The organism is Glycomyces sp. YM15 (genome assembly GCF_016918015.1).
GTDB lineage: Bacteria > Actinomycetota > Actinomycetes > Mycobacteriales > Micromonosporaceae > Glycomyces.
Genome location: NZ_JAERMK010000021.1, coordinates 53352 through 105662, shown reverse-complemented (window position 1 = coordinate 105662; position 52311 = coordinate 53352). Strand labels below are relative to the sequence as shown.

At 66.2% G+C, this 52311-nt stretch carries 74 protein-coding genes (2 of these 74 running past the window's edge); 12 read left to right on the top strand and 62 right to left on the bottom strand.

Annotated elements, in window-relative coordinates; translation table 11 throughout:
* Positions 1-15 carry the start of a hypothetical protein gene (locus tag JHY01_RS21000; RefSeq protein WP_205327652.1) on the bottom strand. It extends 414 nt beyond the left edge of the window, so the window shows 15 of its 429 coding nt (coding positions 1-15); it begins with the start codon at positions 13-15; its stop codon lies beyond the left edge, outside the window.
* Positions 16-162: 147 nt separating this feature from the next.
* Between JHY01_RS21000 and JHY01_RS20995 the strand changes: the two genes are divergently transcribed.
* Positions 163-1449 (top strand): helix-turn-helix domain-containing protein, encoded by a 1287-nt coding sequence (locus tag JHY01_RS20995; protein ID WP_205327651.1) that lies wholly within the window; start codon positions 163-165, stop codon positions 1447-1449.
* 84 nt (positions 1450-1533) lie between these two features.
* Here the strand turns inward: JHY01_RS20995 and JHY01_RS20990 are convergent, their stop codons facing one another.
* The 16 genes from JHY01_RS20990 to JHY01_RS20915 all read right to left on the bottom strand — a co-directional run bounded on the left by JHY01_RS20990 (position 1534) and on the right by JHY01_RS20915 (position 7995).
* Complete coding sequence (locus JHY01_RS20990; protein ID WP_205327650.1) at positions 1534-1782, bottom strand: DUF397 domain-containing protein; 249 nt, start codon at positions 1780-1782, stop codon at positions 1534-1536.
* A 62-nt stretch (positions 1783-1844) separates the two neighbouring features.
* Positions 1845-2033, bottom strand: a complete 189-nt coding sequence (locus JHY01_RS20985; RefSeq protein ID WP_205327649.1) for a hypothetical protein — start codon at positions 2031-2033, stop codon at positions 1845-1847.
* On the bottom strand, positions 2030-2329 hold the full coding sequence (locus JHY01_RS20980; protein WP_205327648.1) for a hypothetical protein: 300 nt from the start codon (positions 2327-2329) through the stop codon (positions 2030-2032). Before JHY01_RS20980 ends, JHY01_RS20985 begins: the two co-directional genes overlap by 4 nt.
* Positions 2326-2682 (bottom strand): hypothetical protein, encoded by a 357-nt coding sequence (locus JHY01_RS20975; RefSeq protein WP_205327647.1) that lies wholly within the window; start codon positions 2680-2682, stop codon positions 2326-2328. The genes JHY01_RS20980 and JHY01_RS20975 overlap by 4 nt, the downstream gene beginning before the upstream one ends.
* Before the next feature lie 131 nt (positions 2683-2813).
* Complete coding sequence (locus JHY01_RS20970; RefSeq protein ID WP_205327646.1) at positions 2814-3773, bottom strand: hypothetical protein; 960 nt, start codon at positions 3771-3773, stop codon at positions 2814-2816.
* Positions 3770-3973 carry a hypothetical protein gene (locus JHY01_RS20965; RefSeq protein ID WP_205327645.1) on the bottom strand — a complete coding sequence of 68 codons (204 nt, stop codon included), beginning with the start codon at positions 3971-3973 and terminating at the stop codon, positions 3770-3772. Before JHY01_RS20965 ends, JHY01_RS20970 begins: the two co-directional genes overlap by 4 nt.
* Positions 3970-4278 (bottom strand): hypothetical protein, encoded by a 309-nt coding sequence (locus JHY01_RS20960; protein WP_205327644.1) that lies wholly within the window; start codon positions 4276-4278, stop codon positions 3970-3972. Before JHY01_RS20960 ends, JHY01_RS20965 begins: the two co-directional genes overlap by 4 nt.
* Complete coding sequence (locus tag JHY01_RS20955) at positions 4275-4454, bottom strand: hypothetical protein (protein WP_205327643.1); 180 nt, start codon at positions 4452-4454, stop codon at positions 4275-4277. The genes JHY01_RS20960 and JHY01_RS20955 overlap by 4 nt, the downstream gene beginning before the upstream one ends.
* 171 nt (positions 4455-4625) lie before the next feature.
* Positions 4626-4835 carry a hypothetical protein gene (locus JHY01_RS20950; protein WP_205327642.1) on the bottom strand — a complete coding sequence of 70 codons (210 nt, stop codon included), beginning with the start codon at positions 4833-4835 and terminating at the stop codon, positions 4626-4628.
* A 2-nt stretch (positions 4836-4837) separates the two neighbouring features.
* The gene (locus JHY01_RS20945; protein ID WP_205327641.1) at positions 4838-5050 is read right to left on the bottom strand and encodes a hypothetical protein; all 213 of its coding nucleotides are present in this window, start codon (positions 5048-5050) and stop codon (positions 4838-4840) included.
* The gene (locus JHY01_RS20940; RefSeq protein WP_205327640.1) at positions 5043-5486 is read right to left on the bottom strand and encodes a hypothetical protein; all 444 of its coding nucleotides are present in this window, start codon (positions 5484-5486) and stop codon (positions 5043-5045) included. Before JHY01_RS20940 ends, JHY01_RS20945 begins: the two co-directional genes overlap by 8 nt.
* Before the next feature lie 25 nt (positions 5487-5511).
* Positions 5512-5844: a hypothetical protein gene (locus JHY01_RS20935; protein ID WP_205327639.1), complete on the bottom strand. Its 333-nt coding sequence runs from the start codon at positions 5842-5844 to the stop codon at positions 5512-5514.
* On the bottom strand, positions 5841-6086 hold the full coding sequence (locus tag JHY01_RS20930) for a hypothetical protein (protein WP_205327638.1): 246 nt from the start codon (positions 6084-6086) through the stop codon (positions 5841-5843). Before JHY01_RS20930 ends, JHY01_RS20935 begins: the two co-directional genes overlap by 4 nt.
* On the bottom strand, positions 6083-6535 hold the full coding sequence (locus tag JHY01_RS20925) for a hypothetical protein (RefSeq protein ID WP_205327637.1): 453 nt from the start codon (positions 6533-6535) through the stop codon (positions 6083-6085). Before JHY01_RS20925 ends, JHY01_RS20930 begins: the two co-directional genes overlap by 4 nt.
* An 84-nt stretch (positions 6536-6619) precedes the next feature.
* A complete protein-coding gene (locus JHY01_RS20920; protein WP_205327636.1) occupies positions 6620-6823 on the bottom strand; it encodes a hypothetical protein in 204 nt (67 codons plus the stop codon).
* Between the two features lie 98 nt (positions 6824-6921).
* Positions 6922-7995 carry an SMI1/KNR4 family protein gene (locus JHY01_RS20915; RefSeq protein ID WP_205327635.1) on the bottom strand — a complete coding sequence of 358 codons (1074 nt, stop codon included), beginning with the start codon at positions 7993-7995 and terminating at the stop codon, positions 6922-6924.
* A gap of 459 nt (positions 7996-8454) precedes the next feature.
* On the opposite strand from JHY01_RS20915, the gene JHY01_RS20910 reads away from it, so the two are divergent.
* Positions 8455-11631, top strand: a complete 3177-nt coding sequence (locus JHY01_RS20910; RefSeq protein WP_240193057.1) for an error-prone DNA polymerase — start codon at positions 8455-8457, stop codon at positions 11629-11631.
* Positions 11632-11664: 33 nt separating this feature from the next.
* Here the strand turns inward: JHY01_RS20910 and JHY01_RS20905 are convergent, their stop codons facing one another.
* Positions 11665-12807 carry a hypothetical protein gene (locus JHY01_RS20905; RefSeq protein WP_205327634.1) on the bottom strand — a complete coding sequence of 381 codons (1143 nt, stop codon included), beginning with the start codon at positions 12805-12807 and terminating at the stop codon, positions 11665-11667.
* A gap of 91 nt (positions 12808-12898) precedes the next feature.
* On the bottom strand, positions 12899-13441 hold the full coding sequence (locus JHY01_RS20900) for a peptide deformylase (RefSeq protein WP_205327633.1): 543 nt from the start codon (positions 13439-13441) through the stop codon (positions 12899-12901).
* A gap of 335 nt (positions 13442-13776) precedes the next feature.
* On the opposite strand from JHY01_RS20900, the gene JHY01_RS20895 reads away from it, so the two are divergent.
* The 3 genes from JHY01_RS20895 (at position 13777) to JHY01_RS28190 (ending at position 16405) form a co-directional block, all read left to right on the top strand.
* On the top strand, positions 13777-14901 hold the full coding sequence (locus tag JHY01_RS20895; RefSeq protein ID WP_205327632.1) for a hypothetical protein: 1125 nt from the start codon (positions 13777-13779) through the stop codon (positions 14899-14901).
* Between the two features lie 65 nt (positions 14902-14966).
* A complete protein-coding gene (locus JHY01_RS20890) occupies positions 14967-16253 on the top strand; it encodes an RNA-guided endonuclease TnpB family protein (protein WP_307814513.1) in 1287 nt (428 codons plus the stop codon).
* Positions 16163-16405: a hypothetical protein gene (locus JHY01_RS28190; protein WP_374199560.1), complete on the top strand. Its 243-nt coding sequence runs from the start codon at positions 16163-16165 to the stop codon at positions 16403-16405. The genes JHY01_RS20890 and JHY01_RS28190 overlap by 91 nt, the downstream gene beginning before the upstream one ends.
* 111 nt (positions 16406-16516) lie before the next feature.
* On the opposite strand, the gene JHY01_RS20885 is transcribed toward JHY01_RS28190, so the two are convergent.
* From JHY01_RS20885 to JHY01_RS20875, 3 genes are all read right to left on the bottom strand, one after another.
* Positions 16517-17260: a hypothetical protein gene (locus tag JHY01_RS20885; RefSeq protein WP_205327630.1), complete on the bottom strand. Its 744-nt coding sequence runs from the start codon at positions 17258-17260 to the stop codon at positions 16517-16519.
* Positions 17261-17345: 85 nt separating this feature from the next.
* A complete protein-coding gene (locus tag JHY01_RS20880) occupies positions 17346-18362 on the bottom strand; it encodes a 3'-5' exonuclease (protein WP_205327629.1) in 1017 nt (338 codons plus the stop codon).
* A complete protein-coding gene (locus tag JHY01_RS20875) occupies positions 18359-19096 on the bottom strand; it encodes a hypothetical protein (RefSeq protein ID WP_205327628.1) in 738 nt (245 codons plus the stop codon). Before JHY01_RS20875 ends, JHY01_RS20880 begins: the two co-directional genes overlap by 4 nt.
* 792 nt (positions 19097-19888) lie before the next feature.
* Here JHY01_RS20875 and JHY01_RS20870 point away from each other — a divergent pair.
* Both JHY01_RS20870 and JHY01_RS20865 read left to right on the top strand, forming a co-directional pair.
* Entirely contained in the window at positions 19889-20668 is a 780-nt protein-coding gene (locus JHY01_RS20870; RefSeq protein WP_205327627.1) for a YidC/Oxa1 family membrane protein insertase, read from the top strand.
* 222 nt (positions 20669-20890) lie between these two features.
* Entirely contained in the window at positions 20891-22150 is a 1260-nt protein-coding gene (locus JHY01_RS20865) for a competence protein CoiA family protein (protein ID WP_205327626.1), read from the top strand.
* Positions 22151-22169: 19 nt separating this feature from the next.
* Here the strand turns inward: JHY01_RS20865 and JHY01_RS20860 are convergent, their stop codons facing one another.
* The 36 genes from JHY01_RS20860 to JHY01_RS20690 all read right to left on the bottom strand — a co-directional run bounded on the left by JHY01_RS20860 (position 22170) and on the right by JHY01_RS20690 (position 46800).
* Positions 22170-22778, bottom strand: a complete 609-nt coding sequence (locus JHY01_RS20860) for a hypothetical protein (protein ID WP_205327625.1) — start codon at positions 22776-22778, stop codon at positions 22170-22172.
* Between the two features lie 19 nt (positions 22779-22797).
* Positions 22798-22926: a hypothetical protein gene (locus JHY01_RS27435; RefSeq protein WP_275889856.1), complete on the bottom strand. Its 129-nt coding sequence runs from the start codon at positions 22924-22926 to the stop codon at positions 22798-22800.
* Positions 22927-23026: 100 nt separating this feature from the next.
* Positions 23027-23863 carry a class I SAM-dependent methyltransferase gene (locus tag JHY01_RS20855; RefSeq protein ID WP_205327624.1) on the bottom strand — a complete coding sequence of 279 codons (837 nt, stop codon included), beginning with the start codon at positions 23861-23863 and terminating at the stop codon, positions 23027-23029.
* A gap of 131 nt (positions 23864-23994) precedes the next feature.
* Complete coding sequence (locus JHY01_RS20850; RefSeq protein ID WP_205327623.1) at positions 23995-24429, bottom strand: hypothetical protein; 435 nt, start codon at positions 24427-24429, stop codon at positions 23995-23997.
* Complete coding sequence (locus JHY01_RS20845; protein WP_205327622.1) at positions 24419-26425, bottom strand: hypothetical protein; 2007 nt, start codon at positions 26423-26425, stop codon at positions 24419-24421. Before JHY01_RS20845 ends, JHY01_RS20850 begins: the two co-directional genes overlap by 11 nt.
* 164 nt (positions 26426-26589) lie before the next feature.
* Positions 26590-28302 (bottom strand): hypothetical protein, encoded by a 1713-nt coding sequence (locus tag JHY01_RS20840; protein ID WP_205327621.1) that lies wholly within the window; start codon positions 28300-28302, stop codon positions 26590-26592.
* Entirely contained in the window at positions 28302-29726 is a 1425-nt protein-coding gene (locus JHY01_RS20835) for a site-specific integrase (RefSeq protein ID WP_205327620.1), read from the bottom strand. The genes JHY01_RS20840 and JHY01_RS20835 overlap by 1 nt, the downstream gene beginning before the upstream one ends.
* Before the next feature lie 403 nt (positions 29727-30129).
* Positions 30130-30699: a histidine phosphatase family protein gene (locus tag JHY01_RS20830; RefSeq protein WP_205327619.1), complete on the bottom strand. Its 570-nt coding sequence runs from the start codon at positions 30697-30699 to the stop codon at positions 30130-30132.
* Between the two features lie 115 nt (positions 30700-30814).
* On the bottom strand, positions 30815-31252 hold the full coding sequence (locus JHY01_RS20825; protein WP_205327618.1) for a hypothetical protein: 438 nt from the start codon (positions 31250-31252) through the stop codon (positions 30815-30817).
* A gap of 151 nt (positions 31253-31403) precedes the next feature.
* Complete coding sequence (locus JHY01_RS20820; protein ID WP_205327617.1) at positions 31404-31709, bottom strand: hypothetical protein; 306 nt, start codon at positions 31707-31709, stop codon at positions 31404-31406.
* 108 nt (positions 31710-31817) lie between these two features.
* Entirely contained in the window at positions 31818-32189 is a 372-nt protein-coding gene (locus JHY01_RS20815) for a hypothetical protein (RefSeq protein ID WP_205327616.1), read from the bottom strand.
* Positions 32186-32383, bottom strand: coding sequence for a hypothetical protein (locus tag JHY01_RS20810; protein WP_205327615.1), 198 nt, complete (start codon positions 32381-32383; stop codon positions 32186-32188). The genes JHY01_RS20815 and JHY01_RS20810 overlap by 4 nt, the downstream gene beginning before the upstream one ends.
* Before the next feature lie 169 nt (positions 32384-32552).
* Positions 32553-32786: a hypothetical protein gene (locus JHY01_RS20805; RefSeq protein ID WP_205327614.1), complete on the bottom strand. Its 234-nt coding sequence runs from the start codon at positions 32784-32786 to the stop codon at positions 32553-32555.
* Between the two features lie 48 nt (positions 32787-32834).
* Positions 32835-33146, bottom strand: coding sequence for a hypothetical protein (locus tag JHY01_RS20800; protein WP_205327613.1), 312 nt, complete (start codon positions 33144-33146; stop codon positions 32835-32837).
* Between the two features lie 85 nt (positions 33147-33231).
* A complete protein-coding gene (locus tag JHY01_RS20795) occupies positions 33232-33684 on the bottom strand; it encodes an NUDIX domain-containing protein (protein ID WP_205327612.1) in 453 nt (150 codons plus the stop codon).
* Positions 33681-34208 (bottom strand): hypothetical protein, encoded by a 528-nt coding sequence (locus JHY01_RS20790; protein WP_205327611.1) that lies wholly within the window; start codon positions 34206-34208, stop codon positions 33681-33683. The genes JHY01_RS20795 and JHY01_RS20790 overlap by 4 nt, the downstream gene beginning before the upstream one ends.
* Positions 34209-34291: 83 nt before the next feature.
* Positions 34292-35227: a hypothetical protein gene (locus JHY01_RS20785; RefSeq protein ID WP_205327610.1), complete on the bottom strand. Its 936-nt coding sequence runs from the start codon at positions 35225-35227 to the stop codon at positions 34292-34294.
* Between the two features lie 250 nt (positions 35228-35477).
* Positions 35478-35630, bottom strand: coding sequence for a hypothetical protein (locus JHY01_RS20780; RefSeq protein ID WP_205327609.1), 153 nt, complete (start codon positions 35628-35630; stop codon positions 35478-35480).
* Between the two features lie 350 nt (positions 35631-35980).
* A complete protein-coding gene (locus JHY01_RS20775) occupies positions 35981-37018 on the bottom strand; it encodes a hypothetical protein (RefSeq protein WP_205327608.1) in 1038 nt (345 codons plus the stop codon).
* Entirely contained in the window at positions 37005-37511 is a 507-nt protein-coding gene (locus JHY01_RS20770; RefSeq protein ID WP_205327607.1) for a DUF488 domain-containing protein, read from the bottom strand. Before JHY01_RS20770 ends, JHY01_RS20775 begins: the two co-directional genes overlap by 14 nt.
* Positions 37512-37866: 355 nt before the next feature.
* Positions 37867-38373 (bottom strand): hypothetical protein, encoded by a 507-nt coding sequence (locus tag JHY01_RS20765; RefSeq protein WP_205327606.1) that lies wholly within the window; start codon positions 38371-38373, stop codon positions 37867-37869.
* Positions 38370-38849, bottom strand: coding sequence for a hypothetical protein (locus tag JHY01_RS20760; protein ID WP_205327605.1), 480 nt, complete (start codon positions 38847-38849; stop codon positions 38370-38372). The genes JHY01_RS20765 and JHY01_RS20760 overlap by 4 nt, the downstream gene beginning before the upstream one ends.
* A gap of 73 nt (positions 38850-38922) precedes the next feature.
* On the bottom strand, positions 38923-39588 hold the full coding sequence (locus tag JHY01_RS20755) for a hypothetical protein (protein ID WP_205327604.1): 666 nt from the start codon (positions 39586-39588) through the stop codon (positions 38923-38925).
* A complete protein-coding gene (locus tag JHY01_RS20750) occupies positions 39578-39838 on the bottom strand; it encodes a hypothetical protein (RefSeq protein WP_205327603.1) in 261 nt (86 codons plus the stop codon). Before JHY01_RS20750 ends, JHY01_RS20755 begins: the two co-directional genes overlap by 11 nt.
* Positions 39839-39885: 47 nt before the next feature.
* Positions 39886-40311: a hypothetical protein gene (locus JHY01_RS20745; protein ID WP_205327602.1), complete on the bottom strand. Its 426-nt coding sequence runs from the start codon at positions 40309-40311 to the stop codon at positions 39886-39888.
* Positions 40311-40544: a hypothetical protein gene (locus tag JHY01_RS20740; protein ID WP_205327601.1), complete on the bottom strand. Its 234-nt coding sequence runs from the start codon at positions 40542-40544 to the stop codon at positions 40311-40313. Before JHY01_RS20740 ends, JHY01_RS20745 begins: the two co-directional genes overlap by 1 nt.
* Positions 40545-40699: 155 nt before the next feature.
* The gene (locus JHY01_RS20735) at positions 40700-41179 is read right to left on the bottom strand and encodes a hypothetical protein (RefSeq protein ID WP_205327600.1); all 480 of its coding nucleotides are present in this window, start codon (positions 41177-41179) and stop codon (positions 40700-40702) included.
* Positions 41180-41312: 133 nt separating this feature from the next.
* Complete coding sequence (locus tag JHY01_RS20730) at positions 41313-41786, bottom strand: single-stranded DNA-binding protein (protein ID WP_205327599.1); 474 nt, start codon at positions 41784-41786, stop codon at positions 41313-41315.
* Positions 41787-41864: 78 nt separating this feature from the next.
* Positions 41865-42257, bottom strand: coding sequence for a hypothetical protein (locus tag JHY01_RS20725; RefSeq protein WP_205327598.1), 393 nt, complete (start codon positions 42255-42257; stop codon positions 41865-41867).
* Entirely contained in the window at positions 42254-42664 is a 411-nt protein-coding gene (locus JHY01_RS20720) for a hypothetical protein (protein ID WP_205327597.1), read from the bottom strand. The genes JHY01_RS20725 and JHY01_RS20720 overlap by 4 nt, the downstream gene beginning before the upstream one ends.
* Complete coding sequence (locus tag JHY01_RS20715) at positions 42661-43086, bottom strand: hypothetical protein (RefSeq protein WP_205327596.1); 426 nt, start codon at positions 43084-43086, stop codon at positions 42661-42663. Before JHY01_RS20715 ends, JHY01_RS20720 begins: the two co-directional genes overlap by 4 nt.
* An 11-nt stretch (positions 43087-43097) precedes the next feature.
* Positions 43098-43928, bottom strand: coding sequence for a hypothetical protein (locus tag JHY01_RS20710; RefSeq protein WP_205327595.1), 831 nt, complete (start codon positions 43926-43928; stop codon positions 43098-43100).
* Entirely contained in the window at positions 43925-44380 is a 456-nt protein-coding gene (locus JHY01_RS20705; RefSeq protein ID WP_205327594.1) for a hypothetical protein, read from the bottom strand. The genes JHY01_RS20710 and JHY01_RS20705 overlap by 4 nt, the downstream gene beginning before the upstream one ends.
* Positions 44370-44768, bottom strand: a complete 399-nt coding sequence (locus JHY01_RS20700) for a hypothetical protein (protein ID WP_205327593.1) — start codon at positions 44766-44768, stop codon at positions 44370-44372. The genes JHY01_RS20705 and JHY01_RS20700 overlap by 11 nt, the downstream gene beginning before the upstream one ends.
* The gene (locus JHY01_RS20695) at positions 44768-46321 is read right to left on the bottom strand and encodes a UvrD-helicase domain-containing protein (RefSeq protein ID WP_205327592.1); all 1554 of its coding nucleotides are present in this window, start codon (positions 46319-46321) and stop codon (positions 44768-44770) included. Before JHY01_RS20695 ends, JHY01_RS20700 begins: the two co-directional genes overlap by 1 nt.
* A gap of 35 nt (positions 46322-46356) precedes the next feature.
* Positions 46357-46800 (bottom strand): hypothetical protein, encoded by a 444-nt coding sequence (locus tag JHY01_RS20690; RefSeq protein ID WP_205327591.1) that lies wholly within the window; start codon positions 46798-46800, stop codon positions 46357-46359.
* 118 nt (positions 46801-46918) lie between these two features.
* On the opposite strand from JHY01_RS20690, the gene JHY01_RS20685 reads away from it, so the two are divergent.
* The 3 genes from JHY01_RS20685 (at position 46919) to JHY01_RS20675 (ending at position 49091) form a co-directional block, all read left to right on the top strand.
* The gene (locus tag JHY01_RS20685) at positions 46919-48037 is read left to right on the top strand and encodes a type II toxin-antitoxin system Phd/YefM family antitoxin (protein ID WP_205327590.1); all 1119 of its coding nucleotides are present in this window, start codon (positions 46919-46921) and stop codon (positions 48035-48037) included.
* Positions 48038-48139: 102 nt separating this feature from the next.
* Complete coding sequence (locus JHY01_RS20680; RefSeq protein ID WP_205327589.1) at positions 48140-48406, top strand: hypothetical protein; 267 nt, start codon at positions 48140-48142, stop codon at positions 48404-48406.
* Between the two features lie 109 nt (positions 48407-48515).
* Positions 48516-49091, top strand: coding sequence for a hypothetical protein (locus JHY01_RS20675; protein ID WP_205327588.1), 576 nt, complete (start codon positions 48516-48518; stop codon positions 49089-49091).
* Between the two features lie 15 nt (positions 49092-49106).
* Here the strand turns inward: JHY01_RS20675 and JHY01_RS20670 are convergent, their stop codons facing one another.
* The 4 genes from JHY01_RS20670 to JHY01_RS20655 form a co-directional block, all read right to left on the bottom strand.
* On the bottom strand, positions 49107-49532 hold the full coding sequence (locus tag JHY01_RS20670) for a hypothetical protein (protein ID WP_205327587.1): 426 nt from the start codon (positions 49530-49532) through the stop codon (positions 49107-49109).
* A gap of 37 nt (positions 49533-49569) precedes the next feature.
* Positions 49570-50007 (bottom strand): hypothetical protein, encoded by a 438-nt coding sequence (locus JHY01_RS20665; protein WP_205327586.1) that lies wholly within the window; start codon positions 50005-50007, stop codon positions 49570-49572.
* Positions 50008-50096: 89 nt separating this feature from the next.
* The gene (locus tag JHY01_RS20660; RefSeq protein WP_205327585.1) at positions 50097-50411 is read right to left on the bottom strand and encodes a hypothetical protein; all 315 of its coding nucleotides are present in this window, start codon (positions 50409-50411) and stop codon (positions 50097-50099) included.
* Positions 50412-50555: 144 nt separating this feature from the next.
* Positions 50556-51293 (bottom strand): hypothetical protein, encoded by a 738-nt coding sequence (locus tag JHY01_RS20655; RefSeq protein ID WP_205327584.1) that lies wholly within the window; start codon positions 51291-51293, stop codon positions 50556-50558.
* A 296-nt stretch (positions 51294-51589) separates the two neighbouring features.
* Here JHY01_RS20655 and JHY01_RS20650 point away from each other — a divergent pair, with 296 nt between their 5' ends.
* Both JHY01_RS20650 and JHY01_RS20645 read left to right on the top strand, forming a co-directional pair.
* Positions 51590-52033, top strand: a complete 444-nt coding sequence (locus JHY01_RS20650) for a hypothetical protein (protein ID WP_205327583.1) — start codon at positions 51590-51592, stop codon at positions 52031-52033.
* A protein-coding gene (locus tag JHY01_RS20645; protein WP_205327582.1) for a PBSX family phage terminase large subunit crosses the window boundary here: on the top strand, positions 51996-52311 show its 5' end (the start). Its footprint extends 944 nt past the window's final position; the window shows 316 of its 1260 coding nt (coding positions 1-316); its start codon is at positions 51996-51998; its stop codon lies beyond the right edge, outside the window. The genes JHY01_RS20650 and JHY01_RS20645 overlap by 38 nt, the downstream gene beginning before the upstream one ends.

Below are 52311 nucleotides of genomic sequence, written 5' to 3'. Positions count from 1 at the left end.
CGGTGTGATCGACATGCGAGTGATTGTCGATCCTGCCCACCGTGATCGGCGGAATCTGTGAGCGTGTCGCGGCGCGTCGCCGCTCCCGCAGAACGGATCTGGACCGTGGCCACGGCAGCCGTCCTGGCCGCTGCACGACCACGCTCGGTGCAAGAATCAGGCATGGAATACACAGCCCTGCATCGCCTCTTGAACCGTCCACCCGGTCCGATTGACGATGACCTGCTCCGTGACGCCGTCACAGAGCAGCTTGCCGAAACGGACGACCTCGACTGGAAGCGTCAGCTTCCCGAGCGAAAAGGCTTGGGAGCTCCAGATTCCGAATATCTCAAGGACGTCGTAGCGTTCGCGAACGGCCGCGGCGGGGTCCTCGTCTACGGCGTCCAGGAAGAGAAACGCGCGGCGCAAACACGAATGCACGCGGGGGAATGGTCTGAGGGTCTCGAGCGGTCCCTGACGCAAATCCCAGCGTCGCACGCGCACCCCTCCGTGCTTGGCGTCAAGGCGTACCCGATGGGTTCGGACACGCAGCGGGCGGTAGCCGTAGTGGTCCCCGCAAGCGCCGAACGTCCCCACCTCATTGGAACTGCGAAGGACGGCTTCCGGGCGCCGGTGCGCAACGGCGCGGACACCGTGTGGATGAGCGAACGTGACCTGGAGGCCGCCTACCGGGACCGGTTCGCTGAACGTCGGAACGCTGCCGACGCGCTCGACCGGTTGTACGCGGACGCGGCCGCGTGGACTGCCCCGTCCGAACTTGCATGGGGCGTCGCTGTCGCCAGGCCGCGTGTCCCAGCGCCGCTACGGGACAAACCCGCGAGGGACGACGCCGCCAATGTCGTGGGGGCTGCTCGCGGCATCGGGTACCGCATGGCGCAGGAGCACCAGCACCCACTGACGTCGGTCGACGAACGCAATCCGCGTCCTGGTCTACGCCGTTGGGTCGCCAGGAACAACAAGAGCGAAGCGGCACCATGGCTGCATGCGCACGCGGGCGTGCACTTCGACGGCGCGATCTGGATTACTGCTGCCCTCGGCGGACACAAAGGGCCCAACAACACTGAATGGCAGCCGCACGAGTTCCGGGCGTGGCGCCTGGAAACCCTCGTGTGCGACCTGTTCGGCCTCGTCAAAGCCGCCGCGGACCACTTCGGCGGGCACTCGTACGACGTGCGCCTCGGGGTCGAATGGGAAGGCAGCGAGCGCTTGCTCATTGCCGGGCAGGACAACTTCGGGTACGCGTACACGGACGGGTCTGTTCCTCTGGCGTCGTACACGCCAGTGGAGGCAACCGTCGACACCGACACGGACGAAGCCGGCATCAAAGCGCAAGCGATCGAGTTCGCAACCGACTGCGTCAACCAGGGCGGATTGCAGTTTCTGACGGCGTTCACGGAACCCGATCCTCGCTACGACGACGGCACGCCCCGGGTCATGCAGTGGGAGTGACCATCAAGCCAGAATTCCAGACACCTCCGCGCGTTAGCCCCTGGTCGGAGCGTGTGCGGTGATCGCCGCACACGCGCGGCCCCGTCAAGGGCGGTGGTTCGCGGTGTCCAAGAGCGCCTGGAAGTCGCCGGTGGGAATGGTGAAGATCGGTGAGGCGTCGTTGAGTTTCGAGTCGCGGACGTCGAACGCACCGTCGTGCGCGCGGGCCTCCACGCAGTTGCCGTTGCCGCTGTCGGCACTTCGGCTGGACTTCCGCCAGCGCGCTTCGACGCAGTTCGTGCTGCCGTTTCCGCTGCTGCACTTCGACTTGCGCCACGGGGTCACTTCGTTCATCGCTCACGGCTCCTTCACCCACGATTACAAGGAACGCTACGGGAGCGGCGCCGGCCGAGCTGTCAGGTTGCGGACTCGTCGGTGTCCGTATCGGGCAGTCCAACGACCAGGTATCGGTCCCAGAACTCGCTGCCGTCTCGGTTCCGGCGCTTCAGGTCAGCGCTGGACTTGACGATCGTGAACGCGTCCGCAAGGTGGTCGTGCACCCGCTGGTTGTCCTCCGGAGTGCCGCGGAGCCGAATCGACGTCATCGTGCTGGCTGGTAGTGCTCGAGCAGCGCTGTCGCGGCTGCGGGGTCGCGTACGAGGCGTTCCCGGTCGGCTAGCTGCGCTCCGATGTCTTCGGGGGCGTGGGAGATGAACGCGGCGTTCGCGGTGGTCATGCCGCCGCGGGTACCGCAGTCGGGGCAGACGGCAAGCTCATCAGCGTCTTCTCCGACGGTGACCGTGCAGTCGTCGTCATACGGTCCTTGGCCACTGGCAAACCAAGGCCCGGGGCTGGAGGCGTCCAGGCGGGCGCGGATGGCCGCCGTGTCAATGCGCGTCATTGTGGTCCTCCAGAGCTGGTTTCTCGCCGGTCGATCGCTTCCACCCATGCGCACGCTACAGCCGCAACCTGAACAAGCTCGGCGCGGAGTTTCGCCGAGTCCTCCTCTGCGAGCGCTTCGAAGACCTCCTCGAGGAGTATGCCGTCCCAAGCGGTGCACGACACGGTTGGACGCCGGTGCTTGACTTCACATCCGGGATCGGCGCGCTGCGCATTGATCGCTTTCCAGCGTTCGGCGCGGAAGGCGTACTCGCCGCGCACAACTGAGGGGATGTCGTGCGGGTCGTAATCGGGGTGGTGCTGCTCACCCCACCGCTCGTCTTGACGAACGCGCTCGTCGCGGACGTCACCCAAGACTGCCTCGGTTCTACACGGCGCCACGCCATCACTCGTCATTGGCGCCTTCCCCTTCTCGGTCAGCTCAGGACCAACCGCCCCTTCGTGGTCGGTGTTGCGGCGGCCTGCATGGCCGTAGCTCGCGCCCCTCACCGGGCACCAACTATCGAAGGCAGGCGCGGCACGTTCCCGGGCGGGAACACGTCGAAGATCGTCTTGAACGGCCCGAACCCTTGCGCAGCCAGCGTGTCCGGGCAGGTGCGGCCCCACGGTCGGTGTTCAAGCAGCCACGCCATGCTGCGGTCCCACTGCTCGGCGGCCGGAAGGCGGTCCCAAGCTTCTTCGCGGGCTTCTCGCTCAACGATCTGGGCTTCGGTGAGGGCCGCCCATTGCCCTACCTCGACACCTTCAGGCCACTGCCAGGCCATGTCGGAACAGTCGACGTTCGGGAACCCGCCTTCCACCGTGTACGACATGACGACCGGTTCGTCGTCGCGTTCACGCAAGAGCGCTTGGACGTCCTCCCACCCTTGCGAGTCGATCGAGGTTGTTGCCCCAGTAACATCTTGCCGGGCCAACGTCCGCCGGTAGAGACCCGTCTCAAGGCCTTCATCGATCAGGTCGGCAGCCCAAGCCCGGTCGGGGCCTTCAAACCAGCCGTGCACGTTGCAGCGGCCTTCGATCTTCGCCGCGAGACGGATCGGGTCTGAGCCGGTCACGAGCACCGTGTTGTAGGCCAGATCATCCGTGTGCAGCTCGGCGCCTGCAGCTTGGAAGAACCACCCTCCGGCACGCATGGCCGTGGCGAACACGTCAAGGAACCGGTGCTTCTCCTGCCAGTACCCCTCACCGGGGCCACCCGTTGGGCCAGAGCGTTCCAGCCGCCGCAGCTGGGCCGCGTATTCGAGAAGGTACTCCGAACCGGCTCGTTCCAGATTCGCGGCACCAGCCATGTCGACGAGTGCAAGGGCTCGAGCCGTCCCGTCCATCGGGGCGTGGAAACCCCAGTGGCCGTCAGCGTGCCGAAACACGAGCTGCCGAAGCCACGCGCGTTCAGAACCGAACAGTGTGGCCTTGCCGCTCGGGGTGTGGAAGATGATGGCGCTCAACTGGTGCTCCGTTCAAAGTCTTCGGGGTGGTCGGGCGGGCTCTCCCACAACTGGTTCTGCACGATCGCGTCCACATCATGGAGTGCATCTTCGATGCTGTCCCAAGTGGTTGAGGATCCAAACCCGACTTCGGTGAAGTCGTACTCACCAGGGTGGCGCTGCTCGATCTGGAACACGATCCGGTATTCGGAGCCAGTCACGGAACGACCTGCGTGTTCGCAGGCACCGGAACCTTCTCCCGGTAGTCGTCGAACCAGTACAGGCCGTCGAAATGCGGCCCGGCGTGGAACTTCGCCAGCTCGCATTCGCCTTCATAGTCGCCGTCGTCCCAGTACACGATCTCAAGGCAAGTCTGGCCGTGCTCACCGCGGGCTTTCGCGAGGCCCGCTTCAGCGTCGACCAGGAGCGCCCTCGTACGGTCGAGCACGGCCAGGATCCGGCGGACATCCTTGCCGGCGCGCGTCTCGTCCTTCGCCCAGCGCTGGCGGATCGGTTCCACGTTCATGCCCGGTTGCCGCCCGGGCCAGTGGAAGCCAAGTTGCGGGAGGCCATCGCTGCTACCGGCGTTTCCGCTCCGCACGTCTGGCACCAGTAGGTGTCGGGGCCGTCGCCGTCGGCTTCCAGCTCACCGTCGGTCCACGGCGCCCACCGGTAGCAGTTCGGGCATTCATACTCGGGCACAGCACTTCTCCTTACGGTCGTAGTCGCTCTGCGGTGCTGCAGTTGCACGGCTCGGTGGGGCCGATCGCGCAGTGTTCCTGGTGCCACCATGGGAGGCGCGGGCCGGGATGCATTGTCGACGGCGGTGCGATGACCACGGTCGTGCTGCCGCGCTTGGTGGCTCGTCTCGTTTCAGCCATCCCCGGCACCGTCCTCGGCGTTCAACGGCTCCAAGACCTCCCACTCGAGGAAGCGTGACTCGCGGACGCCGTCAGCGTTCAAGTGCAACGCGTCCACGTACGCACCGTAGTTCTGCACGGCGCAGTCGCAGGTGCCTGTCACGCGGTAGGCGATGCCGGTCCGAATGTCGCGGACGTGCACGCCGATCGCACATGGCTTCATGGTTATCCTCCCCGAACCGCAGTAGCCGGTTCCTGCAGCTCGGCGGCGTACCGCTCGTGACGGGCGAGCACACGGCGGATCTCGTCGCAGATGTCGCGGTATTCCTCATCGGTGTAGCCGTGGTCGACGGCGATACGGTCGTCGCCTTCGAGGACGCCCGTGACGATGTCGACGATCCGGTACCGGGCTTCTCGGCGTACGCGCGCGCTAGCCACGCTTGGCCTCTTCCGCCAGTCCAAGGTCGACCGCATCCGGGCACGGCCACTTCACGTACTCGGGAAAGTTCGAATGGGGTTCCTTCTTGCCGGTCACGCACGAGAGGCAGTACGCGTTCGGGTTGTCGGCAGACGGGTAGGCACGGTGCCGGTACCGCGACGCGGCGAGATGCCCTTCGAGTTCACGGGCGAGCTCGAGCGCTTCCGCATGCTGTTGCCGGGCATCGGCGGCGGCGAGCTGGAACCGCTCGTCGTTCTCCTCTTTGGCCTTCTTGTACGCGTCCCGTTCTCGTGCTGCCTGGTCGGCTTGCTCCCAACCGGCTTTAGCGTGGTTATCCAGACGGGCCACTTCCACCAGGAGCGCGTCAATGTCGGCCGCGGCGGCAGGAGCGATCCCGCTCTCGGCCAGGAGCCGCTGCCGTCCGCGCATGTCCATGAGGGTGTCAAGGGTGAGTCGGGTGTCAGGCACTGGAGCTCCCTGTGTCGGGTCGATGATCGGTGAGGCTGCGGACGATCTGCGCTGCTTCGTCGAGTCCTTGCAGGCGGGCGTCAGCTCGCGTGTCACCTTGTGCCAGCAGGCGCGAAGCGATGGAACGCAGCTCTGCTCGTTGCGCTTCGATGCTCGCGGCGGCGTGTTCCAGGATGAGGGGAGCTGCGGCGGCCACGGCTGCGCGAGCCGCGTCGGTGAAGTCGGCTGGGCCCAAGCGGGCGATGCCGTCGCTGTGGTGGAGGTTGAAGTCGCGCGCGAGCGCGGCCGCGACAGCTGTTTCAGCGGGGGATAGCGGCTCGGTCATCGAGGGGTCTCCTTGGTAATGACGTCATTCAGGAAGTCCCGGAGGACTTCCAAGGCGGGGACGTCAACGCTGGTGTGGGCACGGCCGGTGCTTCCGGTGACTTCCATCTGCAGGAAGCCTTCCCAGTCGCGTTCGATGGTGACCTCCGCGAAGGACCCCTCGAACTCGACCATGACGTTGTGGCGGGTGTCTGCTGGCACGTCGGCCATCGTGGAGGGGCCCTTCATCTCGGAGGCGGTCATTGAGCAACCTCGGAAGCGGAGCGGCACAGGGCGGCGGCTTGGGCTTCGACGTAGCTGCGGAACGCGGTTACGGCGTCAACAGTCGTCAGTTCTTCCGGGTCCGCTCCATCGTCGAGGAACGGTTCGATCGAGTCCCAGTCCAGGCCGAACACGAGCGACCGCAGCGTTTGCGCCTGACGCTCACGGCGGGCATCGTCCGCGTCGACGGGCGTCTTGCCGGCCGTACCGGATGCGATCTCGTCGGCGGCGGTCATGACGACTTCGGCCATGTGGTCGTGGCAGCAGTACCCGGCCCAGCGGTCGCGTTCGGCGGCGACCCAGCGCAGGGCAGCCGCGCCAATCAGTGGCCGCAGCGCGGCAACGATGGCGCGGGCTCGCGGCTCGTAGCATTCGACGGGGTCACATCCGACATGCCACGAGCACTCAGACTCGCCGGTGAGCACGGCCATCACGGCGTGCTCCTCAGGCGACAGCGGCCGAGTCACGGGGTCGGTCCCGCTGGTGTTTGGCTTTGCCTCACCGTTCATCGCAAGCTACTCCTGGTGCCAGCCGGTGCCGAAATTCGGTTCGCCCGCGGAAATGATGCTGTCCCGGAGCGTTTGCAGCGCTGCCATTTCGACCTGCTGATCCTGATCGTACAAATGCCCGATGCCTTCGCTCAGTGCTGCAATCGCCTGCTTGGCGAACCTGCGGTTGAGGTTCACGATGATGTCGGGGGCGTTTTCGACACGGGGCATGTCAATGGCCTTTCAGGACAGTCGTCGGCCCAGAGAGCTTCGGCAATACAATGAGATGTTCTTGTCAAGTATAGTGCATTAACTTTGACGGCGCTATCTCAAACGGGTATGGTGTGGCCGTGCCAGACTTCGAAACGACCGCCGAGCCAGTCACTGGCGACATCGTCACCCCTGCCCCCGGGGTCGACCTTCCGCGATACCTCAGGATCTCCGCGGTCATGAGCAACGGTGCGGCGGTGACCATCTCCGCGGCGTGGCAGGAGACCGCGGGCGTCTACGGAGCCCGGAACGTCGCCGTGTCCTCGAGTGACGACGGCCCGGTCAGTGCCTCGGACTTGCGGGCGGTACCGCTCGCGGGCATCACCGCTGCCGGCGTCCGTGACGTCATTCCGCAGTACTGGCCCGAACCGGCGCCCGTCGACGCTTCGGCGGGCCCTACCGACGCCGTCCTGAACGCTGTTGCCGCTTGGTATCTGCGTGCGACCGCGTGCGGTTTCCCTGCGCAGCAGGAAGTCGCGGCACGGCTCAACGTCCCGAAAGGCACCGCGGTCCGGTGGATCACCCGTGCACGCGACCAGGGCCTGATCGGCATCACCGCACCGAATCAGTCCGAGCGGTAACCGCTCGTCCTCATCGTCGGCCTCGGTGCCGCCAGCGAGCGGTCCGGTGATCGTGAGCAGTCGCGCCGCAGCCGCGTCGAAGAACACGGTGAAGCTGTTGTAGACGGTCGTGGTCACGCCTTCGCACCACATGACCTCGCCCGCGCGGGGGCGGCCAGGACGCACGATCACTGCCGTGCCTCCTTCACGCGCCCACGCGACCGGGTACACGTCAGCAGGCTCGAGCCCCGCGGGGGCAAGATCGCCGGTCGCCGCCAGTTCGTTCGTCATCCGCGTCATGCGGTGCCGGTCGCTGAGTTCAGGCAGTCCGAACAGGTTGACGGGCCACAGCACGGGCCAGCCGTTCATGTAGGTGAGGAAACGGCGGTGGCCGGCGTCGAGACGGCAGCCGGTGGTGTACTCGAACGCGGCGATCGCTGGTGGTGTCGCTCGCGGCCGCGGCGCGCCCGCTTGCAGGTGTCCCGTGAGGTCAAGGCTGGCCAGGGCCACGAGGGCTCGCGTGATGGGGTAGATCCGTGCGGGCCAGTCCGAGACGAGGATGGTGGGGTCCATGCCCCACTATGCAGCCTGGTCCTCGATACCGGGCATCACCCGCGCGCGTGTCGCAACCGCGTTTTGACCTTGGCCTGCGATCGAGGCCACTCTTCACAATAAGTGCAGGTCAGCGGCTTGTGCGCTCAGAGGTGCAACGCTGTTTCCTTGCATTGCAGTACAGGTGACAGACCGTTCACTTCGCGATAGATTTATCGAACAAGAGTTCGATACTGCGGCTACGGGGGTTGCCATCATGTCGGCTGGCAATGCTGTGCGCACCTTTCTGGGAGTGCTCGCTGCCGGGATAGGTCTTCGGCGTACCGGCGACGTGGCACCCGCCCCGGCGGCGCTGGCCGCTGGGGCGGGGATACCCGCGCGGTACACACTGCCAGACACCTCCGACATTCCCCGGCCACCGGCGAGTTCGACGCGTCGACGACGCTCCCGGAACTCACCGCAGCTCTACGGCAGGCTGCCATGACGACGGTGCCGTACGCGGAACTCCACGCCCACTCCTTCTATTCGTTCGCCGACGGCGCGGACTCCCCCGCTGACCTTGCCCTCGAAGCGGCCCGCCTGGGGCTGTCTGCGCTCGCCGTCACCGACCACGACGGCCTCTACGCCGTCCCGGAACTCGCGGCCGCGGCCGCGGAGAACGGCTTGGCGACCGTGTTCGGCGCGGAACTGAACCTCGGCATGTCTGGGCCTCGCCGCGGACAGCCCGACCCTGCCGGGGAGCACCTGATCGTCCTCGCGCGCGGGCCCGCCGGGTACCGGCGGCTGTCGGCGGCGATCACTGAAGCAAAGCTCGCCGGCGGCGAGAAAGACCTCCCGGCGTATGACCCTGACGCGCTCGCTGACGACGCTCGAGCCGGGGAATGGCAGATCCTCACCGGCGGCCGCAAGGGCCCTCTCGGCCGGGCCCTGGACGCCGGCGGCTGGCATCAAGCTGACGCGCGCCTGGCCGACCTGGCCGACCGGTTCGGCGGCGACAATCTCGCGGTTGAGGTCGCTTTCCCGTCCCAGCCTGCTGACGCTGAACGCATGGATGTCCTCGCCGCGCTCGCGGCCCGCCACGGCCTGCCGCTCGTGGCCACGACCGGAGCGCACTACGCCCGCCCTGAGCGCGCCCCCGTCGCGGCCGCGCTCGCAGCCGTCCGCGCCAACCGGTCGCTTGAGGACATGGACCCCTACTTGCCCGCGTACGGTGCCGCGCACCTGCGGAACGGCCCGGAGATGCTGTCGAGGTTCCTTGACTATCCCGAAGCGGTCGCGAACGCCGCCCGGATCGGCGCCGACACCGCGTTCGACCTCCAGCTGCTCGCTCCGAAGCTGCCGCACTTCCCCGTGCCGGACTGGCACGATGACTACTCGTTCCTTGCGCAGCTCACGCTTGAAGGCGCCCGCAAACGGTACGGGCCGCTCGGCGCCGAACGCGTCCCCGGCGCGTACGCGCAACTCGACCGCGAACTGGCCGTCATCCGCGACCTCGGCTTCTGCGGCTACTTCCTCATCGTCACCGACCTCGTGCAATTCTGCCGCGACCGGAACATCTACTGCCAAGGCCGCGGGTCGGCCGCCAACTCCGCGGTCTGCTACGCCCTCGGCATCACCAACGTAGACCCCGTCAGCTTCGGGCTCCTGTTCGAACGGTTCCTCGCGCCCGAACGCGACGGCCCGCCCGACATCGACGTCGACATCGAGTCCGGCCGCCGCGAAGAAGTCATCCAGTACGTGTACGAACGGTACGGGCGCCGCCGCGCCGCCTTGGTGGCCAACACGATCACGTACCGGCCGCGCAGTGCGGTGCGCGACGCCGCGAAAGCGCTCGGGCACCCACCGGACCAGGCCGTCACCTGGTCGAAGCGCCTCTCCCATTACCGGAAAGTCGATGCGAGCGAAGCGACCGCGATCCCCGCCGACGTCCAAGCGCTCGCCGAAGCGCTCACTGGCCTGCCGCAGCACCTCGGGATCCACCCCGGCGGCATGGTCCTCACCGAGCAGCCCGTCTCCGAGATCGTCCCCATTGAACCCGCCCGTATGAAAGGCCGCACCGTCCTCCAGTGGGACAAAGAGGGCGCGGCGTTCGCCGGCCTCGTGAAGTTCGACCTCCTCGGCCTGGGCATGCTCGAAGCGCTCCACCACATGGTCGACGGCATCGCCGAACACCACGGCGACCAGGTGGACCTTGCGATGCTCCCCCCGGACGACGCAGCGGTCTACGACCTGCTGTGCGCGGCCGACACTGTCGGTGTGTTCCAAGTGGAGTCCCGCGCGCAAATGTCGACCCTGCCGCGACTGCGCCCGCGCAACTTCGCCGACATCGTCATGGAAGTGGCCTTGATCCGGCCCGGCCCGATCCAAGGCGGCGCCGTCCACCCGATCCTGCGCCGCCGACACGGCGAGCCGTGGGAACACCTCGTCCACCCCCTCATCAGGCCCGTCCTCGCGAAAACCTACGGCGTCCCGCTCTACCAAGAGCAGTTGATGCAGATGGCGATGCGACTCGCGGACTTCTCCGGCGGTGAAGCCGACCAGCTGCGCCGCGCCATGGGCGCGAAACGCTCCACCGAACGAATGGAAGCCCTCCGGGCCCGCTTCTACGACGGCATGGCCGCCAACGACATCACCGGCGACGAAGCCGACCGATACTGGGACCAGATCAAAGCGTTCGCCGACTTCGGCTTCCCCGAATCGCACTCCGCGTCGTTCGCCCACATCGTGTACGCGTCCGCGTGGATGAAAGTGCACTACCCGGCCGCGTTCTACATGGGTCTGCTCAACTCCCAACCCATGGGGTTCTACTCGCCCGCGAGCCTGATCGCCGACGCGCAGCGGCACGGCATCACCGCTTACCCGCCCGAAGTGAACGCCAGCGCCGCCGACACGATCCTCACGACCACCGACCGCGGTGCGGTCGAGCCCGTGCGCGGGTCTGCGGACCTGCGCCTCGGCCTCGACATGGTCCACGGGCTCGCCGCGGCCGCCACAGTGCGGATAGCCGACGCCCGCACCGAAAACGGCCCGTTCACTGACCTTCCCGACCTCACCCGCCGCGCCGACCTCAACCGCGGCGACCTCAAACACCTCGCGACCGCTGGCGCGCTCGCCTCCATCACCACCGACCGACGCGCCGCCCTGTGGTCCGCCGGCCTCCCGCTCGAACGGCCCGGCATGATCGCCGGAACCAACCCAGCCGCCCCGCCGCCCGCACTCCCGGGCATGTCGGCCGCCGACCTCGCCCGCGCCGACTACGCCGGCTACGGCCTCTCCGTCAACACGCACCCGATCAGCCTCGCCCGCGCCGCGCTCAACACCGACCATGTCACCCTCATCAGCGACCTCCGTACCGCCGAAGCCGGTGCGCGCGTGAGCATCGCCGGGATCATCACCCACCGGCAGCGGCCCCCAACCGCGCGCGGCGTCACGTTCCTCAGCCTTGAAGACGAAACGGGGATCGCGAACGTCATCTGCTCGGCCGGACTGTGGCAGCGCTGGCGGGACACGGCCACGCTCGCGAAAGCACTCGTCATCCGCGGCACGGTCGAGTTTGCTGTAGACGCCGCACCCGGCGCCATGCCGAACCTGATCGCGGACAAGCTCACGCTGCTCGACATCGGCGCGGTAGCCGTAGGGTCGCGCGACTACCGGTGAGGGCGCGAGATCAGTGAGGATTCCTCGACGACATCACGCCGACGCGGATTGGTCATCTTCGAAGTCGGAAGCTTCCGCGCGCAATCCGGCCATGACCGCAGCGTTGTACTGGCTGTCGGTCGGATGCAGCCGCTTCACTCGTGCAACAACTTCCTCGTCGGTCAAGTGGTCGAGCCATGCCACGATCTGGGCGCAGGTTGGTGCACTCGGCATCTGCCCGATCAGGTGGACGAGTTCCTCCCGAGCCCACGCCGCATTCGTGCGGTTGCTGTGGCGTTCCGCGGCCGACGTGGTCGACCCCGCGGCTATTGCCTGACGCTCGTTTTCGTGCCCGACAGCGATCTCGTAATGCGTCGGCAGTGCGGGCGAGGGCGGGTCGGTGCTCGTGATCAGGCGTGGTACCGCCTGGGTTCGGACCCAATGGAAGATCTCGTCGAGTTCGTGCATCAGCACCGGCCACCGATCGGTGTCCGGCCGATTGATACCGATTGTCGGGAACAAGCTGACGGGGATTTGCACGCCGATCGGAGTCTCAGCAAGGACATCACCGACGCGCATTGGAGTCTCCGGCCGCGGTGGAAGATCCTTGAGGGATCGGGGCCGCTGATCGTCCCGGTACATGGCAGCCAAGCGGACCGCGGTGACCGCAGGCATCCGATGCTTCGCGTGATTCGTGTGAAGCGTCAAGCGGGCCAACGGGTGCTCGTGCGGGTCGTGTGGGCGATGGTACGGTTGCAACCCGCCGATGCGCCGCAGCAGGGCCCCGCCGGTCCGCAGCGAAGGCGGACCGTTACGTCGTCGCTGCTTCTTCCATTCCTCGAAGTGCTCCCACGTCGTTGACGCGGGCATCTCGATGAGTCGTGCCGCCTTCTTGTCCAGTGGCGAACCGTCCAAGAACTCAACCTCGGCAAACAGTACATGTTCGAGCGCAGCTCGCAGCGCCACCAGTGCATCGGCCACGAGCAGTGGCACCTTCCGTGGGATCGGCGCTACTCGTTCCACGACCGTCTTGCTGAACGCGCCCGTTGGCACCTCGGCCAATCGCAGCACATCTGGCTGCAGCTGGTACTCGAAAAGCAGGTCACCGACTTGTCCGATCAAGTCGTCCGCGTGCGACAGTGTCGCAGCAACTCCGAGTTGGTGTTCAGGAAGCCAAGAATGCGAGCCGTCCGTCATCCTCACAATGTACGGGGCCGCAGGTGCTTCGCACGCCTCTCGACCAGTCGGCTCGTCCGTTAACGGCGCCGCAAAAGCGACCGGCCCACAGCTATTCGGCGTACTTCCAGGCGGCACCGGTGCCGCGGTACTCCTCGACCGGAGTCGGCTCCTGCCCCTCCGGCAGATGGTCTTTGCACAGCACGCCATAGAGGTGGTCGACCTCGTGGAGTACAAGCCGAGCCTGGCCGTCTTTGAAATCCGTGACGTGCATCGCCCCTTCGAAGTCGGCGTGTTCAACCCGGACCGACAGCGGCCGGGGGATGCGGCTGCGGGTGTCAAAGAAGCTCAGGCACCCTTCGAATTGCAGGTCCGTCTCGGCGCTTGAGCTGACCACGACCGGGTTCAGCAGGACCAGCGGCGCCGCTGTTCCTGGCGGGTAGACCACGGCCGCAGCGGCATCCACGCCGATCTGCGAAGCGGCGAGGCCGCGGCCTTTGCCGGTGAAGTCGTGGACGCGGGCGATACGCGCGGCGGTAGCCTCCAGGTCGGCGGCGACCTGCCTGGCCCTGTCGGCTTCACGCGGGAGGTCAAAGCGTCGCGCCACCTGACGGAGGATCACCGCGGGGTCTTGGACGATGCCCAGGTCGGCCATGACCTGACTTGGGGTCTGCATCAGCTCATCGTAAGAGCAGCGCTATCCCCCAGGGGTGGCCTGTCGGGTAGACGACAGCGGGCATTCCCTGGCGTGCGTAAGGAATAGCACCACACTCGATGAAGGTTTGAGCCTGCGGTTGATCGCACCTCGAGAAGGGCTCGCACTTGTTCCGACGCCGTACCACTCCCGAACCGACCACCGTCGACCCCCGCACCTGGCCCGCGCTGATCGAACCCGCGCCGTACGAAGGCGCCTACGACCTCGGCGGCGCGACAGCGCAAGTCTGGTCGCGTTCTGAAGGTCGCGTCGCCATCGTCCACCCCGGGCGGTCCATGTCCGAATGGCGCACCTGGCGCGAGGAACTGGGCGACGTTGAAGCCGTCGTCTACAGCAGTGGCGGCATCTGGGCGTCCACGCCCGAACTGCGACTGTGGACAGACCACTTCCCCGACCACAACGAACCCCTCATCCGGTGGGAAGAAATCACCCACGTGCTCGGCTTCGCGCCGCCGCTGTTCCCAGCGAACCTGCGAACATTCGACATCATCAAGCGGTGGCAGCCCGATCAGGGGCCCGTGAGCGCGCTCGCGCGTGACATCGACGTCGCTCCAGTCCTCATCGCAGCCGCCACGTGCGAGCCGGACACGCCAGCGCACCGCGCGTTGACGCAATTCGCTGCAGAAGCGCTCTGGAGGGACTACAAGTACGCACAGAGCGACATCGCCGAGCTGATCGACGCCTGCAAGCACCACGACCTGGCCTGGGGCGCCAATCCATATCCGGTCCCTGAACCCGGCGAACTCGACGAGACCACGACTCGCGCAGGATGGCTCGACGTGCTCGAGCGCAACGACGACACGGCCGCGGCCGCGCTACAGACTATGCGGTCCTGGACGAGCGGAGACGGCACAATGCCGTACGCAGCATTCACGAGCGTCGACCCTCGTCAAAACCAGTGGGCTGCCGAGTGGTTCGCACGCCTCGAACCGTCATCGTGGAAAGCCGCGCATGTCCTGTTCGAAGAGTGGCCGATCCAGCAGTACCTTGTCGATCCGGCGTCCGGTGCGGTCGCTGCTGAAGACTCCCGCAAGATCATTCGCACCCTCGTCCCCGCTGCGATCCCGACGATGGCTTCGCTGGACTCGGTGATTCTGTCCGGTGGCGACACCGGCGTGTGGATCCGCGACACGGACGGGCAACTGTGGATCGCGCCTGAGCTCGCTGGCGACGGCGTCGCATGGGGCTACGGCGGTGGCGGCCCGTTCACGCTCGCGGTCACCCTCGGCCGCCTCCTCGACGACATGGCGTCGCGGCCGCAACTCCACGGCAAGCCGAACCCGGGTCTGCACGAGCTATGTCAGTTCCCGTGGCCGGACGGCACAGTCCTGTCCCGACGCGACCTGGAAGCGGCGCGTGACAACGGGTTTACGCCGCCGTTCGATCCTGAGACCGCCTAACCAGGCCGCGCGGGCCAGGGTCATTAGACGCTGGCCCGCGAGCACCGCACTGATCCTCCGTTCGGGTGAACGCGGAGGATCGGGGAAGCCGGACCCTTCCACCACCGCCGCTGTCGTTAACGAAGCGGCACAGGGCGTTCCAGCAATTTCGCCTGCGCGCGAGGCTGTCGAAATCGTCTGTCTCAGGCAACTCGAGGACGGTGGCGAGCGATATCGTTCTCCCTGTGCACCTTCGGTACCGGTACCGGATTTACCCGACCAGGCCCCAACGTCAGACGTTGGCGCGCCTGTTTGGGTGTGTTCGCACCGTGTACAACGACGCAGTCGCAGCCAGGACCACCGCATTCGCTGCAGGTCTCCCGTACCCGACCACAGCGGAGCTCGACAAGCTCCTCATCACAAAGGCGAAGCGAACACCGGAACGGGCTTGGCTGGCTGACGTCGCCACCGTGCCGCTTCAGCAAGCGCTGCGAGACTGCCACGACGCATATCGGAACTTCTTCGAGTCAATGAAAGGGAAGCGGGCTGGCAAGCGCGTTGGCCCACCCAAATTCAAGCGACGATCGGGTACGCAGACTGCCAGGTTCACGAGAGCGTCGTTCAATACGCGAAAGGGCACGTTGTACGTCGCTCGAGTCGGTCACCTGGAGGTCGCCTGGTCTCGCGAACTGCCAGCTCCACCGAGTTCAGTGACGGTCATCAGAACACGCACGGGGAAGTACTTCGCGAGCTTCGTGGTCAACATCGACGAATCGACTGACCTTCTCGAGCCACTGACAGACGTGGACGCGGAAACAGGCATTGACCTCGGACTGAAAGACTTCGCGGTGCTCCGCGGCGGTCGCGCGATCGAGTCACCGAAGTTCTTCCGGCAGATGGAACGGAAGCTGAAAAAAGCGCAGCGAGCGCTGTCACGCAAGGAGAAAGGAAGCGCGAACCGGGCGAAGGCCCGACTCAAAGTGGCGAAGATTCACGAGCAAGTCAAGAACCGTCGGGATGACTGGCTGGACAAACAGGTCCTCATGCTGGTGCGCGAAAACCAAGCGCTCTACGTTGAAGATCTCGCAGTCGGTGGTCTCGACCGGGGCCGGGTGGCCAAATCCATGCACGATGCCGCGTTCGGCATGTTCCTGACCCGACTCGAAGCGAAAGCCGCACGCACCGGGCGAACGTTCGTGAAGGTGGATCGCTTCTTCCCTTCGACCCAGATGTGCTCCAACTGCGGTGTGCTCGCAGGCCCGAAAGGGTTCGAAGGGCTCAGATCCGCAAGTGGGAGTGCGGGTGCGGGGCCGTTCACGACCGCGACCAGAACGCGGAAATCAACATTCGCCGCGAGGGACAACGGCTCCTGAGCTCACAGCATGAGGTCGCCGCCGGGCAGGCGGAGACGAAAAACGCCTCCGGACAGGACGTCAGACCAGGGAAACCTGGCAGACCTGGAAAGTCCCGCAAGGGGAAGAACGAGGAACCCGACCGTACCCGTGCCGCTTCAGCTGCACGGTAGCCGGAAACCTTCTCTGTTTGGAGAAGTGAGGATGCCAAGCCTATGCATTAGGATCCGACGCGAGATCATCCGTGGGTCCGGGCTCGGCTTCGCTGAGCTTCGTCGCCCAACCTACGATGCTGGCGGGCGGGGTTCGACGTTGGCGAAGTAGTCGAACCAGCTCACGGGGCGGAGGTCCCCGATGGCCATGGCGCGGTTCGTTGGATGCGCCGGGTCAGCGAACGCCTCGGTCTCGTCGTCGTACAGGAACAAGATGTCGGTGTCCTGAAGCAGCACAGTCATGAAGACTTCGAAGTCATAGTCACCGGGGGCTCGCGGCAGCTGCTCGTGTTCGGGCCAGACTTCCTCGAGCCCGTCCTCGGAGAGGCTCTTCGCGTAGTCGATCGCGAGGTGCATGGCGATTTCCTCAGCGTTGTTCCTTGGCTTCGGCCACCTGCCGTACGCAACGTCGTCAGCGAGGAAGCGGACACTCTCGACGAACCGCTGCCGCCAGGCTCCGTTCATGCCCCATGTCAGCTTCGGCAGTTGGTCGAAAAACCTCCAGAGTTCGTCGGTGTCCTCCCGAATCGGCCGGTCGCCGTGCTGTGCGAGGTCAGCCGCCGCGTAGTCGGCGATGACAGCCAGGCCGATGTCGATCAGGTGCGCCATGCGGGGCGTGAAGTCGACCGGGCAGTCGGTACATGCGCATGCCGAGCAACCCTCCAGCCCTCGCATGCACTGTTCCGGGCATTCCGCGTCGATCCAGCATTCGTGCGGCGTCAACGGAAACAGAAGCGCGTACCGGAACATGTCCGGATCCAGCACGCCTTCGATCCAGGTCGAGTCAGGTCCGGCGGAACCGTATGCGTCCGTCATGGCGTGAGTATCGCAAAGCCCTGTCGCCGCGGCGACCCGCAACGCCGCTCATTCACGCAGTCAGGCAGCGGAGTACGTAACGCGGTCATGCAGACCGGGTGTCAGCATCGCGTTTGACGTCGGCCGCCATTTCGCGAATCCGCTCGATCACGGCCAAGCAGTCACCTTGGGCGTCGTGGCCGCCACCGAGCGGCACCCACGAGTAGTTCTTCCAGTAGTCGTGCCAGTTGCCTACCCACGCGGATCGGTGCATCATCGCGCATTCAGCATCAATGCCTCGCAACTCGGCCCACAGCGTTTCCCTGGTCTGGTCGGCGGCCGAGGCCCGGCGGGCTTCTCGGGCGAGCACGCCAAGGTCGAAATCGGCGTTGTAGATGACCACCCGGCGGCCGCGGAGCACTGCCGCGAGCTCTCCAGCGACAGCAGCGAAGCTCGGGCAGTCAGCCACATCGGCGTCGCTGATGCCGTGGATCTGCCTGGCGCCTTCGCTGATCGGCTCACCCGGGTTGAGCCGCCGGTCGAACAGGACGGTGCCGCTGGCGACCTCGACGACGGCGATTTCGACGGCGAATCCGTCGAGACTCGTGGTCTCCGTGTCGAGGACGACCGCCGTTGGGTCGGCGAGGACGGTGGCCGCCCACGCGGCGGCTTCAGCGCGGTCGGCGGCGAGCATGGCCTGATGCTCTCGCGCTTCGCGGTCCATCACCTTCGGAACGCAGTCGGGGCAGCATGTCGCGGTGTCGGTCTCGCATATCTGGTACGAGTCGACGAGCTTCCCACATTCGGTGCACGTCTCGCAGAACCGTTGCTCGTACAGCCGCTGCCGGCCCGCGGCGAGCGCAGCCTGCTGCCGCTCGGTCAGCGCGCGGACAGGCCGGGCGCCCGCGGGGTCGAACAGGTCGGCGTAGACGTTGTACGAGTTCTTCAAGAGCCCGACGGGTTTGAGGCCTGCGGTCGAGAGGCCTTTGGCGCGCAACTGCCGCCGGGTGCACCAAGTCTTCGGAACTGGGGGTCCGTACCGGGTGTGGAAGACCGGGAGGCCGTCATCGGTCGTCTGCCAGCTCTCGACGGTCACGCTGGTCTCGGTGTCGCTGCCGATCATGCTTCCTCGATTCCTTCATTGCAGTAGCAGGCGTCGCAGACTTTGCAGGTGCTGCAGCCGTGGCAGAACCGGGCCATGGGGTGCCCGCAGGCCACGTTGCCGAAGTCGCCGTAGCCGCCTGACCGGCGTCTGGAGTGTTCACGGCCGAGCTGGTACACCTCACGGACCGCTTCCTGGTCGAGTCCTTCCACTTGCACATCAACGACCCGCAGGTCGTACGAGTCACGCGTTGCGGCGGTGTGGCCGACGCATCCTGATTCGGACGGGTGCGGGCGAAGGTCCCCGGGGTACCAGATGACAAGCCGAACGCGCGCGGTTCCGGTGCAGCGCCGCTCCGAGCCGAGCCCGAGCAGGCACGTCCCGGACGCGACCGCGTTGGCTTGCCGCGTGACTGCCCAGAATCGGGCCACCTGCCGTTGGAACCGATTCGCGGCTCGGTCCAAGAACCGATGTGCGTACGAGAGATGCTTGCCGCCTCCGCTCATGCGCTCGGCCGTCGCTAGGACGTCGCCGGCGTCGAGGTGGGCCAGGGCCTCGCGGGCGAGTTCGCGGCCGCGTTCGAAGTGCTCTGCGAATCGGGCGGGGCGGTCCGGGAGTCTGCCGAAGTCCGCCCGGTCCAGATCGGTGAAAGCGGCGAGGTCGTCGATGAAGGCACGGAGGGCTGCGGCGATGTCGGCTGGGGTGGGGTCGGCGAGGGTGTGCGCGAGCGCTGCGTGGGCACGGCGGGCTTCCATGTACGGGAGGCCATGGCGGGCTTGGAATGCCTTCACTGTGCGGTCTGTGGCACGAGTGGTGTTCGACATCGGGTTCCTGTTCTCGACCGTTCCACGCCCGGCCGCGACATCGAATCGGCAATACAGCGGCCTTACTCTGTTGGCGCTGCGTCAGTGACGGCTTGGCCTCGACGCAGGTCCGGCGTGGACGGCCCCTGCTAGGGCACGGGCCTGCGCAAAGGCCCATGTCGGTAATCGTAAACGAGGGGACCGACATCCCCTACGGGTCGGGAGGTACGGGTTCACGGAGGCAGCGTGCACCGTTCGGGGGACGCGCGAGTCGGTCGATTGTGCAATGATGCGACGTGCGGCCTCGGTGACCTCGCAACACCAGTGCGCAATCAGGAATCCTTACTCCTGAGTCCCGCACGTCGCCCCCGCTCCCCGGAAGTCCGCTGCAACCCCTCAACGCACCAACTCCTGTACAGGTGCACCGCCCTCAAGCGAGACAGGCCGCTCAATGTGCGGATCAACATGTGAACCACCCGCCCCCACTGCGCCCGGCAAGTCCGAACTGGGCGAAGCCCGTTCACGCGCGGCATCGACAGCTCGATCGATCGGTTGCGCGACGTCATGCAATCGTGGGGCCCGTTCTTTGATGCGATGAAGACGTTTTTCGGATGGATCGTCGCGCCGTTTGCTCTACTTGTATGGATTACCACTCCTGTGGCGTTGGTGCTTGCCTACGGCCTTGAGGGAACGTTTACAGCAATATCACTTATCCCCACGCCCCCATGCACTTCCATGGTGCTCTTGGCCGCCATCGTGCTACTGATACTCCTTCGCCTGTTGATGCTCCCGATGCAGTTGCGCGGCGCCCGGAGCCGCGCCAAGGTGAACCGGTTCAATCCGACCATAAAGGCACTCCAGGAACGATATAAGGACGATCGAGAAACCTTGCAGAAGGAGATGATGGAACTCTACCGGCGAGAGCGCCTCAGTCCGCTCACCGGCTGCCTGGTCGTCATCGTCATGGTGGCATTCGCCGCAGGCGCTTGGCGCATGCTGAAGGGCCTCGCCGTGAAAGGCGAGAGCGGCATGTTCGATCCTGATTTCTTGCACGAAGGATCAAACCTGCGAGACTATCTCACCGGAGTTGATGGTATTGACTCATGGGGCATGAACCTTCTGGTCTCCGTCGGCGAGGTCGGATTCTGCCAGGCGCTTCTTCCATACGCGATTACGCACATGGTGGCACTGATACTCGCGCTCATCCAGACGAGATTCTCGATCAAAGCCGCTAAGCAGCTTCCGTACGCGAAAGGCGTCTACGGGACACTGATGTGCTTTGGGATCGTGACGCTGCTGCTCCTTCCCATGTTCTTCGTCATTCTCAAACTCGTCGACAGTACGCAATCGTGGATGCAAACCGCTTACATCAACCGTAAGGTAGTGGATGATCTTCGCCGCCTTCGCGACGACCAGGATATACAAAGGAACATCGGGGAGAATGTCGCCGATGAGATGCTGGGACGGGCCGACCGCAAGCCGCGCCCGATGCCCATCGACGGCGACGACCTCACTTCGCGGTAGTCGAACGCGGCAACGGCTTGATTGCATGCCATGCCGGGTGCGCCGCGGGAACCTCGTTTCGGCATGGGCCAGCGCATGGCGATGTAGCGTGTGGGCGGCGTCCCATGCCGCCCACACGCTATGACGCCGCTTCGTGGAGGATGTGACCAGGCCAGCCATATGCGACAGTGAACGTATGCCTCTCCTTCCGAGTTCGGCGGCTCGCAGCCCCATAGCGGCCCGATGTGCCAGGTTGATGCGGTGCCGGAACACGCGATGGCGTTGACAGCCCTGCACGCCGACCTCGGGGTCCTGGACGTGACCGAGTTCGTCGCTGGCAGCCCCGCCGAATGGTGGCAAGTCGTGCACCGGACGGAAGCACCGTTGACGTGCCGGTCCTGCCGCGCCCCAGTCGACGCGGTGCATGCACCGTCGAACCGGTACCGGCAGTTCTTCTTCCGGCATCGGGCAGCGTCCGGCTGCTGGCTCTCGGCGGGGGAGAGTGAGGAGCATTTCCAGCTGAAACGTCACTTGGCGGTGTTGACTCGGACCGTTCCAGGCTGGTCGGCCGAAGTTGAAGCGTCCGGGGAAAACTGGCGCGCAGACGTGCTCGCGACCGGTCCGGGCGGGCGCCGTCTCGCGTGGGAAGTGCAGTTGGCGAACAGCGCCATCAAAGACATCCAGGAACGCTCAGACCGGTACGCGGCGGCAGGGGTCGAAGTCGTGTGGGTGACATTGCGACGCACCGGCTGGTTCGGGCATGTTCCGGCGCTGCTGCTGGATCCCGGCGAGAACGGGAACTGGACGGTGGTCGACGGGGCACGGGCCCTCATCCGCAAGCCGCTCGGCGAATTGCATGCGGTCAGGCCAGGCCGGTTCGAGCCGCCGCCGAAAGTCGAAGGGGACCAGGTGGCGCAGCAGCGGCCCGCGTGGACGTGGAGGCGTCTGCTCGCGGCCGGTACGGTCCCCGACCGGCTCGGGCCGCTCACCGTTCCCGCATGGCTGTGGAAAGGCCGCCGCCGCGGCAACGTCCTTTGGCGGGCGGCGCACCCGGTCGCGCTCGATCACGTCATCTGGTCCGTGCTCGCTGGAACGGTCATTCCCGTTGCCCTGGATGAACCGTGTGTCGACATTGCGAAAGCACCTTTGAAACCGGTCGAGGTCGCTTGGGTGCTCCGCAAGGACGCCGAACGCGCGATTCCTCTGGTGGCGTTCGCGAAAGGGTGGACGATCGTGCCCCGCGACGAGCCCCACGATCAGTGCACGAAATGTGGGAAGTCGACGCTGTGGCTGTACGGCGGGCCGGGCTGGTGGGTGCCCGCGTGCATGGGCTGCCAGGAGGACTTGTACGAGCTCATGTACCAGATCGCCATGGCGGTCGAGTTCGACGAGCGCTTCCCCGCTGGAGAGCATCGGTTGCGGCTCGACGCGCCCGCTTCCAAACTGGTCCAGCCGTGGCGCGTGCGCCGGCGTGCTCCCGCACCGACGCAACTCGTGTGGTGAGGGCCCTACCTGCGCAGGGCTACAAGCACATGCGCATCCAGTCCTTGGCCCACAGTTGGGCGTCGAGGTCGGCGCGGATGGTGTTGAACAGGGGCTCTGCGTCGATGACGCAGGCGTAGCGGACACCGATGGCGGCACCTACAGTACGAACGGGGCCGAGCATGTTGTGGAAGTGTGCTTTCGCCAGCCGGTCGTCGTCTCCGAGGACGATCGCTACGGCAACCCATTCATGCTCGGACCATTCCGGCCATGGCTTGCCCTGCTTGTTGCACCCGAGGGCGACCATGGCCCGCTCGACGGTCTCGGTGGCGAACACACGCTCGAACCCCGTAAGGGGGACGATCGCTCGTGGCTTGCCACCTGGGTACAGGGCCCGGCCGAGTGCGTACTTTTGTGAGTTCGCGGCAACGAACGCTTCAACTTTGTCCTGGTCGATCGGGTCCGGGAGGGCTTCCCACTGGTCACCACCGAGTTTGAGCCGGAACTGTTCGGCAGCTCGAGCAACTTGACCGGTCTTCTGATGCTGATATTCGGTCCCGTGCGTCGTGTGGAGGACGCGGGAGGTGAAGTCGATGAGTGCGAGGAGTTCGCCGGCGAGACGTTCTTCGGAGTCGTTCAGGTCTGACATGGCGGCCTTCCATGAGGGTTCAGATTCCAGAGCGGTCGTACAGGCGGACGGCCATCGCTCGGGCGAGACGGCCGAGGTCTTCGCCGGGGTACACGGCGGCGAGCACGTCGAGCAGTTCGGCAACGACGACGCCTTCGGCTTGGTTCAACTTGGGCCCGGCGGGCGCTTCGCCATGACTCGCTCGGTCGAGCTTCTTGTTGAGGTACGCACGTTATCCCGGCATGAGACATGTCCGGTGACGTCGCGGCTCAAGATTCAATGGGGCGCGAGAGTACGTAGATGCGATCGCTGAGCTTGCCGATGAGCCGGTAGACATGCCAAAGGCAGTCACCGAGCGCGATCTGATAGTTGTCGTCGCCGAACCGCTGGATGTAGCGGTCTGGGTCGCTCAGGAGCCGGGCAGCGTGGAGCAGATTCCTGCTGCCTTTGCCCGAATGTTCCTCGCCGTATTGGCCCCATTCAGTTCCGAGAACGTGGCACTCATCGATCTGCAGTCCGGCAGCGTGCATCGCGGCTTCTGCGAAGTTCGGCCGCATGTTCTGCTCGACGCATCCCATCGTCGGCAGCAGCCAAGCTGCCTCGCGCGGCTCGATCCTGTCCGTGCAGAACATCTGGTAGACCAACGCCCGGCCTCCAGGGACCAGTGCCCGGCGAAACTCGGCGAATGCGGTAGGAAGGGCGTCGACGTGGACCAACACGTCGCGACACCAGATCAAGCTCATCGAGTCGTCAGCGATCGGAAGCGACTCGGCTCTCCCGAGGTCGAAGGACACCGCGTCTTCCAGTTCTGGTTGAGCCTGAGCGCGGTCGGCAAGGTCCTTCCGGGCAATGTCGATGTGACGTTGAACCGGGTCGATGCCACGAATCCGCCAGCCAAAGCGTTGCGCCAGTTCAAGAGTGTGCCGGCCTTCGCCGCATCCGACATCGAGAGCGTCCGAGCCCGGTTCGAGCCCGAGCCGCGCCGCAACCTCATAGAGCATGCTGGGACCTCGAGGGCTGAGGCTCTGATCCAGGAGTTCCTTGTATTCCTCTTCAACCTGCGCGAATGCTTCGTAACTGCGCGCCAGGAAATCTTCGTCCGCCATGCTCACTCCATTGCGGCCCAGGTCTGGACAGGTGCAGCGCTTAGAGCTGCGCAGGGCCTCGTCGGACGCTAGCGATCACGTCGGTGGCAGCGCAACTTGTTTGCTGCTGGCGCAGATGCTTGCTTGATCCACTAAGGATGAATTCCGGTGACCGCTCGGAGGCGAGGCGCGGGAACGTCGGCCGGGGGCCTGCGGAGGGCCAGGATCTCCTCGTGTTGAGCGGCGATCTGGGAGAGAGCAGTCTCTCGGAAGGCTTGCAGCTCAACGACTTCGCTGCTCCTCTGGCTGAGACGTCTGCGGAGTCTGGCGACCTCCTGCTTGAGTCGTTCGATCTGCTCAGCGCGCGGATCAGGCTGACTGCCTCGGGCGCGGTGCCGCTCCAGCTGCTCCTCGAAGTCGGATCGGACGTGCGGGTAGGTGCGGTAGAAGGTCGCCCGCGGGACGCCGGCGAGCGAGCAGAGGCTGGTGACGTCGCATTTCATGCCCTCGGGGATGTCCCCGGCGAGCAGTTGGGCCATGACCTCCCGAAGCCGCTGCTCGGTCTGGACTTGTCGCTCACTGCCCATCGGGATCGTCCTGTTCGCTTGCGGCCGTGTCGATTTCGTTGACGATTCGTATCGACCGGTCGAACGATGCCTGCGCCCGGTCCCGTTCGTGCTTCGACAGGCGCGGGTTCCCGAGGAACACGACTCGGGTCTGCTCGGCGTGGTCGGCCCAGACCTCGCGGTGGCGCGGATGGTGTGTTGCCTGTGAGCAGCGGGCCGAATCGCAAAGGCCCAGCAGGGGTTCGGTCGCTTCGGTGTTGCCGGCCAGAGTCAGGCAGAGGGCCTTGCGCGGATCAGTGAACCAGCAGTAGTTGCCGACGCCGACGTGGAGGTTCTTGGCTTTGGCCTTGAGCAACCGTTCGACGCGGCGGTCGTCGATGACGGTGACCGGCCCCGGTTCCTGCCGGTCGAGGGCGTGGTCAACGGCTTGGAACGTCGCGATCAGGTCGCGGGCCCCCTTCCCGGTGGGCAGGATGCCCTGCCGGTATTGGTCGTAGGCCTCGACGGTCAGGCGAGTGTGCTCGGCCTCCTCGACGGCCGAGACCTCGGCGAGGAACGCCGCCTGGTGCCCGCCCGGCCGGGCGGCGTAGCCCTCGGTGGTGGCGACGCTGATGTGTTTGAGCTGGACTTTTGCGGCCATGAGGCCGTGCGGGCGTTGCGCGATCATGAGCGCCAGGGTGCGACGAAGCGCCTGCGGGTGGACTGGCCCGTCGGGGATCGGTTCGAGCCCAAGGCGGCGACCCGAAGGGCCGTTGATCCATTGGCGCATACGGGTGTAGCGGACGTGCGCGGTGTTGGAGCTCTTGGCGAACAGCAGCTCGCCGGGCGCCAACCCGGTGATCTGCTGAGCCATCTCCAACGCCCGATAAACGTCTTCGATGACGACCCAGGCGTCCTCGACGCCGCCGAAGGCCTCGCCCTTGTGACGTCTCGAGACGACGCGGTAGCGGGTCCCGCCGGGCCGTTCTTCGCGTTGATGGGCGCCGGCGGTCAACTCGTGGAGTTCAGAGGGCCGCATGCCGGAAAGGGCCGCGGTGACGAAGAAGGCCGCTGAGAGGACGATGTAGCCCATGTGCTGCAACGCGATGCGGTCCATCGGCAATGTCCAGGGGACCGCCTCGCCGGTGTCAGCGCGAGCGACCTGCGCCGCGCCGCGGCCCCAGGGTGGCTCGATGCCGCATTCAGCGATCCATCGCTCTAGTTCGGGCCTGAACTGCTCCAGGTCAGGTCGGTGTTTCATGGTCCCGCCGGTGTCAACGACGGCGGGGTGCCAAGACAGATGGAACAGCGGGTCGCTTGGATCCCATCCGTGGTGGGCCCGGTGGGCGAAGCCGCTCGGGCTGATGCGCGGCGCGGGGACGCCCTGGAGACGCAGTCGCTCGATGGTCTCGCGCAAGCCCTCGCGGTCGTTGGGCTTGACCACGAAACCAAACGTTGCCTCGCCGCGGTCGACGGCTCGGACGGCTCGCGTTTCGGCCGCCAGGTGCGGGCCGACAACCTCCAACAGGTAGCGAGTGCCGGCCAGCAGCGGCCGCAGCAGTTCGTCAGGAACCGGTGGAACCAAGTTCGCGGTGGGCTTCGAGTACCCGGTGACCTCGGGGGCGCTGCGGTTGCCCCATGGGCGGAAGCCGGGCCGATAGGTGTCGCTGAGGATCTCTGAGTAGAGCGTGAGGTTCTGTGTGGACCTGACGTAACCGGTCAACGTCGAGAGCGAAACGGACCTGCCCGGATCAGTCTTCGTCCGTGAGACCTCCTGCAGAAAGGTGTCGCAATGGGTCTGGGAGACCTGGTAAAGGGTGGTGACGCCCTCACTGGTCAAGTAGGCGAACCAGGCCGTCAGGGGCCGCAGGAGGTGGTAGGCGCTCGTCGGATCGAGCGGCGTCCGGAAGGCCCGCGGCAAGACCGCGACGGCCGGATGCAGCGGCGCGAGCCGGGACATGAAGTACTCGCGGGCGACCAGGCGCCATCGTGGATTGGCAATGGTGGAGAAGTCGAGGATCTTCTGGCGTCGGGACATGACGACAGGAGCATCGGCAAGACCGACAAAATCCCAAACATCCTGGTCAAATCGCGGTCGCGGTCCGCCCGGTCGAACCGCAAGGCCGGCGGCGGCGAGGACATCCAAACCTCGGAACGGGTGGCCGTCTGCAACACCAGCGTTGACGGCATGAGCGGCATCGGTCATCGCGGCATCTCCTCCAAGTGCAGCGGCAGCGCGGCAGTCTCGGCGGCCGCCGCGATCGCGGCGGATCCGAACCGCGGAAGCACGTCTTCGTCCAACCGCGCCGCGTAGGGGCCGAACACCGCCATGAACTGCGCGGTCGTCATCTGCATCGCCTGGCGGGAGAAGAAGTCCTTGAGCCGCAACAGGTTCGGCAGGTGCCGCGGCGCGAACGCCGCGAGCGGGCAGAGCAGACAAACCCATGGCCGCGCCGGGCAGGGCGTTCCCGCCGGAGCATGCGGGCTGTTCAGCGGTGAGGCGCAGGCGGCGACGAACACGTCCTGCTCGCCGGCCAGCAGCGCTTTGACGGCGTCGATGTCGAGTCCGGCCGCTTCGACCAGGCGCGGGAACTCCCCCGCGAAGCGTGCGGCGTCCTCGCCGGTCATGACGACCGGCGGTTCGGCCTTGCGCAGCAGGTCGGCCTGAGCCTGCTCGATGACGCCTTCAATGGCGTCCATCTGGGCCGGAGTGTGAAAGCTCAGGTAGTGGTCGCCTTCGACTTGGGGCGTGTGGTTGGGGTCGATCGTGGTGCGTCCGGTCCAGTTCGACCGGTCGCGGCGGTGCTGGTAGGTCGCCCGGATGCGACCGCCGTGAATCGGCAGCGGATCGCCCTGGTCACTGGTCAGTCCGGCCTCGAGCGGCCATTCGCGGCGCATCTGTTGTTTTCGTGGAGCAGCGTTGATCCAGGAGCGGGTGATGCCGGGCAGGAGGTGGATCCAGAACTGGTCGGCGAGGTCCCCCGCGCGGCCCCGTAGCAGCTCGGATCGCTTGAGCCACTGGTCAAGGAGCCTGAGTGCATTGCGTGGCAGGTTCATCGACTCTGCGCTGGTGCGGCCCTTGGCGTAGGACAGCAGGGCCGTGTGCTCGCCGGTGCGATGCAAGTCGACGGTGGTGAGCTTGTCGATGCCGTCGGGGACGATCCCGGAGCGCATCGCGAACAGAACATTGTAGGCGAACGCGGCCCGCCGGTCACCGAAGAGCGCCCGGTGCAGCTCGCGAAGCTCGCGGTGAAGCGGGCCGTAGCGTCGGCCTCGTCCATCGAACTTCAGCCCTGCGGATTCGAGCAGCTTCGCGGTCGGAGCGGGTCCCTTATGGATCGCCAGCCAGGCAAGATTGTCGGTGCTGATGCCGTGCAGGGCAGGGTCACTGCCTCGTTCAGCCGATTGCAGCGCTTGCCGTTGCGCGAGCTGGTCGGCGTTGATCGTCTCCGTGCAGGCGGCGGCGAGGCGCTGCCACTCAGCATCGCTGTAGGGCTCGTTCGGCGTGCTCTTCACAATCTTGTTGATGCGACGCCCGTCCAGGTGCGCGCGAATACCCGGGTGTAGTGAGCCGCCTTCCCTGTTGAACGCGTCGAACACGACGCGGATCGTCCGCTCGCGGTGGTAGGTGCAAGCGAGCCAGTACTGAACGACCCGCGCTGGGGTCAAGTCGCCGAAACCGCCGGTGAACCCGTCAGCGTGCAGGTCACGGGCCATGCGCCGCATCATCGCGACGTACTTGGAAGCGACCGACCAGGTTCGGATCGGGCCGTGCGGGTGCGTCGCGGCCGCCAGTCCGGCAGCCAGATCGGCGGCGAACTGCTGGTCAGGGAGGTCATGGAGCTTCCGCTCGTAGATCACTCCGCCGGGCAAGGTGAACACGACGCTCAACGGCTCACGGATCTCGGCGGGCATCAGTCCTCGCCTTCGAACTCGGCCAACGCCGCGGCAGCCGCCGGCTCGTCGACGGCGTGCTCGGCAGCTTCGCGGTAGATCCGCTGCGTATCCAGCAGGTGCAGGTAGGCCTGGGTGGTGGCGACGCTGGCGTGGCCGAGCAGGTCCCGCAGGACCAGCAGCGGATCGGCTTTCGTCAGGTAGAGCGCCAGGGCGTCGTCGCCGCCGGTATCGTGCTCGAGCTGCGCCGCCTGCCGGTAGTAGCCGCGGACCAGCCGCTCCAAGGTCCTCATAGCGAACGTGTGCCTCGTGATGTGCGGGTGGACGTGCGGAAACGCGGGCTCGAAGCGGTCCCTGATGCGGGCCGCCGTCCGCTTCAGGACGGTCGCCCAGTCGACGAACGGCTCCCCGCCGGCCTGGACCGCCAGCAGGACGCTGCCGCCGCCGGGCTCGACCAGACGGGCCCGCTCGTCGACGGTCAGCTCTCGCCAACGGCGCCGGATCCCGTTGACCCGGGCGCCTTCGTAGTCGGGGTCCTCGACTTGCAGCGGATCGCGAGGGCGCCAGCGGGACTGCTCGACCGCGACTGACCGCTCCATGGTGATGTAGTCCCAGACCGCGGCAAGGTCATCATGTTCAATCCAGGTCGCTCTTCCCCTGCCGCCCTTGGCTGTCGGTGGGGCCAGGATCAACGGCTGCGGGACGCCGGTGCGGCGGCGAGGCATCGGCGGGACCTCATGGACGGTCAAGAACGTGAACTCCTGAAGGCGCAGGCCGCTCGACAACGCCAAGCCGACGACCGCCGCGTTGCGCCCGGTCTCCCTGCCCCGGAAGCGCGTGTCGCGGTCGCCGGACGGGTCGTAGCCGGCGAGGGCGTGCCGGAGCAGGTCTTCGTAGGACTGCTCCAGGTATCGCCGGGTGGCGTGGGCGTTGCCGCCGCGGACCGCGGCGAGGTTGCGGGCGATCTCGACCCGGGTGCCGTCAGGGCGCAACAGCGTCTGCTGAGCGAAGCTGAACGGGACGGCCGGAGCGTAGTCCTCCTCGACCGCCCAGCGGTAGAAGACCGCGAGGACCGTCACGGCCTGGTTCCAGCTTGCGGACCCCCAACGTGCCGTGAGCGGTCCGGACAGGCGGTGCTCGGCGTAGCAGGACAGGGCGTCTCGAAGCTCCCGGCGGTCGGCGAAGGGATGGATGCCGAGGATGTTCAGGAACTCGACCCAGGCCTTGAGCACCCGGGCGTATGCCTTCCAGGACTTCGGTGCGGGTGCGCCGCTGATCGGCAGCTCCCGAAGCCACCGGTTCATCGCGACTGTCGCGCGCGGGACCCCGTCGTCCTCGAACTTGAGGTCGTCGTCGATGAGCACCGGCATCTTCTCGCCGATCAGCGGCTGCCTGCCCACGTCCCAGTCCTCCCAGCCCGCTCGGGAGAAAAAGTGCAGGATCATCACACGACCCTAAGGTGAACTGGGTTCTTAACCGGCCACCAACACCCACGACCGTGAGGTCATTTCAACCTGCCGGGCCGCTCAACCTTTCTCTGATCGGCCGGTGCTATCTGGTCTAGTGTGCAGTCGCTGACTCGCTGTGCGGCCAGGGCTTCTTCAAGTTCATTAAGGGTTCGGTTGGTATCTGATGCCCAAGATCCGCAGGGCGCGTTCGGGTTCAGCGCCGATTGCCCGGGTGGTCTTGGCGATGTTGGCGAGGTTTCTGAAGACGGCCATGGCTCGGGGCGCGCTATGAACTGGTTTCTTTCCTCGCGGAGTCCTGAGGGCCCAGGGGACCGGAGCTGGCGGTGCCGTTGATTGATCAGCGCTAATCTTCTACTGGTGGCGTAGACGAGGATGCGACTCACCCGGCTGCTTCCAACGGTGTGCTCGGAGCGCGGTGCAGACGGGCACGGGTGAATCGCCCGTCCTCGAAGTCGAGCCGTATGCCATCCAGATGGCTGAATGGCGCACCCCACGACGCGTGATCCGCGTCGGGCAAGCAGCTCACCAGGGTGGGTTCGATGGAACCACCGTGCGAGACCACGAGCGCGGCGCTGCCGTCCGGGACCGATCGCACCACCTCGATCCAGTTCTTGCGGTGCTCCTCTGCCACAGCGGCGAGTGCGCCGCCCCGCGCGATCAACTCCGCGTAGCGGACGAACGGCCGGGGCCAACCCCATTGGTCGTGGTGCTCGACCTCGCCTGGGACGTAACCGGACGGCAGCTCGACCGTGTCATCGACCGCCCATCCCATGGCGACCGCCGTCTCGATCGCGCGCGGCGACGAGCTGGTCACCACCCGAGCGAAAGGCCCCGACCCCGCGCCGACAGCGCGCGCGAGCGCGACCCCCTGTCCCGACAGATGCGAACCGCGGCCACGAGCCGCCCCTTTTTTCGTCGGCGCATGCCGCCGAACCTCCAGCCACCGCATCCCACGACTGTACCGATGTGGCTGCGCAGCACAAGCCAAGCCGATGCCCAATGAAGGGATGGGCGACGAGCTTGAAACCAATTCTGTGCGCCCCAACCAGTCTCAACCAGGCTTTCTACACGTCCACGGAACTTGAAACCGCCCTGCTGTGCGGCACGACTACGACCTGTACCTCGTCCTCGTAGATCACGCGACCAGGATCGGCGGAACGAACGGTTTCGCACTCGACATCGTGGGCGGTCAGGATCTCCAGGTAGCCGGGCACGCGCTCGAGGAGGTGCGTGGCCGAGGGTTTGAACCAGGCAGCAGCGCCTGCGTGGACCTCATGGTCGTAGACGGTCGGGTCCACCGTCGAGGGGTCGGGGTATGCCGCGTTGTACCAGTCGTTGTTGCTGCGGCGGAACGACTCCTGCTCGTCAGTCAGTTTCCCCTGCTTCGCGAGCGTGTTGATCAACCCGAACACTCCAGTGAAGTACCCGCGCTGATTCCGGTGCGCGGACTGAAACCGCACGTAGTAGACCGGGCCCACGCTGCTCCTTTCGACGATCTCCATCGAAGAATCTTCTCACCACAGGCCCTGAGATTGAAACAGCTTCAGTGGGACATCGAGACACCCTCAAACCGCAGAACTAAGGCCGCGTAGTCGTCGCGCAGGATCGGCTGCTGGTCGGTGTCAGTGATACCCGGGGTGGTGTTGTCAGCGCTCATCGCAATCCGCCGTTGTCAAGCTGCTCGCGGACGAAACGGGCCATGTCAGCGCGGAGTTCTTCCATGCTGTGCGGTGGCATGTCGATGACGACTGGCTTGTGTGCGTCGGAGCTCAGGATGCGGAGCTCCATTCCGTGCGCTCGCAGGAACGGCTCGATCTGCTCGCTGGGGATGGTCATGGAGCGGCCAACGCCATTTCGATAGTCATCGAACGCTTTGCGGCGCAGCATCGCTTGGGTCTTTCCGACCCCACCTTGGCGGATCGGCGGGAGGTCATCCAGCGAAAGTTCACGTTCGGTCATAGCTGGCTCGTTTCTCCTTCTCTTGTTCACTGGGGCTCAGGGTTTCACTGTCGCATTCAACGCATGGCAGGCGCCTAGCGCCCCGTGACGCGGACACTGCGTCTTGCGTCAGCAGTTGGAGTACTGGCGGGGCTGGCCTTCCCAGGCGAAGTCGAAGCGTTCAGCGTCCACTTGGGCGCGAATCGCGGCGAAGAACGCTCTCATGTCATCGTCGGTGCCCAGCGGGTGCAGCAAGCTATCCGACACGAACCGGGCGGCGTCAGGAAGCGTGCGAAACCTCATGTCTTCGTCATGCAGGAGTACCTCGCGACTCATTAGCACGATGGCGACAGCGACGGCCTCGCGCCTCGACCACGCCGGCCAGGCACGGTCGGCGGATTCGCAGGCGTGGGCGTAGAGGGCACGCTTGACGGTCTCGGTAGCGAACGTGCCGTTCGGGCCGTCAAAGACGGCAGCGGCGTTGACGTGCGGTGAAGTCATGTGCCCGCGGAGAATCGCAGGACGGGCGCGGCGCTTGGTTCGGCGTTAGCTCGGGCCTCAGCGTCGGCGGCGGCGCGCGCGACAGCCTGGTCGGTGGGAGGCGGGGCGAGGAACAGCGGGGCGTCGACCGTGTTCGTGTCGGCGTCACGGTGGCGGTTGTTCGTGGTGGTCGTACGGGGTTGCGCTGCGGTCATACGTCCTCTTTCGTTCCGGGACAGTGTTGGTGGTGCAACGTCCAGTATTCCCTGCGGGTCTGACGCTCGGGAGACGTCCGGTCGTGTCTCACCTGAACGGGCACGTCGCTGGGCATAAAACAGGCGGCCTGCCGTGCTCGGACACGGCAGGCCGCCTGGGGTGACGCTGCTAGTGGGTGGGCCACACGACGGCGACCGGGACGGCCCTCGGGTCTTTCACGGGCGCGTCCGGGTCGACCAGGTGGCCGCCGCTCCAGCCGGTCCCGGCGACGTACCAGCCGTCACCGATGCCTTTCGCAGGCGAATGCCGGTTGCCTTCAGAGTCGGCGGAGAGGACAACTTCGACGTCACCGTGCTCGGTGGCGAACTCTTCCAGGCCTGCAACAAGTTCAGAGATTTTCACGGGTGTCCTTTCGTGACGTTCATTCGCAGTCACGTCCATGTTGTCGTGTCACGTAGGCACGTGAGCATGGGCTTGACACCCGGACCGGACCCCGATGACGTGCGTGAACTCGTCGATCGTGTAGCTGCTCAACCGGTCGACGATGCCGCGCGCACCGCATGGCCCGCATGTGAGCGTCCCCCGTTTGTGCCCGTCCGTGCCCCACGTCGCGCCGCACCCGGTCGACTCCTCCATCCGCTGCGGGTCGGCCCAGATCTGAACGTTGCAGCGGGCCTCCCAGATGTCGCGCACCCGGCCGCGGAGCTCGTCGTCGGGGATCGCTAGAGGAAACGGGACCGGTTCGTTCGCGGGTTCTGCCATGCTGTCCTTCTCCTGGTTCATGTTCATGGATCTGGGGAATGGCGGCCCGGTTTCCAGGTACCAGCTTGCGCCGGGCCGCCCGCATCTACCGCGAGCCTGCGCGGGTCCAGGCGAACTCGGCGTGGCTGCTGATGTCGGCGTGGTCGAACGCCAGCGGTTCGCACATGACGCTCAAGACCCGATGCCACGCGGCGCCGTTCCCATTGCCAGCAAGCTTCACGCGGTCGGGGAACCGCACCTTGTACGCCGTCGTGATCGACGGGCCCCGCGGGTCTCTGCCGACAGCGTCGAACTGGCCGACTTCACGCAGCTGGTTCCGGCCGATGACGATCCCGGTCGCGTCCCCGAACACGCGAACTACAGCGTCGACGGGATTTTCATCCGCGTGCACGCGTCCGCCAGGCAGCGCCAGGAGCCCTTCGTACGGGGACGCCTGGCGTCGGATCAGCAGCATGTCGCGTTCAGGCCCGGTCCCGGCGATCGCGACAATGTCGACGGTCCGCTGCGGCTCGCCGCCGGGCACGCCCTGGCCGGTCACCAGGTGATCCCAGCGTCAGCTTTCGCGTCGTCGAGGACGATCCAGTATCCGACGTTGTAGGCCTTAGCGGCACGGCCGAGGTTGAACGACCACGACCCGTCCGAAGTCTCAGCAGCGAGCACGGACGCGGCCTGTTCGCTCGCGTCGTCGCCAAGCTCGACGCGGACGGCATCAAGGAGGTGCACGGCGGCGTCAGTACCGGCCGGGGCCGCGTAGAGGCTTCGGGCGGCCGTGTCGGCGGCGTCCGTGCTGGCGTGCCCGGCGAGGTACGAGAGGAGCCCGGCAACGGTGTAATGCTGGTGCGCTTCCGTGTCGAGCTGCAAGGCCCAGTCGTGATCGGTATCGAGCGCGACGCCGCGCATCCAGTGTTTCGCCGAGCCTTGGGCGGCATGCCAGTCGACAACTGCACGTCCCGTTGCGGCGTCGGCGGTAGAGGGCCACGGCGCAAGGTCCGCGAGCCGGTTCATGACGGCATCGTGGAGTCGGTGGAGTTCTTCAGTCGTGCGGTTGACGGTGAGCGTCATGGTGCTTCCTGGTTCAGGTTCGAAGGTTTGTAGTTGGCAACCGGTGCGGCGACCGGAACGCCGCGCCGAAGGCTTTCCGGGGGCTACTGGCGTCCGTCAGGAAAGTCGAGGCCTGCGGGTGGCCAGTCGCTCTCCTCGTTGTGTTTCGGCGCCGTCGCGGCGACGTATTCGACTCCGCGAAGGTGGAGCCCTCCGACTGTTCCTGCAGTGGGCGCCCAGCCTTCAGCGATGAACGCTTGCGCGGCAGCGAAACTGGATGCCTCATCGTTGGCGGCCATCCATCCCGCGAGCGCGTCCGCGGCGGCGAAAACGGGTGAGACCGGCGAACCTTCCGTGATGGTCTGCCACAGTTGCCAGCCGTCACCTTCAGGCGGCGCGGTGGGTTCCCACGCTGCCGACTCTGCTCGCTGGCCCGGATATCGCTCGGCAGCTCCGTGTCCTTCGCATGTGGGGCACAGGAGCGTGAGGTCGTCACGGACGCAGCGGGCTTTGACGACCACCGCCGCGTTGAGTTCGTCATGTCCCCACCCGTGAAGGGACCATTCGTTGACGGCCGCAGCAGTCGGCATCACGAGCGGGTGTTTTGGCTGCCAACCGTGCTCAGGCACCCATGTGTGAGTGAAGTCGTAGAGACGGCCCGCGTCGACGAGCGCGTCCACGTCCACTTGCGTCAGGTGATGGCTCCACATGCCGTTCCACAGGCGGGCCAGACGTTCAGCTTCGCGCACGATCGCGGCTTCGTCATCGCCGTAGTAGTCAGGCGCGCTGGCAATGTTCCGTTCGGCGAACGCGCGCACTGCGGGAGTCACGGCGGTCAGCGGTGTACAGCCGTTGCTGGCCGGGTCGAACGGCACCTGCCCGTACCAAAGGTCGAACAGCCGTTCAGCGTCCGGCGCATACCCGCGTTCGCAGTCCGGGCACGGCCGCTCGCGCAGCTCGGCAGGTTTGATGAACCCGTCCCACGTCCGGTTCAGCGGCCAGTCGAAGTCAAGCGGCACACGCCGCAGTACTCGCCCCATCGTCAGGACCTTTCGTTCGCGCTGGTGTCGGGCAGGTCGGAAGCGGTCCTCACGTCATTGGCCGCCGCCGGAGCGTCGGGCCGGCAAGTAGGGCACAAGTCGAGGCCAGGCGCGATCAGCCACCCGCGGTTCGCGGCAAGCCACGCTCGAGCGCCGGCGATGCGTGCGGCCCTGCTCGGCCCGAGGTAGTCACCGCGGGCTTCAACGCCGCAGTCGTCGCAGAAGACCACCACCAGCACGGGAACGCCGGTCACGATGCCTCCTGCGCGGGTTCGACGGCGGCAAGGCGTTCGCGGAGCCGCTGGGCTTCCGCTCGCGCTTCCAGCCACACTTCATGTTTCGCTTTCCAGGACAGGCGCAAGTCGGACGCTTCACCTTCGAACCGGTCGCGGCTGATCGACACTTCGTTGAGCCGAGTCTCGAGACCGTCAATGCAGTCGAGGAGGAACGTGACGTCGTCGGGCGCGTTCGTTCGCCGCCGGGTCCGTGGATCTCAGCGCCGTTCTCGTACCGCCACGGCCCAGGTGTCGCCGCGGCACGCCGGGCTCGGATCGCTGCGATGCGTTCGGGGCCCACCGGCGGCACTGGCGTATACCAGTCCTCCGATGACTGGGGCGCGATCTCAATTCCTGGAGTGTGCGCTTCGGGCATGGAAAAACCTCCGAGATTACGCGCAGAAAGTCCTTTGAGGTGAGTCAATGATATCATTTCACGTTGCCTCACAATGCCTCTGAACTGCGGATCAGTGCCGCGTCACACGCGTGGTCGCCCTACACTGCCGGGCACACCAAGGTTCTGAATGTCGGCTAGGCGCGGATGCACGGTCGCATATTCGGCTTCGGTCACGATGCCCGCCAGAAGCGAGTCGCCCACGGCAATCACCGGTTCGAACGGCGGTAGCGCATCGAGTCGCAAACGCGAAATCATGCCGGACCGGTGCATGAGGTCGCCGACGATCACGGTCATGCGGAGGCGAGCGACGGCGGCCGTAAGGGGGTCCTTCTCGCATCCGTGCACGCCCGCGAGAATCCTCCGGATCGCGTCCGCTGGTTCGAGGACCGTTCCGCCAGCGGCGGCGAAACCGCCGGTGGCCTGCCGCGGCCGGAGTGCACCGGTCGTGTACCACTCCCACAGGTAGTCGACGGTCCGCGCGAGGATATGCCCCGTGCCGCACGTCGGGTCGATCGAGCGAATGACCGGTTCATGCCGGAACTCGTCAACGGCAGGCACGAGCGTCCGGTCGAGGAGGAAATCGGCGACCCACCATGGCGTCTGGCAGAACGCGAACTGCTTGCGCCGCTCGGCCGAGAGGGCCTGCAGCAAGTCGCCCGGGAGCCACCCGGTGATCGACGCGGGGCCTTTGTCGACGTCGTACCGCAGCGACGGCGCTTCAGCCGCCCACCAGTCGAGCAACGCCAACGCCTCAGTCTCGCCGGGGGTGCCCGCCCGGAGCTCTGAATACCGCGGGTCCAGGAGGCACCACGTCGCGGGATGCACGGTGAGCTTCCCGATGCCCATAGCGATCCACCCGGTCGGCGGTATCCCGCCGGCGAGCACGGCGTCGCGTGCGTCGACGGCTTCTTTCCGCAGCCACGGGTCGATCAGGCCGTGGTCTTCAGCCCAAGCGATGAGGACCGTGTAGTACACCCACGCGACTGCGGCAGGCCGTGCCGCTTCCAGCGCGCCGTGGACTGAGGCGGGACCGGCCATTGACCGTTGGAACGCGTCCACGTGGCCGGTCAACGCTTTCGCGAGCGGGCGCGTGAAGCGCGTGTCGTCAACGAGGTTCAACGGTGCGCTCCTCAGCGGCGGCAGTGAACAAGGAGGGCGGCACCGGCGGTGTCGGTGCGAACTCCACGTTGAAGCCCTTGGCGGCGAACGCTTCGAGGATGCAACGGCGATGACAAGCCTCCTCGTCCCGTTCCATGCACAGCAGAGCGACCGGCCCGGTGTGCATGGCCTGCCAGATCCGGTTCATTGCTGCCCCTGCGGCACGGCGGCCCAGCCGCTCCGTCATGGTCGCTCGCGCCTTCTCACGACCGGGCCCCGCGTGTTTGAACCCTTGACGGTTGTCACTCGAGTTGCCCAGCGCCGGTTCATGCCGGTACTCGATGCCCACGTCCAGGCACGCGGTTGCTATCTCGACGCTGGCGAACCCGGTGCGCATGCTCGTCGGCGATTCGCGAACATCGATGACCATGGCAACGCCGCGGTCCTGCAGCTCGGCGATGAGCGCGGCCGTGTCGGCGAGGCCTTGATATCCGATGCCGGTCACAGCGTGCATGAGACCTCCAGGTTGAACAGGGGCGCGGCACCCGCGGCAGCTTTCAGCGCTCGCGTGTGGGAGGCGTTGCGCGCATGCAAAGCAGCGTCGAACCGGAGGTGGCATGGGGCGCAGAACGCACGAAGGTTCTCAGGGTCGCAGTTTGCCGGGATGTGGTCGAGGTGGGCACACGTGAGGACGACTGTCTTCCCCGTGTCAGCGGCAGGCTCACCGTGCCGGTCGGGGCAGCGGACACCGTGGTCGCGTCCGCATTCGCCTGCGCATTCGCATCGTCCTTCGGCACGACCGAACTTGATGCCGGCGCTGATCTCGTCCCAGTCGTCGGGGTAGAGCGCTCGGTCCATGGGCATGCGGCTCACCGGCTTCCGGCGGCCTGCAGGACGCGGCCGTTCGCCGTCGTCCGGGGAGACTGGTACGGCAGGCGCAGCGCGGCACGGAGCGTGTCGACGCGTTCGACGGTCGTGCGGGTCCTGTTGGCGATCCAGGCGGCGCGCTGGCCGCTCTCGAGCAGTTCCCGCAGGCGCGGCGACATGCCAGCGGCCGGGTCGACGGCGGTGACGGCAATCGGGTCGACGACAGGGCAGACGCCAACGTGGACACGCTGCCCAGTCGACTGCGCGAACGCGTAAAGGTCGCCCGTTGCCACGTCGACTCCGGCCGACGCGGCCGCGGCCTGGATGGCACCCAACGGTGACGGCTCGTCGTCGACGTAGCCGATGACCACCGGGTCCACTTGAATGAGGCCGATGTCGCGCGCGTAGTCAGCGAGCGCACTCGCGACGTCCGCGCGTCTGGTGCGTGAATCTCGGCAACCGCGGGGCACGTCCCACAAGGCGACAAGGACGCGTCGGACGGCGGTCACCGTGTCACCCCGGCCGCGTGGTCCTGTTCCCAGTTCGCAGCGACCTGGACGCATTCGAACCGGTGCGCGCCTGCAATCAGCGGTCCGCTGGCGGCCATGTCGACACCGCGGAGGGTCGCTTCGACTGTGGCTGACGGTTCGATCCAGGACGGGCCGGTGACGGTCATGGACGTATCGGATCGCTCAACGGTAAGCAGGAGTCCTGGTTTGGGGTCGCAGTCGTTGTCGAGGCTGCCTGGCCACAGGCGCGCAAGGAGGCGCCCGTACCGTTCGGCGGCTTCACCGGGCCGTCCCCACAGGCGCAGGTTGATGCCGGTCGGGCCGGTCGGTGCGATGACGGCTTCAAGGACGGTCGTGTCGCGGGCCGCGGCGTGGACGTTCCAGTCGGCGAGCGGCAGGTGCGCGTACGGTCCGTCTTCGCGTCGGTCGGTGAGGGCCTGGACGAGGCTGCGGGTGCTTGCATGCGGGCGGAACACTTGGATCCTTTCGAGTAGCGGGGGAAGCGGTTGGGGCGGGCCGGAAACGGTGCGGTGTTCCCGGCCCGCCGGTTCAGGACGTGCCGGTGCTGGCGTCAATGTCGACGCACGTGGCGCACGGCCGGTTCACGAGCAGCTGCGTCGAGTGGTTGACGTTGTGGCCTTGACGCAGGTGCACGCCCGCGTCATGGGCGGCCTGGAGCCTGAGCATCGGGCTGTTGTAGACGAACGCGTTTCGGCTGCCGTGGCGAGGCTCGGCGTGGCAGACCCGGCAGTGCCAGGCGACGCCCGGCTCCCTTGAGTCGTTCGTGAACTCGTAGACGACGACGCCGTGGTTCGAGTCGGCGATGACGCCGCCGCGGCCGGCATGCCACGGCTGGAAGTGGTCCGTGATGGTCTGCTCCCAGGCGTTGCCGCTCGCGAACAGGTACCGGTACGGGGGTGCGTCGCGCAAGTCGACGGGCCTGCCCGCGCCCATGTCGGCGCGGACGGTCGCGAGCTGGTCGAGTGTGGTGATGACTGCGCCGCATGACAGGGGCTCGTCGTACAAGACCACACCGATACCGCCCGCGTGCATGTCCTTCGGGTGAAGGATCCGTGCAAGGTCGTTCCATACGGGCTCACCGGGGTGCACCGCGACGGTGCCGAGGATCCTCACTTGGGTGCCGTGGCCTTCGGCGTGGAACCGACGCCGTGCGACTTCGTACGTGTCTGCTTTGACGTTCGGTTCAGCGGACACCGGCCCGCTCCTTCGCTGCGGTGAGATCAGCGGCGAGCGTCGCAGCCGTCTGCGGGTAGCACTCGATGATTTCGGCGGCCAGACGCTCGTACTCGTTCCAGTCCTGCGCGTCCTCAGCGGCGGCAAGTTCGATGAGGTTCCGGCACGAGAACCCGCTCGCGTTCGAGTTCCCACACGGGCCGCCGCCGGTCGGCGCTCCGCAGTTCGGGCATTCATTCGGGTCGGGAACGTAATCAGGGAGGTTGCTCATTGCAGGGTTGCCTTTCGTTGCGGTGGAGGAACTGTGGGTCGGGGCGTTCAGGTGGCGCGGTGGGTAGCGACCGCAGCGGTCAGGAACTGCTGCGCGCTGGGAACGTCGGCGCGGTTGAACACGGTGAAGGAAAAGACGACGCGGACACCGCCGATGCGGCGCCCGAAGAGGAATTCGACGCCGCGGCCCATCGGCTCCGTCTGGTATTTGCCGCCGTTGAGCATGTTCGTGGCGTTCGCGAACGTCCGGGCAGCTTCCTGGTCGGCGAAGCCGTCGCAGACGCTTGCTTCGACGGGTGCGACCAGGCCGCAGTCGTGGTCGAAGCCCCACGCGAACGCGTCCGCAGCGATCAGCAGGTGAGCGCCGAACAGAGCGGCCAGGCGCTCACCGACCCATTCGGACTCTTCAAACTGTGACTTGACGAGCGTGTCCCACAGTTCGTGCACGTCCGCTTGCAAGTCGAGCGTGGACATCAACTGGCCTCCGCTCGCGCTTCAGCGAGCACAGCAGAGTAATAGTCGACGTGCCCGCACTCGTTCGTCCACTGATCGACGCTGTAGAGCACCCCGTCGACAGTTCGGCTGTGACGCGTCGCTTCACCGCGCGGGCCGCCGCATTCGGGGCAGGTCGCGGCAATGGTGACCGCACTGATGATCGGGCGGCAGGTGGCTTTCGTTGCGACTTCGTCAGGGACGACAACGGTCATGGTCGCGGGGTGAGCGAGCGCAGGGTTGCAGGTACTGGTCACGGGTTGCCCTTTCGATGACGTCGGAGCGTCGCGGGTGTCTCTAATGGCCGGTCACAGCCGTGCCGAGGGCGCGCCTGCGCCCGGCGTGCAGTGGTTCCTGAGCCGAGATGGCGTTAGAGGCCGTCAGTGCCGAGCGGGTACGCGATCCGGCAAGCCGCACGGACCAAGTCGACGCGTTCAGGGGCAACGCGCATGCGTTCGGCGATTTGGGCTGTCGACCATCCGCACTGGTTGTATTCGCGGACCTTGTCCGACATGGCAGGCATCGGGTCGATCGCGGTCGGCGGCAGGGCCCGCAGGACGGGCGCGGCAACGAGCAGTGTGGGCCGCACTCGCGGGTTCGCGAACGCGGCCGGAAGCGCCGCGCACGTGACACCGATGGACGCGGCCAGCGCGTGTGCTTTCGCCGGGAGGTCTTCACAGTCGGCGCAGATCGCCCACGCGGGCGAGTCGGCGAGGATGCACCCGGCGTCGCGAATGCGGGCGTCCAGGCGCGGTACCGCTTCGGCCTGCAGGACGTGGAGTTTGCGGGTGTCGTCCGTGATCGGCCAAGCGGCGACGTACAGTTCGCGGCCCGGCATGGGGCGTGTCAAGATGGTGGCTCCTTCGGTTCCGTTCGCTGCCCGCCTGCAAGCAGGCAGCGTGGGAGTGAACTGAGGGTCTTCGCGGCCGGGTGCCGAGTGATGTGGAAGTTGCGCGGCACCCGACCGCTCCTTGCTCGTTCGCCTAGAACGGCGGGTCTTCAGCGAACTGCTGACCGGGGCTCGGCGCGGCAGCGGCCCACGGGTCACCGCCGCCGCTCGCACCGTTCGAAGCCGCGGCTTTCTGGCCGGGGGCACCGCCCTTCGTGAGCCGAGCGGTCGAGAACCGCAGGGCAGGCCCGACCTCTTCAACGTCGAGTTCGTACACGGTGCGCTTCTCGCCCTGGTTCGTCTCGTAGCTGCGCTGCTTCAACGCCCCTTGGACGATCACGCGGGTGCCCTTCGTCAGGGACTCGGCGACGTTTTCGGCGTACTGGCGCCACACCGAGCACGACAGGAACATCGCTTCGCCGTCTTTCCAGCCGTTCGTCTCCTTGTCGAACGTGCGCGGCGTGGACGCGATCCGGAACTTCGCGACCGCAGCACCCGAAGGCGTGTACCGCAGTTCGGGGTCGTCGACGAGGTTCCCGACGACGGTGATGGTGGTTTCTCCAGCCATGCTGGTTTCCTTTCATGACGTAGCCATTGCTATGTCAATGTTGTCGTATGGGTCCGACAGTTTCGCGAGGTCACGCCGCTATTGGCAGAGAGAGTTGACGCCCGCGAGTTCCGCGAGCGCGGCGATAACGATCTGCGCAGTTGTGGGAAAGAGACGGTCGATGTCGCCGAGGGTGAACTCCGATGTGGTGTGACTGGTCGCGAGGTGGTACGCGAGAGCGAGGAGGTACAGGTCGTGCGGGCTTTCACCGGATTGTTGAAGGGCATAGGGTGCCAGGTCCCAGTTCACGGTGACGGCCGGATCGCCGAACGGCTGCTCGGTGACCGTGACGAGCTCGGCGTGGTGCACCCAGGTCTGGGTAGCGCCGAGGACCGTTACTGCTGCTCGCTGCCGCGAACCTGCTCTCGACTGTTTGACGAGCAGTGCGGCAAGTTCACGCCAGTCGATGTCAATGGTTCGGATCGTGGTCACTGGTTGCCTTCCGGGTCGCGTACTCCGGCGAGTCGCGCGAGCGCACTGATGACGCGTTCGCTGGCGTCGCGACTGAGGATCACAAGTTCGGACATGTCGAGACCTGCAGGCGTGGCACCTTTCTCGATGCTGTACGCGAGCTTGAGAAGGAACACTTCGCCGGTGGAGGCGCCGGTACCTTCTTTGAGGAGCCGGGCCACGTTGTCCCAGTTGATGTGCGCCGAGCGGTGATCGACAGTGTGCTGCTCGGCGATGACAAGGCCCGGGACCATCCAGCGCGGAGTCGCGGTGAAAACGGCGGCGGCGGCCCAGTACCGGCTGGTGGAAGTTCTTTCGGCTTGGGTCGCGGTAAGCAGGTCGGCAAGTTCGGCGTACGTCAGGGTGTCAAGGTCGATGGGAGTGCTCACGTGGTAGCTCCATTCTGGGTGCGGCGGTATGCAGTCAGTGTCTCGATCGTGTGCGACTGGATCGGCGGTTCGTCGTCGTCGATTTCTCGTTCCAGTGCGTTGAACGCGGCGTCGCTATCGATCCGGGACGCTTGAAGGTAGGCGCGGACGTCGGCGCGCGGGAGGCGACGCAGTTCGGCGCGACCGTCGCGGATGAGGATCACGTCGTCGCGCCAGCCCATGTGGTCGGGCTCGTTGAACGCGTGGGATGACGTGCCGTGATCGTCAGCGCGGTCGAGGATCTTGCGCTGCTTCGTCAGCCACGATGTGCCTTCTCCAGGTGGGATCTGCAGGAAATCCTCGCGGGTGCCGTATTCGACGAAGCCGTCGACAATGTCGGAGTACAAGGCGTAGAAGTCCTCGTCAGCGACGGGTTTCACCATGACGTGTCCCATCAGCAGGTCCGCTCGTCAATGGCCGGTTGGGCTGCCGCGAACTGACGAAACCACGGCTCAGCATCGCGACCAGTACCCGCGTAGAACGCCTGGAAGGTGTGCAACGGACCCGTAGTTCCGGGGCGGCCGCCCGTGCGCGGCGCGGTTATCGTGGCGCGGCCAGGGATCGGCCCAAGCGCCTCGCGCTGCTGCGGGAGCGGGCTTGAACCCGTTGCAGGGCCACGATAGAGGTCCACGATGTTGCTGGTCATCGCGGCCCGGATCGGCTGCGAACCGCCGAACGAGAACAAGCTCAAGTCGCGTGCGGTGCCGGCCACGGCGACACCGTTCGCCGCGCAGGCGTGGGCGACGGGCTCGAGCGTGCCGGTCACGTGCGAGTCGCGGAGCACATCGGCGAGACCGTCGATGAGGATCAGGACGCCGGGACGGTTGGCGGTGACGCGGATCGGGTCATAGCTGGCGGTGAACCGGGAGTCAACGAGCGCGGCCAAGTCAGCGATCATGTCGCGCGCTTGGCCGGGTGTCGTCGCAGTGCGGGCCGCGGCGTCAGCGAGCGCGGGCGAGGACGTGCCGCCTTGCGCGTCGATGTACCAGACGGCGGTGGTGGTCGACGCCATCGCGCCGAGCGCGATCACGTCCAGGAGACGGGAGGCGCCCATGCCGGGATCGCCGAGGATGATCCCACCGTGCATGCCGGTCGCGCTGTGGATCTGCCACGGTGCGGGGCCGCCAGTGTCGAGGCGCGGGCCGAGGTTGATCGTGCCGGTGGCGGCGTTGTAAGCCTGGTCGCCGGTGTACCGGACTCGTGTGGGTGCGGTGGTGGTCGTCATGAGCTGGTTCCTTTCGGCGGTGCGGTCGCGTCGAGACTGGTCGGACCGAGCAGCCCGGGGAGCAGTGCCTGCAGCGTGGAGGGGCGGAACGCGATCCAGTACGGGCGGCCGGTCCGGTCGTGAATAAGCCACGAGTACCGCGTCGGCTGCATGTACGAGTCGCCGGCAGGTTCGTAGTCGTCGAACAGGAGCGTGCCGGGACCGAACTGGGCACGGGCGGCGGCGAGCGCGACGTCCGGGACAGCAGCGATCGCAAGGCCGGGTTCGTCCCCGGTCTCGGTGACGACGGCGATGCGCCACGGGCCGGTCCCGGTCCATACGCGAACACGCCGCCGCGCCTCAGCGCCGGCCGCGGGCCGGTACGTCAGGTCCGTGTCGTCGGTGAGCGTCCACGTGCCGGTTTCAATGTCGCTGAGGCGCGGCGCGAGCGCGGCCGCGGCGCTACTCGCCATCGGCGGCCTCGTCGTGTTCGGTGATCGCCGCAGACGCGCTGAGCAGGCCCGGGAGTTCTTTCGCTAGGACGGCCTTGTCGAGTCGGCGCCATGTCGGTGCACCGCGACCGTCGACGACGACTTCGTCGAAATGCTCCGGGTCGCTGGGGCCGTAGTCCGTGTAGTGCTCGATGATCTGGCAGTCGGCGCCCCAGTGCATGGCTACAGTGTCGGCGACTTCTTCGGCGGCGTTCGTGATCGACGTGCCTTCGTCCTCGGGCCGCTCGGTGACGACGCATCGGCGTTCACCGGTGTCGGGGTGCTCCCACACGCGGACGCGTCTCGTAACGGGCAGGCCGTTCGCGGGAATGTACAAGAGGGTGGCGTCGTCAATGAGGTGAAACGGCATCAGGTCAGTTCCTTCTGGTGTGCAGTCCTCGGCCCGCGGCGCTGGTGCGCTGCCGCTTGTTTCGCGGTCGGCCGTCCGTGCCGGTGGTCGTCGATCCATTCGAGGCCGTCACGGTCGAGGACGCGCTCGGCGCGAGTGACGGCAACGTACGCGAGCATGGCTTCAGCAGCGTCGATCGGTTTCGGTTTGCCGTTCTCGTCAAGTGGCGGCGGCCGGAAGTCGTCACCGATTTTGACGCGAGGCCACTGGCGGCCTTTCGACTTGTGGGCCGTGGACACGGTCAGTTGCGCGCGAGATTCGGGAACGAGATGATCGGCGGTCGTAATGATCGCTTCCGCGCCGTGCTTGTCGATGAGTTTCACGAGGACACCCAAGTCGGAGTCGTCTTCCTCGTCGACGTACTGGCGGAGCGCGTCCCAGGTCGGGAACGCCACCAGTTCAGGGTGCGTGGTGCCCCGGCCGTCTTGCAAGTCGATCGCGGCGCGCGCGAGCGCGGCAATGTCGGTCGCGCCGCCGACGAGCGCAACGCGCGTGCCGGCGTCGATCGCGGCCATGACTTCGAGGACCGCGGCCGCGTTCGTCCGGCACAAGATCGCGTCAGGTTCCTCGAGGGCGGCTACGGTGGACGGGCCGCCGCGGCCGGTAAGGCGAAGGTCCGTGTCCATGACCGGCAAGCCGAGCCAGATGTTCGCTTCGCGGGCAATGTCGGGCCCGAACCGCCACGACTCGGTCAGGGCAAGCCGGCGCGCTCCGGTAATGCGACGGAACAGGTTCGACGTGCCACGCCACCCGTAGAGGGTCTGCAGACGGTCGCCTACGGCCACAAGCTGAGTGTCTTGGGCGACGACGACGTGTTCAAGGACGGGGTTCGTGTCCTGGCATTCGTCAACGATCACGAAGTCGGCGGCGAGGACGGGCTCGGTCAAGGCCCAGATTTTCAGGTAGTGGTCATGCGCGACGGGGACTTTCACGCCTTCCGGGTGAGCGATGTCTTTCCACATCGCTTGCGCGTACGGGAGGACATGCGCCGCGAGCGCCCGCCAGTCGACGGGGCCGAGCCCTTTCACCCACGGGACGTTCTCGGTCACCAGTTCCGTGTGAGCCGACTGGCAGAACCGCGTCACGGTCGACTTCGCCATGCTCGCAATCGTGTTCGGGTGCATGACGCGGTCCTTGTCGAAACTGAACCCTTCAATGCCGAACGCGGCAACAGCTTCCCGCGCCGGGAACGGCCGGACTCGACCTTTCGGGAGCTTCGAGCCGTGTGTGGGAGCAACGGCCCGGTGCGCGAGCGAGTGCGCGGTGCGAACCTTGCAGGACTTCGGGAAGGTCTTCTCCGCGTCTTCCTGCGCGGCTTTGTTGAACACGATGTAGAGACCGCGGCCGCGCCGGGCTTCAGCCGCGAGCCGCATCGTTGTGGTCTTGCCCGTTCCCGCGAGCGCTTCAACGACCGTGTTCTCACCGGAGGCAACAGCATCAACGATGGCCGTCTGCTCGGGGGTCGCGGTGAACCCGGTAAAAGCGTCCTTGCTGAACAGCGCGTCCTGTTCCATGCCCAGCGGGTGTCCTTTCAACGAAGGTGGTCAGACTAGCGAGGCAGCGGGTCGGCGAGACCCTTCAATCCGGTGTGGAGGTCGGCGAAGCTGTCACCGCTCCACATCCAGCACCAGTCGATGTCCTCGGCCGTGAAGTAGGCGGCCAGGAGGCGAACGAACTCGGCATGACGCGCTTGGCGGTCGCCGATCCCGGAAGTCGCGATGTTGATTTCGGCCCAGCAGGCAGGCAGCTCAGTGCCTTCACCCTCGTCGTAGCGCGCCCACTTGCCGCCTGCGGCGTACTGCAGGTCCAAGCTGGCCGCGAGGCCTTGCGCGTCGGTCACGTACCGCCAGTAGCCGGGACTGGTCTCCTGGTGCCGGTAGGTGACCGCGTCCCGGTCCGTGCCGCTGACGGTACCGATCGCCGTGACGGCCGCGGCCCATAGTGCGGCGGGGTCAGCGGGAGAGAGCGTGAAAATCTGCGTGTCGAACGTCAACGTTGCTCCTGGGGTGGAAGGCATCTGACCTGGGAAAGCCTGAAGCGCAGAACAAGACTTTGAGGTTCTATAGTACCTCATTTTCATGATTTTTGAGTATGTCATGTAGGCTCGCGACGTGCCGACTTACACCGTCTCCGACGCCGCCGCGCAGCTACCAACGCTGCTGCACCGCATCGAGAACGAGAACCTGCTCGTCAACATCTGCGTGCGCGACGCTGAGAACATCGTCGCGTTTCTCGTATCCGCTCGCGACTTCGGCGGTCTCGACGTCACGCCGACCGTGTCGGTATCGGAGGCACGGAAGACGTTCAACGCCATGGTCCGGACCGCGCACGAGCGCGACGACGTCACTGCAGTCATCACGCGCCACCGGAAACCCATCGCTGTCCTTTCGGGTGTGCACCACCCCGACGTAACGATCGACGAAAGGGCGGCTTTCCCCGCCGCGGTGTCCGAACCGGTCCGCGACCGCAGCCCTGTGTCATTGCCAGTGCGCGCCAGCGCCACAGCGCGCCGCACCCTCACCGTCCCTGAGATGACCGCAGCCATCCAGGCACGGTTTCCTTCCGGCAACCGCGAATGGGGCCGCGTCGACCACACTCGCGCACGCGAGCTCATGTACCGGATCTTCGGGCCCGTGTGCCTGCTGGGCAACCACACGACGTACCGGCCGGTCATCGAATGCGCGCACCTCACCGACTGGCCGGCCACGATCGCGGCCTTCTGCGCTGACGACTGGAATCGGCACATGGTCGAACAGGTCGCCTGCTACGAGGATCCACCGCCAAGCACCGTTCGGTACCTCTACGAAGCGCTCGGAGAGCGGTTCAACGAGATCTGGAACGTCGTCCCGCTGTGCAAACAGCATCACGCCCGCTACGACGGCCGTGGCCGCGGCTCCCGAATCACCACACCAGTGCTCGTCGAACGGCGTGACGAAGTGCTCCTGCTACCACCAGTCGCGTTGAACGTCATGCGCGAGCTCGAAGCGGCCTGCTACGGGCGCCGCACCGTCGACGCCGACAAGCGGCCGATCGTTGAACGGAACGTGGCCGACCCGGACATGTACACACTGAAGGCTTGGGCGGCGCGTGCATGGCAGCACGGCGCCTACGGGGACGTCGACCCGGTCGTGTGCATCGGCTCGTGGGCCATGGACCTGTCAGACGGACGCATGGAGTCTCGAGGCCGGTATGAGGAAACGCCCAAGTTCTGGTGGACTGGCTGGCGGTAGCCCATTCCAGACGCGACGCGCCGAAGGCGTCTCAATCTCTTGCGCCGCAACCGGGACGCAGGCGATCCTGAACTCCCATTCCCATCGTGAAGGAGTTCTCCCGTGACCGCAACCCCCGCTGACAACCACCTGCGACTCGCCGAGCGCTACACAACCGAAGCCGAAGGCTGGCTTGCTACGTCACCATCCGAGTGGCCAGCCAGCGACGACGACATGCCCGTCGAAGAGCGCCTGGCCCGCATGCGCGGCGCGATCGACATCGCCCGCCTGCACGTGGACCTCGCTCGTGAATGCCGCGCCGCCGGTGCCACGTATTCGGCGCCGACGGAGAGCCGAGCAGTCGATAGCTCCCGCTGGCAGGATGTCTAGCGGGGCGGTCGCCCACTTCGGGCGCCTGCGCGCGGCCCGGTGCCTTGAACTGCGGCACTGACTCCAGCACAATGAGTCCACAAGGTGTCACACGGACGGAAGGCCTCTCATGGAGCACTGCTGCGAACGCGGGAAACAGTCAGGCATCTCGTTCACCGAGAAACCGGTCCGGGTGTGCCGCCGTCATTACACGCCTGACCAGGCCGCGCTCGTTGAAGACCTCGAAGCTCGTGGTGCCCGCATCGGAATGCAACATGACGACGACCGCGGCGTCATGTCCTGGCCTGCCAGCGCGCACTTCTACGTGCCTTCCCGCATCGCGTTGCTCGAGTGGGCGGAATCCCATGGTCTCAAGCGCGCCAGCACCTACCCGAAACTGCACTGTGTCTGCTGGCCGACGTCGAAGCGTCTGACGAGGTGCGAGTGCGGGCACAACGGCACTCAGTTCTACCTGTCAGACTCGACGTGGGATCACATGAGCATGTGGACAACACGGAACGGCAGTCGCGCCGTCGTGGTCTTCCAGCCGTACCAGGTCACCCCGAAAGGTCAAGCGGTCCTGGACGAGTGGCATGCCCGCGATGACGTTCACGTCGAGGTCCGCGAGGACTCCTGGTATGGGCACGGCACCAAGTTCGTCGGCATTTGGAACGCGGAGTTCGCGCCCGCGGCTGTTGCAGGCTGATTCCGGGCGGTCGGCTTAGCTCCGGTCGGGAACTTCTCCGTCGAGCAGGCCCGGCAGCGCCCGGCCGAGCCGGTCGGGGTCCAGTGGCGTCCAATGCGATTGACCGGGCCCGAGGATGAGCACCCACGAGAACCGGGGGCCGCGGACACCCCGAACGCCCGGCCGGTGCTCAATCACAGCCGCTTCCACACCGAAGGCGTCACGCACCGCGTCGACGACCGCCTCAGGTGCGATCCCCAACCCGATCCCCGGGTCGACGTCATGCTCGGAGACGACCGCGAGCATCCACCCGTCATACCGCCACACGCGCGTCCGGCGCTGCGAACGACCGAACTCGGTCGTGAACGTGAGCATGCCGTCGCTGACGGGGTCCCAGACGCTCTCGAAAATGTCATGGTTCGACAGGGACCTGTCGGAGCCTTCCTTACCGCCAACGGGCATTCCCGCCTCCTTCGTCGTTCAAGCGAAAGCGCCGGTTCTAGTCCGCAAGGTATTGCAGCGCTTCGAGACTCGTGCGAGTCTCCCGGCGCGGGTCTGACAGCGACCGCCACGCCCATCCGATGCCGTGGTCGTCAAGCCAGCCGGTGACATCGACGACGAACCGGGCGCTGAGGTGGCCTTCAGAAACGTACGTGGGCAGCAGAGCGACACGTGCCCAGAACGGCCCGAAAGGCTCCATCTCGCCGTCGTCGATGCGGTATTTGCCTTTGCCGTCGCTCATCGGTTCGCCGCCTCGGTGTTCCAGCGCCAGCGTCACTGCCCCGGCTGGCAGCTCGAGCCGTGCCGTCATTCGTCCAGTCTCTTCGCCGATGTCGAGCGGTTCAGGCGCGTTCACAGCGGCGGCTGCGGCTCGGAACAGTTCGTCGACGTTGACGGGCGCGAGTGCGTCGACACAGATTTCCCAAGGGCTGTACATAGTCCTGTTTCCCTAACGGTGGATGAAGGAGAAGAACTCGGCCGCTGCGGGCCAGGGAACGATCCGGTCAGGCCGGTTCGCGGAGTCGGTCATGCTCGGAGGTCTCCAGGATGGCTCCCAGACGTGGGGTATCGCTCGTTGTCGATGAACGCGGCAAGCTCACGGGCAAGGCCCTGCGGCGATGCGCCAGTGAACGAGTGGGCCGCACCGGTCTTGTACACGGTCACGGCCGCCCAGGTCGGGAGATCCGAGTCGATCTGCGCCACCTGGTCGTCAATTGCGAGTTCCTGTACGGCAAGTGTGTACCCAGCGGTTCGAAACGCGGCCGCGAGCGCATGCCGCGTGTCAGCAGGGAACCTTGCAGCGTCCGGCCAGAGGACAACGTTCGGCGTCGGAGCGAGCATCAAATCCGCCTTGCTGCTGGTGTCTCGCGCACGTCTCACTCCAGGTCAGTCGGGATGTCAGGAGGTCTTCATTCTATCGTTTGGCGCGACTGCCTGGTTTAGCGCAAAGGGAGCGCAGGACCTCCAGAATGTGATCGGTGATCGCTATTCGGCGGCCTGCAGCGGCGCGTGCAAGACCGAGTCGGCGTTCCGTGCCTCATCGAGTTGCGCTGGCGTGATGCGCGCGGCCTTGCAGGCTTCAGCGAGCGTGCCGCCCGCGACGAGGACTTGCATGATCCGGTCGGCCACATCAGGGTTCGCCCGAAGGAACGCCGCCGTTCCCGCGTCGACCACTGTGACAGTGTCCGGGTCGGCAAGTGCAGTGAGGGTCACGGTCGCTCGTGACGCCGCAGCGGTTCGCGCTTCCTCCATGCGGGCACGGAACCGTAGGCTCTGCTGGGCGAGCTTGTGCACCTGCGCGGGGTAGTGGCCGACCGCGATTGCTGCTTTCTGCACCGACAGGCCCACGCGCAGCAGGTTGATGATCCGGTCCTGGACGTCGGCGTTGAGGATCGGTGTGCGTCGGTACCTGCCTTCCGCACGGGCGGCGTCCAGCCGGGATTTGAACGCGGTGTCACGCTGGGCGGACTTGTAGACAGTCGAGTAGTCGGTGCCGGCGGCCGCGGCGGCGTCTTTGATGGTGGTGCCGGAGCGCAGGTGTTCGAAAAGGATGGCTACGACGTCAGCTGGGAGTGTCGTCGCGGGTGGCCGTTGCCGTTCAGGCCCGGTCGTCGGTTTGGCAGGGGGAACGGTGCGGGTAAGGACTGTGCCCTTTGTCGTGCCGGGTCGACGCCGGGCGCGGCGGCGGGCGTCGACGAACGTGACGCGGCGGGGGGATCGCATGCGCAGCCTTTCTCGAGAGGAGTCGAAGCAACCTCAACGCCATTTGCGTGGCGTCACGGTCACCGTACGGCGCTGCCAACCGTAGGGCTTGCCAAGCGCGACCGCAACCAGCGTCGAACGTGAAATCGACCTCCATTGTCGTCAACCATCGTCCACATTGGTTGATAAACGCGACTGTTTTTGCTGCCCAACATAGTTGGTGATGAACTTTTTGGCGTTCTCGCGTCTGCCACGATAGTGTTCTCTCGCTGGCCGGAAGTGTGCCCACAACTCAATATCGCGCAAGGGAGAAGCCCGTGAACCCTGGCCTTCCCGCAGCGAAACGAGACGCCATCCTCGCCGACTTGCGTGAGCGGGCGTTCTCCAGGAACGAAATCGCGAAACGGCACGGCGTCGCCCCCACGACCGTTTCGAACATTGCCCGCCGCGCCGGCATCACCCTCCTCACGGCCGCTGAAGCGGCCGTGCCCGGGTCCGCACGCGGCCGTGCCGCGAACGTCGCTTTGGACACCGCCACGGAAGTCCTCACGAAGCTGCGCTCCCGCATTGACGAGCTTGAAGCCCGCGACCTCATCCGGTTGTACGCGACCACGGTCGACCGGTACCTGTCGCTCGTCGGCGGCGACGGCCCCGGACTTGAACACGCCACGTCCCTCCTCGAGGGCCTGGCGGCACAACTCAATAGCTCCGCCCCTACTGATCTTGCTGCTCAGCCCGAAACAGCTCACATCGATTCGTGACGCCACCGCCCGCATCAACGTGTGGGACGGCGCCGTTCGAAGTGGGAAGACGATCGCGAGCCTGCTCGCGTTCCTCCTCGCGGTCGCCGCCGCGCCCGAACAGGGCCTGATCGTCATCAGCGGCAAGACCCTGCAGGCGATCGAGCGGAACGTGCTCACGCCTCTGCAGGATGTCACCCTGTTCGGGCCTGCCGCGCTCACGGTCAAGCACACGACCGGTGCCGGAACGGCGAAGATCCTCGGCCGGACGGTGCATCTCGTCGGCGCGAACGATGCGA

Coding starts and splice junctions, on each gene's coding strand:
- JHY01_RS20810 (WP_205327615.1), bottom strand. CDS start 32,383: ATGACCGCAGCGCAACCCCGTACGACCACCACGAACAACCGCCACCGT.
- JHY01_RS20715 (WP_205327596.1), bottom strand. CDS start 43,086: ATGGTGAAACCCGTCGCTGACGAGGACTTCTACGCCTTGTACTCCGAC.
- JHY01_RS20800 (WP_205327613.1), bottom strand. CDS start 33,146: ATGGCAGAACCCGCGAACGAACCGGTCCCGTTTCCTCTAGCGATCCCC.
- JHY01_RS20670 (WP_205327587.1), bottom strand. CDS start 49,532: ATGCCCGTTGGCGGTAAGGAAGGCTCCGACAGGTCCCTGTCGAACCAT.
- JHY01_RS20850 (WP_205327623.1), bottom strand. CDS start 24,429: ATGGGCAGTGAGCGACAAGTCCAGACCGAGCAGCGGCTTCGGGAGGTC.
- JHY01_RS20940 (WP_205327640.1), bottom strand. CDS start 5,486: ATGGACATGCGCGGACGGCAGCGGCTCCTGGCCGAGAGCGGGATCGCT.
- JHY01_RS20790 (WP_205327611.1), bottom strand. CDS start 34,208: ATGACGCTCACCGTCAACCGCACGACTGAAGAACTCCACCGACTCCAC.
- JHY01_RS20745 (WP_205327602.1), bottom strand. CDS start 40,311: ATGTCCACGCTCGACTTGCAAGCGGACGTGCACGAACTGTGGGACACG.
- JHY01_RS20885 (WP_205327630.1), bottom strand. CDS start 17,260: ATGACGGACGCATACGGTTCCGCCGGACCTGACTCGACCTGGATCGAA.
- JHY01_RS20700 (WP_205327593.1), bottom strand. CDS start 44,768: ATGCCGTTTCACCTCATTGACGACGCCACCCTCTTGTACATTCCCGCG.
- JHY01_RS20655 (WP_205327584.1), bottom strand. CDS start 51,293: ATGCGATCCCCCCGCCGCGTCACGTTCGTCGACGCCCGCCGCCGCGCC.
- JHY01_RS20825 (WP_205327618.1), bottom strand. CDS start 31,252: ATGGAGATCGTCGAAAGGAGCAGCGTGGGCCCGGTCTACTACGTGCGG.
- JHY01_RS20855 (WP_205327624.1), bottom strand. CDS start 23,863: ATGGCGGACGAAGATTTCCTGGCGCGCAGTTACGAAGCATTCGCGCAG.
- JHY01_RS20880 (WP_205327629.1), bottom strand. CDS start 18,362: ATGATCGGCAGCGACACCGAGACCAGCGTGACCGTCGAGAGCTGGCAG.
- JHY01_RS20980 (WP_205327648.1), bottom strand. CDS start 2,329: ATGACGCGCATTGACACGGCGGCCATCCGCGCCCGCCTGGACGCCTCC.
- JHY01_RS20730 (WP_205327599.1), bottom strand. CDS start 41,786: ATGGCTGGAGAAACCACCATCACCGTCGTCGGGAACCTCGTCGACGAC.
- JHY01_RS20845 (WP_205327622.1), bottom strand. CDS start 26,425: ATGTCCCGACGCCAGAAGATCCTCGACTTCTCCACCATTGCCAATCCA.
- JHY01_RS20665 (WP_205327586.1), bottom strand. CDS start 50,007: ATGTACAGCCCTTGGGAAATCTGTGTCGACGCACTCGCGCCCGTCAAC.
- JHY01_RS20815 (WP_205327616.1), bottom strand. CDS start 32,189: ATGACTTCACCGCACGTCAACGCCGCTGCCGTCTTTGACGGCCCGAAC.
- JHY01_RS20770 (WP_205327607.1), bottom strand. CDS start 37,511: ATGCACGCTGTGACCGGCATCGGATATCAAGGCCTCGCCGACACGGCC.
- JHY01_RS20900 (WP_205327633.1), bottom strand. CDS start 13,441: ATGGCCGACCTGGGCATCGTCCAAGACCCCGCGGTGATCCTCCGTCAG.
- JHY01_RS20910 (WP_240193057.1), top strand. CDS start 8,455: ATGACGACGGTGCCGTACGCGGAACTCCACGCCCACTCCTTCTATTCG.
- JHY01_RS20860 (WP_205327625.1), bottom strand. CDS start 22,778: ATGTCAGACCTGAACGACTCCGAAGAACGTCTCGCCGGCGAACTCCTC.
- JHY01_RS20740 (WP_205327601.1), bottom strand. CDS start 40,544: ATGACCGTTGTCGTCCCTGACGAAGTCGCAACGAAAGCCACCTGCCGC.
- JHY01_RS20830 (WP_205327619.1), bottom strand. CDS start 30,699: ATGCGGTGGCTGGAGGTTCGGCGGCATGCGCCGACGAAAAAAGGGGCG.
- JHY01_RS20750 (WP_205327603.1), bottom strand. CDS start 39,838: ATGAGCAACCTCCCTGATTACGTTCCCGACCCGAATGAATGCCCGAAC.
- JHY01_RS20695 (WP_205327592.1), bottom strand. CDS start 46,321: ATGGAACAGGACGCGCTGTTCAGCAAGGACGCTTTTACCGGGTTCACC.
- JHY01_RS20995 (WP_205327651.1), top strand. CDS start 163: ATGGAATACACAGCCCTGCATCGCCTCTTGAACCGTCCACCCGGTCCG.
- JHY01_RS20915 (WP_205327635.1), bottom strand. CDS start 7,995: ATGGACCCCACCATCCTCGTCTCGGACTGGCCCGCACGGATCTACCCC.
- JHY01_RS20660 (WP_205327585.1), bottom strand. CDS start 50,411: ATGCTCGCTCCGACGCCGAACGTTGTCCTCTGGCCGGACGCTGCAAGG.
- JHY01_RS20935 (WP_205327639.1), bottom strand. CDS start 5,844: ATGACCGAGCCGCTATCCCCCGCTGAAACAGCTGTCGCGGCCGCGCTC.
- JHY01_RS20905 (WP_205327634.1), bottom strand. CDS start 12,807: ATGACGGACGGCTCGCATTCTTGGCTTCCTGAACACCAACTCGGAGTT.
- JHY01_RS20675 (WP_205327588.1), top strand. CDS start 48,516: ATGGAGCACTGCTGCGAACGCGGGAAACAGTCAGGCATCTCGTTCACC.
- JHY01_RS20705 (WP_205327594.1), bottom strand. CDS start 44,380: ATGGCGAGTAGCGCCGCGGCCGCGCTCGCGCCGCGCCTCAGCGACATT.
- JHY01_RS20835 (WP_205327620.1), bottom strand. CDS start 29,726: ATGATCCTGCACTTTTTCTCCCGAGCGGGCTGGGAGGACTGGGACGTG.
- JHY01_RS20925 (WP_205327637.1), bottom strand. CDS start 6,535: ATGGCCGTGCTCACCGGCGAGTCTGAGTGCTCGTGGCATGTCGGATGT.
- JHY01_RS20820 (WP_205327617.1), bottom strand. CDS start 31,709: ATGACCGAACGTGAACTTTCGCTGGATGACCTCCCGCCGATCCGCCAA.
- JHY01_RS20785 (WP_205327610.1), bottom strand. CDS start 35,227: ATGGGGCGAGTACTGCGGCGTGTGCCGCTTGACTTCGACTGGCCGCTG.
- JHY01_RS20710 (WP_205327595.1), bottom strand. CDS start 43,928: ATGACGACCACCACCGCACCCACACGAGTCCGGTACACCGGCGACCAG.
- JHY01_RS20950 (WP_205327642.1), bottom strand. CDS start 4,835: ATGAAGCCATGTGCGATCGGCGTGCACGTCCGCGACATTCGGACCGGC.
- JHY01_RS20865 (WP_205327626.1), top strand. CDS start 20,891: ATGTGCCAGGTTGATGCGGTGCCGGAACACGCGATGGCGTTGACAGCC.
- JHY01_RS20960 (WP_205327644.1), bottom strand. CDS start 4,278: ATGAACGTGGAACCGATCCGCCAGCGCTGGGCGAAGGACGAGACGCGC.
- JHY01_RS20875 (WP_205327628.1), bottom strand. CDS start 19,096: ATGGAAGCCCGCCGTGCCCACGCAGCGCTCGCGCACACCCTCGCCGAC.
- JHY01_RS20985 (WP_205327649.1), bottom strand. CDS start 2,033: ATGACGTCGATTCGGCTCCGCGGCACTCCGGAGGACAACCAGCGGGTG.
- JHY01_RS20840 (WP_205327621.1), bottom strand. CDS start 28,302: ATGCCCGCCGAGATCCGTGAGCCGTTGAGCGTCGTGTTCACCTTGCCC.
- JHY01_RS20920 (WP_205327636.1), bottom strand. CDS start 6,823: ATGCCCCGTGTCGAAAACGCCCCCGACATCATCGTGAACCTCAACCGC.
- JHY01_RS20930 (WP_205327638.1), bottom strand. CDS start 6,086: ATGACCGCCTCCGAGATGAAGGGCCCCTCCACGATGGCCGACGTGCCA.
- JHY01_RS20990 (WP_205327650.1), bottom strand. CDS start 1,782: ATGAACGAAGTGACCCCGTGGCGCAAGTCGAAGTGCAGCAGCGGAAAC.
- JHY01_RS20895 (WP_205327632.1), top strand. CDS start 13,777: ATGTCCGAATGGCGCACCTGGCGCGAGGAACTGGGCGACGTTGAAGCC.